Origin of the sequence: Gordonia sp. QH-12 (genome assembly GCF_001578675.1) — a bacterium.
In the GTDB taxonomy this organism is placed as follows: Bacteria; Actinomycetota; Actinomycetes; order Mycobacteriales; family Mycobacteriaceae; genus Gordonia; species Gordonia sihwensis.
This window is the reverse complement of record NZ_KQ969287.1, coordinates 1-54,080: the sequence shown is the minus strand read 5'-3', so window position 1 is coordinate 54,080 and position 54,080 is coordinate 1. Positions and strand designations below refer to the sequence as shown.

At 67.6% G+C, this 54,080-nt stretch carries 67 protein-coding genes and 2 tRNA genes (1 of these 69 running past the window's edge); 53 read left to right on the top strand and 16 right to left on the bottom strand.

What is annotated here, in order from left to right; translation table 11 throughout:
- The 10 genes from Y710_RS07115 to Y710_RS07070 all read left to right on the top strand — a co-directional run.
- A protein-coding gene (locus Y710_RS07115; RefSeq protein ID WP_045539419.1) for an alpha/beta fold hydrolase crosses the window boundary here: on the top strand, positions 1-314 show its 3' end. 520 nt of this gene lie to the left of the window's left edge; 314 of the gene's 834 nt are visible here — the last part of the coding sequence; the start codon falls outside the window, past its left edge; its stop codon occupies positions 312-314.
- 33 nt (positions 315-347) lie between these two features.
- Positions 348-2,180, top strand: a complete 1,833-nt coding sequence (locus tag Y710_RS07110) for a glycosyltransferase (protein ID WP_062366959.1) — start codon at positions 348-350, stop codon at positions 2,178-2,180.
- Between the two features lie 14 nt (positions 2,181-2,194).
- Entirely contained in the window at positions 2,195-3,694 is a 1,500-nt protein-coding gene (gene gltX / locus Y710_RS07105; RefSeq protein WP_062366957.1) for a glutamate--tRNA ligase, read from the top strand.
- 139 nt (positions 3,695-3,833) lie between these two features.
- A tRNA-Gln gene (locus Y710_RS07100) sits at positions 3,834-3,905 on the top strand.
- 54 nt (positions 3,906-3,959) lie between these two features.
- Positions 3,960-4,032 (top strand) — tRNA-Glu (locus Y710_RS07095).
- A gap of 218 nt (positions 4,033-4,250) precedes the next feature.
- Entirely contained in the window at positions 4,251-5,108 is an 858-nt protein-coding gene (locus tag Y710_RS07090; protein ID WP_197462918.1) for an SDR family NAD(P)-dependent oxidoreductase, read from the top strand.
- A 36-nt stretch (positions 5,109-5,144) separates the two neighbouring features.
- Positions 5,145-6,068 (top strand): reductase, encoded by a 924-nt coding sequence (locus Y710_RS07085; RefSeq protein WP_045539425.1) that lies wholly within the window; start codon positions 5,145-5,147, stop codon positions 6,066-6,068.
- A 12-nt stretch (positions 6,069-6,080) separates the two neighbouring features.
- Positions 6,081-7,649 (top strand): flavin-containing monooxygenase, encoded by a 1,569-nt coding sequence (locus Y710_RS07080; RefSeq protein ID WP_062366955.1) that lies wholly within the window; start codon positions 6,081-6,083, stop codon positions 7,647-7,649.
- A gap of 9 nt (positions 7,650-7,658) precedes the next feature.
- Complete coding sequence (locus Y710_RS07075) at positions 7,659-8,411, top strand: MerR family transcriptional regulator (RefSeq protein WP_006895949.1); 753 nt, start codon at positions 7,659-7,661, stop codon at positions 8,409-8,411.
- Between the two features lie 401 nt (positions 8,412-8,812).
- Positions 8,813-9,268, top strand: a complete 456-nt coding sequence (locus tag Y710_RS07070; RefSeq protein WP_062366953.1) for a hypothetical protein — start codon at positions 8,813-8,815, stop codon at positions 9,266-9,268.
- 143 nt (positions 9,269-9,411) lie between these two features.
- Here the strand turns inward: Y710_RS07070 and Y710_RS07065 are convergent, their stop codons facing one another.
- On the bottom strand, positions 9,412-9,906 hold the full coding sequence (locus Y710_RS07065; RefSeq protein WP_062366951.1) for a pyridoxamine 5'-phosphate oxidase family protein: 495 nt from the start codon (positions 9,904-9,906) through the stop codon (positions 9,412-9,414).
- 43 nt (positions 9,907-9,949) lie between these two features.
- Entirely contained in the window at positions 9,950-10,669 is a 720-nt protein-coding gene (locus Y710_RS07060) for an IclR family transcriptional regulator (RefSeq protein WP_039867175.1), read from the bottom strand.
- A 135-nt stretch (positions 10,670-10,804) separates the two neighbouring features.
- Here Y710_RS07060 and leuC point away from each other — a divergent pair, with 135 nt between their 5' ends.
- The 3 genes from leuC (at position 10,805) to Y710_RS07045 (ending at position 13,796) form a co-directional block, all read left to right on the top strand.
- Positions 10,805-12,241 carry a 3-isopropylmalate dehydratase large subunit gene (gene leuC / locus Y710_RS07055; RefSeq protein ID WP_062366948.1) on the top strand — a complete coding sequence of 479 codons (1,437 nt, stop codon included), beginning with the start codon at positions 10,805-10,807 and terminating at the stop codon, positions 12,239-12,241.
- 37 nt (positions 12,242-12,278) lie between these two features.
- Entirely contained in the window at positions 12,279-12,869 is a 591-nt protein-coding gene (leuD, locus tag Y710_RS07050) for a 3-isopropylmalate dehydratase small subunit (protein WP_006895953.1), read from the top strand.
- Between the two features lie 183 nt (positions 12,870-13,052).
- Entirely contained in the window at positions 13,053-13,796 is a 744-nt protein-coding gene (locus Y710_RS07045) for an HU family DNA-binding protein (protein WP_062366946.1), read from the top strand.
- An 85-nt stretch (positions 13,797-13,881) separates the two neighbouring features.
- On the opposite strand, the gene Y710_RS07040 is transcribed toward Y710_RS07045, so the two are convergent.
- The 3 genes from Y710_RS07040 to cofC are packed head-to-tail and all read right to left on the bottom strand — an operon-like array spanning position 13,882 to position 17,716.
- The gene (locus Y710_RS07040) at positions 13,882-14,787 is read right to left on the bottom strand and encodes an NUDIX hydrolase (protein WP_006895955.1); all 906 of its coding nucleotides are present in this window, start codon (positions 14,785-14,787) and stop codon (positions 13,882-13,884) included.
- On the bottom strand, positions 14,787-16,970 hold the full coding sequence (locus tag Y710_RS07035) for an RNA degradosome polyphosphate kinase (RefSeq protein WP_006895956.1): 2,184 nt from the start codon (positions 16,968-16,970) through the stop codon (positions 14,787-14,789). The genes Y710_RS07040 and Y710_RS07035 overlap by 1 nt, the downstream gene beginning before the upstream one ends.
- Before the next feature lie 14 nt (positions 16,971-16,984).
- Complete coding sequence (gene cofC / locus Y710_RS07030) at positions 16,985-17,716, bottom strand: 2-phospho-L-lactate guanylyltransferase (protein WP_062366944.1); 732 nt, start codon at positions 17,714-17,716, stop codon at positions 16,985-16,987.
- 126 nt (positions 17,717-17,842) lie between these two features.
- Between cofC and Y710_RS07025 the strand changes: the two genes are divergently transcribed.
- A complete protein-coding gene (locus Y710_RS07025; protein ID WP_062367028.1) occupies positions 17,843-18,853 on the top strand; it encodes an NAD(P)H-dependent glycerol-3-phosphate dehydrogenase in 1,011 nt (336 codons plus the stop codon).
- Positions 18,854-18,859: 6 nt separating this feature from the next.
- On the opposite strand, the gene Y710_RS07020 is transcribed toward Y710_RS07025, so the two are convergent.
- Positions 18,860-19,435, bottom strand: coding sequence for a DUF3515 domain-containing protein (locus tag Y710_RS07020; RefSeq protein ID WP_062366942.1), 576 nt, complete (start codon positions 19,433-19,435; stop codon positions 18,860-18,862).
- A 79-nt stretch (positions 19,436-19,514) separates the two neighbouring features.
- Here Y710_RS07020 and thiL point away from each other — a divergent pair, with 79 nt between their 5' ends.
- Genes thiL through Y710_RS07005 form a run of 3 tightly spaced genes read left to right on the top strand, consistent with a single transcriptional unit; the run spans position 19,515 to position 21,708 of the window.
- Positions 19,515-20,492 (top strand): thiamine-phosphate kinase, encoded by a 978-nt coding sequence (gene thiL / locus Y710_RS07015; RefSeq protein ID WP_062366940.1) that lies wholly within the window; start codon positions 19,515-19,517, stop codon positions 20,490-20,492.
- Between the two features lie 17 nt (positions 20,493-20,509).
- A complete protein-coding gene (locus Y710_RS07010; RefSeq protein WP_006895961.1) occupies positions 20,510-21,034 on the top strand; it encodes a gamma carbonic anhydrase family protein in 525 nt (174 codons plus the stop codon).
- Positions 21,031-21,708 (top strand): uracil-DNA glycosylase, encoded by a 678-nt coding sequence (locus tag Y710_RS07005; protein WP_006895962.1) that lies wholly within the window; start codon positions 21,031-21,033, stop codon positions 21,706-21,708. Before Y710_RS07010 ends, Y710_RS07005 begins: the two co-directional genes overlap by 4 nt.
- Positions 21,709-21,718: 10 nt before the next feature.
- Here Y710_RS07005 and Y710_RS07000 read toward each other — a convergent pair whose 3' ends face one another.
- Both Y710_RS07000 and rpmB read right to left on the bottom strand, forming a co-directional pair.
- Positions 21,719-22,510: an enoyl-CoA hydratase/isomerase family protein gene (locus Y710_RS07000; protein WP_006895963.1), complete on the bottom strand. Its 792-nt coding sequence runs from the start codon at positions 22,508-22,510 to the stop codon at positions 21,719-21,721.
- A 141-nt stretch (positions 22,511-22,651) separates the two neighbouring features.
- Positions 22,652-22,843 (bottom strand): 50S ribosomal protein L28, encoded by a 192-nt coding sequence (gene rpmB, locus Y710_RS06995; protein ID WP_006895964.1) that lies wholly within the window; start codon positions 22,841-22,843, stop codon positions 22,652-22,654.
- Positions 22,844-23,158: 315 nt separating this feature from the next.
- Here rpmB and Y710_RS06990 point away from each other — a divergent pair, with 315 nt between their 5' ends.
- The 5 genes from Y710_RS06990 to Y710_RS06970 all read left to right on the top strand — a co-directional run bounded on the left by Y710_RS06990 (position 23,159) and on the right by Y710_RS06970 (position 29,006).
- Positions 23,159-24,814 carry a DAK2 domain-containing protein gene (locus tag Y710_RS06990; RefSeq protein WP_062367026.1) on the top strand — a complete coding sequence of 552 codons (1,656 nt, stop codon included), beginning with the start codon at positions 23,159-23,161 and terminating at the stop codon, positions 24,812-24,814.
- Positions 24,814-27,084: an ATP-dependent DNA helicase RecG gene (gene recG, locus Y710_RS06985; protein ID WP_062366938.1), complete on the top strand. Its 2,271-nt coding sequence runs from the start codon at positions 24,814-24,816 to the stop codon at positions 27,082-27,084. Before Y710_RS06990 ends, recG begins: the two co-directional genes overlap by 1 nt.
- A gap of 238 nt (positions 27,085-27,322) precedes the next feature.
- The gene (locus tag Y710_RS06980; RefSeq protein WP_062367024.1) at positions 27,323-27,751 is read left to right on the top strand and encodes a CBS domain-containing protein; all 429 of its coding nucleotides are present in this window, start codon (positions 27,323-27,325) and stop codon (positions 27,749-27,751) included.
- A gap of 70 nt (positions 27,752-27,821) precedes the next feature.
- Positions 27,822-28,589, top strand: coding sequence for an HNH endonuclease family protein (locus Y710_RS06975; RefSeq protein ID WP_006895968.1), 768 nt, complete (start codon positions 27,822-27,824; stop codon positions 28,587-28,589).
- Between the two features lie 15 nt (positions 28,590-28,604).
- Positions 28,605-29,006 (top strand): NUDIX hydrolase, encoded by a 402-nt coding sequence (locus Y710_RS06970; protein ID WP_269430979.1) that lies wholly within the window; start codon positions 28,605-28,607, stop codon positions 29,004-29,006.
- Positions 29,007-29,411: 405 nt separating this feature from the next.
- On the opposite strand, the gene Y710_RS06965 is transcribed toward Y710_RS06970, so the two are convergent.
- Positions 29,412-30,026, bottom strand: coding sequence for a DUF305 domain-containing protein (locus Y710_RS06965; protein ID WP_006895970.1), 615 nt, complete (start codon positions 30,024-30,026; stop codon positions 29,412-29,414).
- Positions 30,027-30,191: 165 nt separating this feature from the next.
- Here Y710_RS06965 and Y710_RS06960 point away from each other — a divergent pair, with 165 nt between their 5' ends.
- From Y710_RS06960 to Y710_RS06915, 10 genes are all read left to right on the top strand, one after another.
- Positions 30,192-30,881, top strand: coding sequence for a response regulator transcription factor (locus Y710_RS06960; RefSeq protein ID WP_039867249.1), 690 nt, complete (start codon positions 30,192-30,194; stop codon positions 30,879-30,881).
- Positions 30,878-31,987 (top strand): sensor histidine kinase, encoded by a 1,110-nt coding sequence (locus Y710_RS06955; protein ID WP_006895972.1) that lies wholly within the window; start codon positions 30,878-30,880, stop codon positions 31,985-31,987. The genes Y710_RS06960 and Y710_RS06955 overlap by 4 nt, the downstream gene beginning before the upstream one ends.
- A gap of 26 nt (positions 31,988-32,013) precedes the next feature.
- Entirely contained in the window at positions 32,014-33,303 is a 1,290-nt protein-coding gene (locus Y710_RS06950) for a glutamate-5-semialdehyde dehydrogenase (protein WP_006895973.1), read from the top strand.
- Positions 33,300-34,229: an AAA family ATPase gene (locus Y710_RS06945; RefSeq protein WP_006895974.1), complete on the top strand. Its 930-nt coding sequence runs from the start codon at positions 33,300-33,302 to the stop codon at positions 34,227-34,229. Before Y710_RS06950 ends, Y710_RS06945 begins: the two co-directional genes overlap by 4 nt.
- Before the next feature lie 34 nt (positions 34,230-34,263).
- Positions 34,264-35,667 (top strand): vWA domain-containing protein, encoded by a 1,404-nt coding sequence (locus tag Y710_RS06940; protein WP_062366936.1) that lies wholly within the window; start codon positions 34,264-34,266, stop codon positions 35,665-35,667.
- A gap of 212 nt (positions 35,668-35,879) precedes the next feature.
- On the top strand, positions 35,880-36,533 hold the full coding sequence (gene nadD, locus Y710_RS06935; RefSeq protein WP_006895976.1) for a nicotinate-nucleotide adenylyltransferase: 654 nt from the start codon (positions 35,880-35,882) through the stop codon (positions 36,531-36,533).
- Entirely contained in the window at positions 36,530-36,961 is a 432-nt protein-coding gene (gene rsfS, locus Y710_RS06930; protein ID WP_062366934.1) for a ribosome silencing factor, read from the top strand. Before nadD ends, rsfS begins: the two co-directional genes overlap by 4 nt.
- Positions 36,958-37,671 carry a histidine phosphatase family protein gene (locus Y710_RS06925; protein WP_006895978.1) on the top strand — a complete coding sequence of 238 codons (714 nt, stop codon included), beginning with the start codon at positions 36,958-36,960 and terminating at the stop codon, positions 37,669-37,671. The genes rsfS and Y710_RS06925 overlap by 4 nt, the downstream gene beginning before the upstream one ends.
- Positions 37,672-37,677: 6 nt before the next feature.
- Positions 37,678-38,388 carry a diglucosylglycerate octanoyltransferase gene (gene octT / locus Y710_RS06920; RefSeq protein WP_006895979.1) on the top strand — a complete coding sequence of 237 codons (711 nt, stop codon included), beginning with the start codon at positions 37,678-37,680 and terminating at the stop codon, positions 38,386-38,388.
- Positions 38,389-38,430: 42 nt separating this feature from the next.
- Positions 38,431-39,279, top strand: a complete 849-nt coding sequence (locus tag Y710_RS06915; protein WP_045540214.1) for a DegV family protein — start codon at positions 38,431-38,433, stop codon at positions 39,277-39,279.
- On the opposite strand, the gene Y710_RS06910 is transcribed toward Y710_RS06915, so the two are convergent.
- Positions 39,280-40,473, bottom strand: a complete 1,194-nt coding sequence (locus Y710_RS06910) for an FAD-dependent monooxygenase (protein WP_045540213.1) — start codon at positions 40,471-40,473, stop codon at positions 39,280-39,282.
- 94 nt (positions 40,474-40,567) lie between these two features.
- On the opposite strand from Y710_RS06910, the gene Y710_RS06905 reads away from it, so the two are divergent.
- The 4 genes from Y710_RS06905 to Y710_RS06890 all read left to right on the top strand — a co-directional run bounded on the left by Y710_RS06905 (position 40,568) and on the right by Y710_RS06890 (position 44,797).
- Positions 40,568-41,437 carry a GntR family transcriptional regulator gene (locus Y710_RS06905; RefSeq protein WP_045540212.1) on the top strand — a complete coding sequence of 290 codons (870 nt, stop codon included), beginning with the start codon at positions 40,568-40,570 and terminating at the stop codon, positions 41,435-41,437.
- A gap of 113 nt (positions 41,438-41,550) precedes the next feature.
- On the top strand, positions 41,551-42,606 hold the full coding sequence (locus Y710_RS06900; protein WP_231875694.1) for a helix-hairpin-helix domain-containing protein: 1,056 nt from the start codon (positions 41,551-41,553) through the stop codon (positions 42,604-42,606).
- A gap of 4 nt (positions 42,607-42,610) precedes the next feature.
- Positions 42,611-43,360, top strand: a complete 750-nt coding sequence (locus tag Y710_RS06895) for a ComEC/Rec2 family competence protein (RefSeq protein WP_062366930.1) — start codon at positions 42,611-42,613, stop codon at positions 43,358-43,360.
- A gap of 18 nt (positions 43,361-43,378) precedes the next feature.
- On the top strand, positions 43,379-44,797 hold the full coding sequence (locus Y710_RS06890; protein ID WP_062367022.1) for a recombinase family protein: 1,419 nt from the start codon (positions 43,379-43,381) through the stop codon (positions 44,795-44,797).
- Here Y710_RS06890 and Y710_RS18445 read toward each other — a convergent pair.
- From Y710_RS18445 to Y710_RS06870, 6 genes are all read right to left on the bottom strand, one after another.
- On the bottom strand, positions 44,784-44,999 hold the full coding sequence (locus Y710_RS18445; RefSeq protein ID WP_082781275.1) for a DUF3263 domain-containing protein: 216 nt from the start codon (positions 44,997-44,999) through the stop codon (positions 44,784-44,786). The genes Y710_RS06890 and Y710_RS18445 overlap by 14 nt on opposite strands.
- A 95-nt stretch (positions 45,000-45,094) precedes the next feature.
- A complete protein-coding gene (locus Y710_RS06885) occupies positions 45,095-45,274 on the bottom strand; it encodes a virulence RhuM family protein (RefSeq protein WP_006895986.1) in 180 nt (59 codons plus the stop codon).
- The gene (locus Y710_RS06880; protein WP_062366928.1) at positions 45,271-45,675 is read right to left on the bottom strand and encodes an ImmA/IrrE family metallo-endopeptidase; all 405 of its coding nucleotides are present in this window, start codon (positions 45,673-45,675) and stop codon (positions 45,271-45,273) included. Before Y710_RS06880 ends, Y710_RS06885 begins: the two co-directional genes overlap by 4 nt.
- A 60-nt stretch (positions 45,676-45,735) precedes the next feature.
- Positions 45,736-46,230, bottom strand: coding sequence for an N-acetyltransferase (locus tag Y710_RS06875; protein ID WP_062366926.1), 495 nt, complete (start codon positions 46,228-46,230; stop codon positions 45,736-45,738).
- A complete protein-coding gene (locus Y710_RS18725) occupies positions 46,227-46,379 on the bottom strand; it encodes a hypothetical protein (protein WP_156479420.1) in 153 nt (50 codons plus the stop codon). Before Y710_RS18725 ends, Y710_RS06875 begins: the two co-directional genes overlap by 4 nt.
- Before the next feature lie 57 nt (positions 46,380-46,436).
- Positions 46,437-47,024, bottom strand: coding sequence for a hypothetical protein (locus Y710_RS06870; protein WP_156479419.1), 588 nt, complete (start codon positions 47,022-47,024; stop codon positions 46,437-46,439).
- A 185-nt stretch (positions 47,025-47,209) separates the two neighbouring features.
- Here Y710_RS06870 and Y710_RS06865 point away from each other — a divergent pair, with 185 nt between their 5' ends.
- The 17 genes from Y710_RS06865 to Y710_RS06800 all read left to right on the top strand — a co-directional run.
- On the top strand, positions 47,210-47,545 hold the full coding sequence (locus tag Y710_RS06865; RefSeq protein WP_062366923.1) for a hypothetical protein: 336 nt from the start codon (positions 47,210-47,212) through the stop codon (positions 47,543-47,545).
- Between the two features lie 56 nt (positions 47,546-47,601).
- Positions 47,602-48,369, top strand: a complete 768-nt coding sequence (locus Y710_RS19065; protein ID WP_082781269.1) for a BRO-N domain-containing protein — start codon at positions 47,602-47,604, stop codon at positions 48,367-48,369.
- Positions 48,366-48,575 carry a hypothetical protein gene (locus tag Y710_RS19060; RefSeq protein WP_062366921.1) on the top strand — a complete coding sequence of 70 codons (210 nt, stop codon included), beginning with the start codon at positions 48,366-48,368 and terminating at the stop codon, positions 48,573-48,575. Before Y710_RS19065 ends, Y710_RS19060 begins: the two co-directional genes overlap by 4 nt.
- Entirely contained in the window at positions 48,572-49,174 is a 603-nt protein-coding gene (locus Y710_RS18430; protein WP_231875693.1) for a helix-turn-helix domain-containing protein, read from the top strand. Before Y710_RS19060 ends, Y710_RS18430 begins: the two co-directional genes overlap by 4 nt.
- Positions 49,175-49,221: 47 nt before the next feature.
- Positions 49,222-49,641, top strand: a complete 420-nt coding sequence (locus Y710_RS06845) for a DUF732 domain-containing protein (RefSeq protein WP_062366917.1) — start codon at positions 49,222-49,224, stop codon at positions 49,639-49,641.
- Entirely contained in the window at positions 49,638-49,925 is a 288-nt protein-coding gene (locus tag Y710_RS06840) for a hypothetical protein (protein WP_062366915.1), read from the top strand. Before Y710_RS06845 ends, Y710_RS06840 begins: the two co-directional genes overlap by 4 nt.
- Positions 49,922-50,158 carry a hypothetical protein gene (locus tag Y710_RS06835; RefSeq protein ID WP_062366913.1) on the top strand — a complete coding sequence of 79 codons (237 nt, stop codon included), beginning with the start codon at positions 49,922-49,924 and terminating at the stop codon, positions 50,156-50,158. Before Y710_RS06840 ends, Y710_RS06835 begins: the two co-directional genes overlap by 4 nt.
- The gene (locus tag Y710_RS18910) at positions 50,155-50,319 is read left to right on the top strand and encodes a hypothetical protein (protein ID WP_006895997.1); all 165 of its coding nucleotides are present in this window, start codon (positions 50,155-50,157) and stop codon (positions 50,317-50,319) included. The genes Y710_RS06835 and Y710_RS18910 overlap by 4 nt, the downstream gene beginning before the upstream one ends.
- Positions 50,320-50,383: 64 nt before the next feature.
- Entirely contained in the window at positions 50,384-50,530 is a 147-nt protein-coding gene (locus Y710_RS18710; RefSeq protein WP_156479418.1) for a hypothetical protein, read from the top strand.
- A gap of 184 nt (positions 50,531-50,714) precedes the next feature.
- Positions 50,715-51,188, top strand: coding sequence for a hypothetical protein (locus Y710_RS06830; RefSeq protein ID WP_062366911.1), 474 nt, complete (start codon positions 50,715-50,717; stop codon positions 51,186-51,188).
- Positions 51,185-51,751: a Rad52/Rad22 family DNA repair protein gene (locus tag Y710_RS06825; protein ID WP_062366909.1), complete on the top strand. Its 567-nt coding sequence runs from the start codon at positions 51,185-51,187 to the stop codon at positions 51,749-51,751. Before Y710_RS06830 ends, Y710_RS06825 begins: the two co-directional genes overlap by 4 nt.
- Positions 51,748-52,107 carry a hypothetical protein gene (locus Y710_RS06820; RefSeq protein ID WP_062366907.1) on the top strand — a complete coding sequence of 120 codons (360 nt, stop codon included), beginning with the start codon at positions 51,748-51,750 and terminating at the stop codon, positions 52,105-52,107. The genes Y710_RS06825 and Y710_RS06820 overlap by 4 nt, the downstream gene beginning before the upstream one ends.
- 1 nt (position 52,108) lies before the next feature.
- A complete protein-coding gene (gene ssb / locus Y710_RS06815; protein WP_062366905.1) occupies positions 52,109-52,543 on the top strand; it encodes a single-stranded DNA-binding protein in 435 nt (144 codons plus the stop codon).
- Positions 52,544-52,590: 47 nt separating this feature from the next.
- Complete coding sequence (locus tag Y710_RS18705; RefSeq protein ID WP_156479417.1) at positions 52,591-52,950, top strand: HNH endonuclease; 360 nt, start codon at positions 52,591-52,593, stop codon at positions 52,948-52,950.
- Positions 52,947-53,381 carry a dUTP diphosphatase gene (gene dut, locus Y710_RS06810; RefSeq protein ID WP_082781267.1) on the top strand — a complete coding sequence of 145 codons (435 nt, stop codon included), beginning with the start codon at positions 52,947-52,949 and terminating at the stop codon, positions 53,379-53,381. The genes Y710_RS18705 and dut overlap by 4 nt, the downstream gene beginning before the upstream one ends.
- 5 nt (positions 53,382-53,386) lie before the next feature.
- Positions 53,387-53,902 carry a hypothetical protein gene (locus Y710_RS06805; protein WP_156479416.1) on the top strand — a complete coding sequence of 172 codons (516 nt, stop codon included), beginning with the start codon at positions 53,387-53,389 and terminating at the stop codon, positions 53,900-53,902.
- A partial coding sequence (locus Y710_RS06800) for a pentapeptide repeat-containing protein (protein WP_197462917.1) occupies positions 53,899-54,080 on the top strand: 182 nt, incomplete at its 3' end. The genes Y710_RS06805 and Y710_RS06800, both read left to right, overlap by 4 nt.

Below are 54,080 nucleotides of genomic sequence, written 5' to 3'. Positions count from 1 at the left end.
ACCGCTCGGCGCGCGACTGGCTCGACATCATCGGCTTCAGCGGCCAGACGCGCGCGCCCGGCGTCCGCGCCCAGCTCGCGTTGCACGACCGCGAGCAGAACCGCCTTTCCGCGTACCGCGACATCGCGGCGCCGTGCCTCGTCGTGGGGTTCGCCGACGACCGGACGCTTCCGGCCTACCTGGCCAAAGAGGTATCCGAGGCGATTCCGGACGCCGAGTACCGTGAGGTGGCGCGAGCCGGTCACTACGGATACATCGAGCAGCCCGACGAGGTGAATTCGCTTATCCTCGAGTTCCTCAGCCGCCACAGATGATGGCGGGATCGGTGCGTGCACAGGGAGTCGCTCATGCCCCACAGTCAGCCGGGTGGGACCGGCCACCTTCTCCAGCGGACCTTCTTCGCGAGTGAAACCGCTCGCGTCGCCCCCGCCCTGTACGCCGATGCAGGCGGAACACCGGTCCGGGTGGAGCGTGACTGTGCGGTCCTGTCCGACGGTTCTCGGCTGAGCACCGACACCTACTTCGGTCGGTTCGCCGCCGCGTACTGGCAGCGGTACACCGACGTCGGGACGGTCGCCGTCGAGTTCGATTACTCATGCGACGACGGCGCCGAACTCACCGTCGCCACCCGTGCCTCCGACATCAGCGGGCGGATACGGCCGCTGACCGTGGTCGGTCTCACCGGTGCGGGCCGCGCCGTGGTGGAGGTGCAGATCGATCGCTACCTCGACGGCGGTGCCGCGTGGTTCGACCTCGCGGTCGTCGGTGGCCGAGCGCGCGTGTGGAACGCCCGGTGGACTACGGCGGTCGAGCCGGTCCGCGACCGCCGGGTCAGTGTGGTGATCTGCACGTTCAACCGTCCCGACGACGCTGTCGCCACGGTCGGCGCCGTCGCTCGTGACGCCGATCTCGCCGAGCGCGTCGAGACGGTTCACCTCGTCGACCAGGGCACACGCCGGGTCGCCGACGCCGCGGGCCTCGACGATCTGAGGGCCGACCTCGGCAGCCGGCTCGACTATGTCAACCAGGCCAATCTCGGTGGCAGCGGCGGTTTCTCGCGGGGAATCTACGAGGCGACCGCGGCCGGCCGACCGCTGACCGACGTGCTGGTGATGGACGACGACATCCTCTGCGAGTCGGAGTCGATCCTGCGGATGACCTCGTTCGCGCGATTCGCGCGGGAACCGATGCTGGTCGGTGCGCAGATGCTGCTGCTGTCGGAGACGACGCGCATCCACATGACGGCGGAGACCGACGATCTCGATCACCTGACGTGTGCCGACCCGCCGCCCAACGCCCGCCGCGGTGTCGACGCGCTCGAGTTCCGGCAGGACGTGCGTGTGATCGCCGGGTACAACGCCTGGTGGTCGTGCCTGATCCCGCGGGAGGCGATCGACGCGGTGGGTCTGCCGATGCCGTACTTCATCAAGTGGGACGACATCGAGTACGGCGTACGGTGCCGTCGAGCGGGCTTTCCCACGGTCACGCTGCCCAACGCCGGCGTCTGGCACGCCGACTTCCATCTCAAAGACGTCGACGACTGGTCGTCGTACTTCGGTCAGCGCAATGTACTGATCTCGGCGGCCATCCATTCGCGGTTCGACGGCAAGACGATCTCCGCGACCGTCGCGGAGCACATCGGCGAGTTGATCGTCGGCCTCAAGTACGGGCAGGCGGCGATCGAACTGCGGGCGGTCCGTGACTTTCTCGCCGGGCCGTACGTGCTCGCCGACGGCGGCCGAGCCAAGCTCGCCGAGATCAACGCGCTGCGTAGCGAGTACGACGACACCAGGCTGCGGCCCGCGTCTGAGATCGCGGACCTGCCGGTGATCCCGCGGCCGCCGGCGCCCGCGAAGAAGTGGGAACGGCGGGTGCTGGTGAAGCGCGCCGCGCAGCAGTTGCTCGGTCGGCGGGCGCCCGGGCGGGTGGCGATAGGCGCCGACGACGGAGCCTGGTGGCACGTCGGACGGTTCACCTCAGCGGTGGTCACCGACGCCTCGCAGACCGGCGTGCGGGTTCGCACATACGATCGCGCGACCAGTGTGGCGCAGGGCAGGGAGCTCGCCACGCTGTGCTGGCGACTGCGGCGGCAGGCCCCGGAACTCCAGCGCGCCTGGCGCGAAGCAGTGCCGCAGCTCACGAGCAGGGAGAACTGGGAACGACTGTTCGCAACGGACTGACTACCATTACGGCCATGACCAGTGCCGAGAACGTCCGCGTCCGCTTCTGTCCCTCCCCAACCGGAACTCCGCACGTCGGACTCGCCCGGACCGCGCTGTTCAACTTCGCTCAGGCGCGTCACGTCGGCGGCACCTTCGTCTTCCGGATCGAGGACACCGACGCGGCGCGTGACAGCCAGGAGTCGTACGACGCCATCCTCGACGCCCTGCGCTGGCTCGGATTGGAGTGGGACGAGGGACCCGAGGTCGGCGGCCCCTACGGACCGTACCGGCAGTCGGAGCGTAAGCAGATTCACCGCGATGTGGTCGTCCGGCTGCTCGAGGCGGGGGAGGCGTACGAGGCCTACTCCACCAACGAGGAGGTGGAGGCGCGGCACAAGGCGGCCGGACGCGACCCCAAGCTCGGCTACGACAACTTCGACCGTGATCTCACCGACGCGCAGCGCGCGGAGTTCCGTGCGCAGGGCCGCAAGCCGGTGATCCGGCTGCGGATGCCCGACGAGGACCTGACGTGGGACGACCTGGTTCGCGGCACCACCACGATCAAGGCGGGGACGGTGCCCGACTTCGCGCTCACTCGCGCCGCCCGCGGGGACGACGAGATCGGCGATCCGCTGTACACACTGGTGAACCCGGTGGACGACGCGATGATGAAGATCACGCACGTCCTGCGCGGCGAAGACCTCCTTCCGTCGACGCCCCGGCAGATCGCGCTGTACCGCGCACTGATGAGGCTCGGCGTGGCCGACCGCGTTCCCGAGTTCGGCCACCTGCCCTTCGTCATGGGTGAGGGCAACAAGAAGCTCTCCAAGCGCGACCCCGAGTCGAGTCTGTTCCACCACCGTGATCGGGGATTCATCCCCGAGGGTCTGCTCAACTACCTGGCCCTGCTGGGGTGGGGAATCTCCGCCGACCACGACATCTTCACGCTCGACGAGATGGTCGAGGCATTCGACGTCCGCAACGTGAATTCGAATCCCGCTCGCTTCGACCAGAAGAAGGCCGACTCCATCAATGCCGAGCACATCCGCCGGCTCGACTCCGCCGACTTCGCCGACCGACTGCAGAAGTTCCTGATCGACGGGGGCCGGTTGTCCGGGCCGGTCGACGCCGGCCGGTGGGCGGTGATCGCCGACCTCGTCCAGACGCGCATTCAAGTGCTCGGCGACGCGTGGGATCTCATCAAATTCCTGTTCGTGTCCGACGACGACTTCACCTACGACGAGAAATCTGTGAAGAAGAACCTCGGCGGGGAGGCCACCGGCGTGCTCGACGCGGCGATCGCGGCGTGCGAGGCGGTAGATCTCTGGGAGACCGCGGCCCTCGAGTCGGCTCTCAAGGAGGCTCTCGTCGACGGTCTGGAGCTCAAGCCGCGCAAGGCCTTCGGGCCCGTGCGCGTCGGTGTCACCGGTGCCGCGGTGAGCCCGCCGCTGTACGAATCGATGGAGTTGCTGGGGCGAGAGAAGTCGCTGGCTCGACTCCGCCAGGCGCGCGAACTGTCGGCTTCGCTCTGATCACCTCGGCTGGTCGGGCGCCCTGAACGGGCCCCTGACCAGCCGATTTGTGTTTAGGGTGGGTGGTGTTGGTATTGTTCTTCCCGGCCCGGAAAGCGGAACGGCAGCGCCAAGCCCAACGGATTCCGGTTCAAACCCTTGGGGTATGGTGTAATTGGCAACACAGCTGATTCTGGTTCAGCCATTCTAGGTTCGAGTCCTGGTACCCCAGCGAAGTACACGGATGTTATTCTGTGTGCCTCACAATTCAACAGAGTTGATCTAGGGCCCCGTCGTCTAGCGGCCTAGGACGCCGCCCTCTCAAGGCGGTAGCGCGGGTTCGAATCCCGTCGGGGCTACAGAAGAAGACCCCCGGTCATGAAGTGGAATTCATGACCGGGGTTCTTCTCTTTCGGCGTCCTCGATACACCATCCTTCACTGTGCCATTGACAACTGGCGCAGTGAGTGATGTTGTTCAGAGATGGGAAGTTGCGCGAATCACTCAGGTCCGGATCCGGTGTCTGGAATCACTGGTCGGCGCTCCGGGAGCCTCGACAGCGCGACGGGGGCGCACTGATGTACGGCGTCGACCGGCTTCTTCATCGTCTGGTCCGCGACCCGCGCTCAGTCGGTGCCGACGCGGTCGTCACCGGTGCGGGCAGCGGGATCGGGAGGGCCTTCGCACTCGAACTCGCCCGCCGGGGCGGTGATGTGGTCTGTGCCGACATCGACGCCGAGCGCGCCGCCGAGACCGTCGCGCTCATCGCCGCCGAGACCGGCCGCAGCGCCCCCGCGGTCCGATGCGATGTGGCCGATCGGGCCGATGTCGAGGCGCTGGTGACCGTCGTCTGCGATGTCTTCTCCGGGGCGCCGACACTCGTCGTCAACAACGCCGGAGTCGGAATCGGCGGCGAACCGGTGGGGCAGGTGGGCCTCGACGACTGGGACTGGGCGCTGGGAATCAATCTCTGGGGCGTGATCCACGGATGCGAACTCTTCGCCCCCGTGCTCCGCGCGGCCGGCCGCGGCGGAATCATCAACGTCGCGTCCGCGGCGGGGTTCGCCGCGGCACCGTCGATGGGGCCGTACAACGTCTCCAAAGCCGGCGTCATGTCGCTGTCGGAGACCCTCGCAGCCGAGCTCGCGGGGTCGGGCGTCGGAGTCACGGTGCTCTGCCCGACGTTCGTCAAGACCAATGTCGCGCGGGACGGCCGGATCACCGAGGCCGGACAGAATCTGGCCGGCCGGCTGATGGAACTGACCGGAACCTCGCCGCAGTCCGTCGCCGCCATGACCCTGGACGCCCACGATCTCGGACGGCTGTACGTGCTCCCGCAACTCGACGCCAACGTGATCTGGCGTCTCAAGCGTTTTCTCCCCGTCCCGTACGCCCGCGGTCTCGGCGTGCTGGGCCGCTTCCTGCCGGCCGCCTGACCGACAGTCTCATCGCATCCAACGAAAGGACCGGCCATGGCCATGGACTTCGACAGCATGCTCCAGAAGATCAAAGACCGGCAGTGGGCGCTCGCCGACATCGACTGGGACGCACCGGGCGCCGAACTGATCGAGCCGGAACTGCATGCGAAGCTCAAGCCGTTCATCTCCGATCTGATGTGGATCGAGAACGTCGGTGCGCGCGGATTCGCGGCGATGGCGAAGAAGGCTCCCGACGCCACCCTCAAGAGCATCTACGAGCACTTCCACGCGGAGGAACAGAAGCACGCGAACGCCGAGCTGGCGCTGATGCGGCGCTGGGGGATGCTCGACGACGATGAGATCCCGTCGCCCAACGTGAACGTTCAGCTGGTGATCAACTGGCTCGATCGTTACTCCGACGGACTGTCGCTGTCGTTCCTGGGCACGGTGATTCCGATGCTGGAGGTGGCGCTCGACGGTGCGCTCATCAAGTTCATCACCGACGAGGTGAAGGACCCGGTGGCGCAGGAGGTGTTCAAGCGGATCAACTCCGACGAATCACGCCACCTGGCAGTGGATTTCGAGGTGATGGACATGTTGGGCCACGCCAGTCTGCGTCGGCGCACGATCGACTTCGTCGGCGGATGGGCGCAGCCCTCTCTGCTCATCGGACTGCTGACATACCTTCCGCTGCTGAACAAGATGCGCGACAACATCGTCGCGATGGGCGTCGACGAGCAACGTCTCTACAGCGCGATGAAGCGCTACCGCTCGGTCGGGCGGCGCAGCGAGTACACCCGCAGACTGCCGATGTTCCGTTTCGTCGCCACACACGGCGCTCTGGTGACCAATCGTGACAACGTCGCCTATCACGCGGTCGCCGATTCGCTGGTGACGGTGACGAACTGGATTCCCGTGTCGCTGGTGAGGCGAACACCGACGTGGTCGCGGGAGTTGACCTACGAGCCCACGGCCTGACGGGAGACCACCATGACACTCTCAGTGGCCGTCATCGGAGCCGGATTCGCCGGTATCGGCGCCGCGATCAGACTCAAAGACAAGGGCATCGACGAATTCGTCGTGTTCGAACGGGACACCGCGATCGGCGGGACGTGGCGCGACAACACCTATCCCGGTGCCGCGTGCGATATTCCGTCCCAGCTGTACTCGTACAGCTTCGCTCCCAATCCGGAGTGGTCGCACACCTATTCCGGCAGCCGCGAGATCCTCGATTACATCGAAGAGATGGCCGACGCCGCCCGAGTGCGCGAACACATCCGGTTCGAGCACACCGTCTGCGGCCTGGACTACGATGCGGCCTCGGGTGAATGGACGATCTCCTTCGAGCACCTCGCACCTGTTCGGGCGCGGTCGGTGATCCTGGCGTCCGGCCCGCTCGCCAATCCCTCGTTCCCGGACATCCGCGGAATAGACGACTACGAAGGTCATCGGATCCACAGTGCCCGATGGGACCACGACTACGACTTCACCGGCAAACGGGTGGCGGTGGTGGGTACCGGGGCCAGCGCCGTCCAGATCGTGCCCGAGTTGGTGAAACAGGCGGCTTCGGTGAAGGTCTTCCAGCGGACCCCCGGCTGGGTTCTGCCGCGCGTCGACGTCAAGACCGGCAGGCTGACCAAGACCGCATACCGATCGATTCCCGGAGCCCAGAAGCTGGTCCGTTCGGCATGGTTCTGGGGACACGAATCCATCGCGCTCGGCGTGGTCTGGAACACTCCGCTCACCCGCGCGGTGGAAGCGGCGAGCAAGCTGTACCTGCGGTCGCAGGTGTCCGACCCGTGGCTCCGGCGCCAACTCACCCCGGACTTCGCAGCCGGCTGCAAGCGGCTGTTGATGACCACCGACTACTATTCGGCGCTTCAGCAGGACAATTGCAAGCTGGTCACCTGGCCGATCGCCCGGATCGCACCCCAGGGGATCCGGACGGTCGAGGGTATCGAGCACCAGGCCGACTGCATCGTCTTCGCGACCGGGTTCGACGTGGCGAAGGCGGGCACGCCGATACCGGTGACGGGTCTGGACGGACGGGTCCTCGCCGACGAATGGCGAGGCGGTGCGTACGCGTACCGCAGCGTCGCGGTGTCGGGGTACCCCAATCTGTTCTTCACGTTCGGACCCAACTCCGGCCCGGGCCACAACTCCGCGTTGGTGTACATGGAGGCCCAGATCGAATACATCACCGACGCCATCGGGCGACTGCTGGCGGCCGACTGGAAGGCACTCGACGTCCGGGCCGACGTCCAGCGGGCCTACAACGACGACATTCAGCGGCGGCTGGGCGCCACCACGTGGAACTCCGGTTGTCGGAGCTGGTATCTCACCGATGACGGCTTCAACGCGACGATGTATCCGGGATTCGCGACCCAGTACGTCCGTCAGCTCCGCAGGGTGGATCTACGCGACTACCGAATCCTGGTGCACGCGTCGGGGCGGGGCGCCGATGCCGAGATGGCGGGCGGCCGCGGCGGAGGCTCCGATGCCGCCCGTGCGGTCGATCCCGGTCTGCGGGGTCGGAGGCGACCCGTGGGTGCCGGATAACATCTGCGCATGACCGAGTACCGGATCGACGACCTCGCTCGCATATCCGGGGTCACCACCCGCAACATCCGCGGCTATCAAGAGCACGGCCTCCTGCCGCGTCCGGTGCGTCGAGGCAGGGTGGCGATCTACACGGAGAAGCACCTGAGCAGACTCCGCGCGATCGACAAACTGCTGCGCAACGGGTTCACGCTCAAGCACATCGCGACCTTCCTGACGAATCCGCGGGCACTCGTCGGCGAGGCTCTGGAACTGACCGAGATCCTCGACGAGCCGTGGGCGAGTACGGAACGGACCGTGTTCGACCGCCCGGCGCTCGAGCGTCTGTTCGGAACCGTCGACGACGCAGACGTGCAGGCGTTGCTCGGCGCGGGCCTGCTGGAGGAGACCGCCGACGGCGCGGCGTATGAGACCGGCGATCCTCGGAGCCTCCGCAATCTCGCGCGGCTCGTCGAACAGGGAATGCGACTGACGGTGCTGGCCGACGTGCACCGTCGGTTCGCCGAGAAGGTCGCCGAGGCCGCCGAGATCCTGATGGTCTCCGCACGGGAAGAGGTGGACCGCAGGCGCGGCCCGGGATGGGTGCCTGCCGACCAGGACGAGGCGTCCTGGGCGGCCTCACTGCTGGGGACGATGCGTGCGGTCGGTACGCAGAATGCACACGCCACCCTCGACCGGTGCCTCGACGGAGCGCTCGACCACGAACTCAGAGTCCATCAGCACGCGGCCGGGGAACGCGAGTCTCAGTCGTCGAGCCACTGAACAGATCCATTCGGCGAACCGGGTCACAGACTGCCTGCAGGCGACCGCGTCGTGCGGGTGTGTCATACGAACAGATGCTGCCCGCGAGGACGAGGCTCGCCTCATCTCTCGCGGCACTACGCTGAAACGCGGCAAAAGTGAGTTTCGTCTCGTACGTGTCAGTGTTCTGATCGTATCGGAGGTCGTGTCATGGATCAGACGCCGCCGCCCCGGCGCCACCTGCAGGTTGGTACCCGGACCCGGAGGATCCTCAACTGCTTCGAAGGTGGGACGGTGCAGCGTGGACCGACGATGCCCGGTTCGTCTTCGATCAGCCGACCGGTCAACAGCCGGTGGGTCCCCCGGGGTCGGTGGCGACGACGGGCCGGCGTAGCAGACGTGGGTGGTGGATCGCCGCCGTCGTGGCTGCGGTCGTCGCGGTTGTCGGGGTGATCGCCGCCGTGGGCTTCGGTACACGGTCGACTCCCACGCAGTCGGCGTCGACGACCGCCGGCGATACCTATTCCTATGCCACTGACACCTCGACGACCGTGGATGCGGCCGCCGCCGCTGCGGCAGCCAGTTCTGAGGCCGCACACTCCTCAAAGGTCCGGGACAAGACCAACTACCGAACGACCACCTCGCGTGACTGGCAATTGGTGGCGAAGAACGGTTACCGCCATCTCGGCGAAATGTACATCGTGTACGGCCGGGTGACTCAGGCCGATTCAGGCACCGGTGCGTCGGCGATCCGGGTGGATACCGATGGGGAACAGGTCGAAAGTTATGACTACGACATCAACACGATGATCACTGAGGGGACTCCCGGGTTGTTCAGTGACACCGTGAAAGACGACCCTCGTGAAACTCTGGGTTGAGGTGGACGGATCGACGACCTACGACACGACGATGGGCGGAAGCGTCACGGCGCTGGCGGCGACCGCATACTTCATCGAGCCGTACGGCACAGCCGAGTAGCCGTCAGTCCCGGTGAGCCGGTCCGCCCTCGTGGCTTGCCACGTCAGAGCCACTGAGCCGTCGACCCCGCCACGGGCATCGACGGGAGGTTCAGCTTCCGGTGATCCCACGAGCGGATCCTTGACGGCACCAGGCGCACCGCGACCCTCTTGTTCATCATCGCTTCGACGGCGGGCTGGAGATCGTCGCTGTACGGCCCGGTGTACCGCTCCCACACGCTGATGCCGACCTTGAGGCAGCTCTCGACGTCGTCGTAGACCTCGACGGTGCCTTCGATGCTGACGCCGCGCAGAGTGTCGTAGGTGTCGCCGTCCTCGATCAGGACCGTCGCGTGCGGGTCGCGGCGGAGATTGACCACCTTCTGCGACTTCGCCTTGGTCTCGAACCAGATCTCGCCGTCGATCACGCCGTACCACATGGCGGTGAGGTGGATCGCGTCCTCGCCGTGCGTTCCGAGAGTGGCGACCCGGTGGCGGTTGATGAATTCCTCGATCTCGTCGTCGCTCATGACGATCGCCGCGCGTTGGTTGATTCCCATGATCCGACGTTATCGTCTCGCCCGTCGGGCTGCCGCGGTCGACTCAGATCTGTGCCGGTGTCTTGAGTTTCGCGCTGATGGCGTCGGCGGCCGCCACCAGGTCGGTGGCCAGCCGGTCGCCGGGACGGCGGCCCATCCGGTCGACGGGTCCGGACACCGACACCGCGGCCACGACGGCGCCGGAGGCGTCCCGCACGGGTGCGGAGATGCTCGCCACGCCCGCAGCGCGTTCGGCGACGCTCTGCGCCCATCCTCGCCTGCGGATCTCGGCGAGCGTCCGCTCGGAGTAGACGGCGTCGGCGAGGAGACTGCGGAGAGTGTCGGGATCGGACCAGGCGGCGAGCACCTTGGCCGCCGAGCCCGCGGACATCGGCAGCCGCGTGCCCTCCGGAACGGTGTCGCGCAGACCGGTCGGCGGCTCCACGGCCGCGATGCAGACGCGATCGGCGCCCTCGCGGCGATAGAGCTGCACCGACTCGCCGGTGGACTCCTGCAGGCGGGGGAGCACCATCAGGGCGGCTTCGCGGACGGTGTCGCGGGCGGTCGCGGCGAGCCTGCCGAGAGTGGGACCGGGAATCCACCGGCCGCTGTCGTCGCGCGCGACCAACTGGTGCACTTCGAGCCCGACGGCCAGCCGGTGGGCGGTGGCCCGGGGCAGCCCGGTCGCGTCGCACAGCTCGCCCAAGTTGCACGGCTGCTCCGACACCGTGTGCAGAATCATCACGGATTTGTCCAGCACGCCGATTCCGCTATCCTTTCCCATAGGACGATATTAACCGTCCAAATACTGAGATTGAAAGTCGAGGGGCGCAGGCCCGGCCGAGGTGGTCCACAGCCCGGACCTCCCGGTCGCGTCTCCCGACTCGAAGTGGAACTACTAGAAGATGCGAGTGAGCTCATGACGCAGAGCGCCGGAAATCCGCGCACGCTGGCCGAGAAGGTCTGGGACGACCACGTCGTCGTTCCGGGAGAGGCCGATGCGAGCGGCAACACCAACCCCGACCTGATCTACATCGACCTGCACCTCGTGCACGAGGTGACCAGTCCGCAGGCCTTCGACGGCCTCCGGATGGCCGGCCGGAAGCTGCGTCGACCGGACCTCACCATCGCCACCGAGGACCACAACGTCCCGACCGTCGACATCTTCAGCCCGATCGCCGATCAGGTCTCGGCCCTGCAGGTGGAGACGCTGCGCAAGAATTGCGAGGAGTTCGGCGTCCGCCTCTACCCGATGGGCGACGCGGAACAGGGCATCGTGCACGTCGTCGGTCCCCAGCTGGGACTGACCCAGCCCGGCATGACCGTCGTCTGCGGCGACAGCCACACCTCCACTCACGGCGCCTTCGGCGCGCTGGCGATGGGGATCGGCACCTCCGAGGTGGAGCATGTGATGGCCACCCAGACGCTGTCGCTGCGGCCGTTCAAGACGATGGCGATCACCGTCGACGGCGAACTGCCGCCCGGCGTCACGAGCAAGGATCTGATCCTGGCCGTGATCGCGGAGATCGGCACCGGCGGGGGACAGGGACACGTGCTGGAGTACCGCGGTCCGGCGATCGAGAAGCTCTCGATGGAGGCCCGGATGACGATCTGCAACATGTCGATCGAGGCGGGTGCCCGGGCCGGCATGATCGCGCCGGACGAGGTGACCTACGAGTTCCTCAAGGGCCGTCCGCATGCACCGACCGGCGACGACTGGGATGCGGCCGTGGAGTACTGGAACTCGCTGCGGACCGACGAGGGTGCGGTCTTCGACCGCGAGGTCCACATCGACGCCTCCGCCTTGACGCCCTTCGTCACCTGGGGTACCAACCCCGGCCAGGGTCTGCCGTTGGGTGCGAACGTGCCGGATCCGGCCGACATCACCGACGAGACCGAGGCGCAGACGGCCGCTCGGGCGCTCGAGTACATGGACTTGACGCCCGGCATGCCGCTGCGCGAAGTCAAGGTCGACACCGTCTTCGTCGGCTCATGCACCAACGGACGCATCGAAGATCTGCGGGCGGTCGCGGAGGTTCTCAAGGGCCGCAAGGTGGCCGACGGAATGCGGATGCTGGTGGTGCCCGGTTCCATGAAGGTCCGTGCGCAGGCCGACGCGGAGGGACTCGGCGAGATCTTCGAGGCAGCCGGCGCCGAATGGCGGATGGCGGGTTGCTCGATGTGCCTGGGAATGAACCCGGACCAGCTCTCGCCGGGCGAGCGCTGCGCGTCGACGTCGAACCGCAACTTCGAGGGTCGCCAGGGCAAGGGCGGCCGCACGCATCTGGTGTCGCCGGCCGTCGCCGCCGCGACCGCCGTGCGCGGCACGCTCGCCGCCCCCGCCGATCTGGACTGACCGAGCCTCTCCAAGGCCTGACTAGGAGTCAAACACGATGGAACCGTTCATCACCCACACCGGTGTCGGAGTTCCGTTGCAGCGCAGCAACGTCGACACCGATCAGATCATCCCCGCCGTCTACCTCAAGCGCGTCACACGAACCGGATTCGAGGACGGCCTGTTCGCCGGATGGCGAGGCGACCCCGACTTCATTCTCAACAACGAGCCCTGGAGCAAGGGGTCGGTGCTCGTCGCCGGACCGGATTTCGGCACCGGCTCCTCGCGTGAGCACGCCGTCTGGGCACTCATGGACTTCGGCTTCCGCGTCGTCATCTCGTCGCGCTTCGCCGATATCTTCCGCGGCAATTCCGGCAAGGCCGGGCTGGTGGCCGCACAGGTGGCCCAGTCCGACGTCGAGCTGCTGTGGAAGCGGCTCGAGGCCGAGCCGGGACTGGAGCTGACGGTCAGTCTGGAGGACAAGACCGTCACCGCGGGCGATCTCGTGGTGCCGCTGCAGATCGACGATTACACGCGCTGGCGCCTGATGGAGGGACTCGACGACATCGGGCTGACCCTCCGCCAGACGGATGCGATCGCCGAGTACGAGTCGCGGCGTCCGTCGTTCAAGCCGACCACCCTGCCCTGACCTGCGATCGCGGGCGCTGAAGCCTCACGGCGAGAATCGATTTCGACGCTCGCCGTGAGGCTTGCGTTCTGCGGCCGAACTTCTCATGTGAATTTGCGCTGGTTGGCTTATTTTGCGCCACGATCCGTTTACCGTGTGGATTAGCTGGCACGCCCGGCCAGTGTGAATCCTGCGGAGGTACGGATGAACAAGGCAGAACTCATCGAGGAACTCACCAAAAGACTCGATGCGGACAGGAAGACAGCCACCAACTTCGTCGAGCAGGCGATCGACACCATCGTTCGCGCCGTGAACAAGGGTGAGAGCGTCACGATCACCGGTTTCGGCGTCTTCGAGAAGCGCCGTCGTGCAGCGCGCGTGGCACGCAATCCCCGCACCGGAGAAACGGTGAAGGTGAAGGCCACGTCGATCCCGGCCTTCCGGCCGGGTGCTCAGTTCAAGGCGATCGTCTCCGGCAAGCAGAAGCTCAAGTCGGGGCAGCCCGCGGTGAAGCGCGCGTCGGCGACACCGGCCGCCGGTTCCGGAACCGCCAAGAAGGCCGCACCGGCTAAGTCCACCGCTGCGGCGAAGAAGACCACCGCGGCGAAGAAGACGACGGCCAAGAAGACGACGGCCACGAAGACCACGGCCGCGAAGAAGACGGCCGCCACGAAGGCCGCCGCGAAGAAGACAACGCCGGCGAAGAAGACCGCCGCCGCGAAGAAGGCGCCCGCGAAGAAGACCGCGGCCAAGAAGACGGCTCCGGCGAAGACCGCCGGCGCGGGTACGACGGCCACGAGCGCCGCGGCCGAGAAGACGGCACCGGCGAAGAAGGCGACAGCCAAGAAGACCGCTGCTGCCAAGAAGACGACGGCGGCCAAGAAGTCCGCTCCGGCGAAGAAGGCCGCCGCCAAGAAGTCCGCACCGACGAAGGGCGCCGACGACTGACCGAATCCACCTGCCGCCAAAGGGTATTGCGCACTTCGGCCCCTGTCCGCACGATGTGGACGGGGGCCGAAGTGCGTCCGGTGTGTCAGTCGGCGAGCGGACTGGGGATGTGATCGGCGGCGACGAGATCGCCGTCGCGCGTGGTCAGCACCCATACGCTGCCCTTGCGGTTGTCCGCTTCGGGCAACTCCACACCGTCGGCCTCGGCCCACCGGTGCAGCAACGGTGCGATGACTCCGCCCTGACTGCACACCGCGTGCACCGACCCAGTCTTGCTCGCCAGTCGTCGAATCCTGCGGTAGGCCTCGTCCGGAGCCGCCTCGAAGGACTCCTCCGACAGTGCAGGTTCCAGCTTCACCTCGGTGCGCAGCGATTCGGCCAGCGGCGCGAGAGTGTCGACGCACCGTGTCCGGTCGGCGGCGTGCAGGCGGTGCGCGCCGAAGAGGGGGAGCAGCTCACGGATCGCCGCGGCCTGGGCCACCCCGCACGTGTCGAGCGGCCGCAGGCGATCGTCGCCGGTGAAGTCCCTGCGGCTCCCCGCCGACGCATGCCGGAGAACGATCAGTGTATGCAGCTCTCGCACCGGCCGGGAGGCGAAGGTGTGCAGCACATCGCGATCGGCGTCGTAGCTGACCGCGTCGATCGCGTCGGCCACCGGAAGCCACTTCAGATCGTCGCATTCGCGGTTGGCGTGGAACCCTCCGCCGACGGCCTCCACCGCCCAATAGGAGACCCGTTTCGGTACCCCCGAGGCCAGACGGTAGCCGACAGTGCGCAGCCGGTGTCCCAACCGCACCTCGTAGCCGGTCTCTTCGACGAGCTCCCGCGCGGCCGTCACCGGCAGGATCTCGCCGCGTTCGGCCTTTCCCTTGGGCAGCGACCAGTCGTCGTAGCGCCGCCGGTGAACCAGCGCCACCTTCACGCCGGCCGACTTGCTCGGCTTCCAGAGGACGCCGCCTCCGGCCCACACGGTACGGGTCGGCCGGCTCATCAGGATCCAGTCGGGTCGGCGTGGTGGCGTTGACGGGTCATCATCTGTCGCTGGTGGTCGCGGACCTGCTCACCGGCCGCCGGCTGGGCCCGCCAGGTGCCGTCCGGCTGCAGTTCCCAGCAGCGGGTCCGGGGATCGAGCGCCGACTCGAAGATGTCCTCCAGATCGGCGGCCAGCCTGCGGTCACGGACCTGCACCATCACCTCGACACGTCGATCGAGGTTGCGGTGCATCATGTCGGCGCTGCCGATCCAGTACTCGTTCTGGGCACCGAACTGCAGGATCCGTGAATGCTCCAGGAACTCGCCGAGAATCGACCGGACGACGATGTTCTCGCTGAGTCCCTCCACACCCGGTCGCAGCGCGCAGATGCCCCGCACCACTACGTCGACGCGAACGCCCGCCTGTGAGGCCCGGTACAGCGCGTCGATCACCTGCTCGTCGACCAGCGCGTTGGCCTTGAGCCGGATGAGTGCCCCCGGATCTCCGGACCGGTGGGCCGCGATCTCGCCCTCGATCCGCTCGATGATGCCGGTGCGGATGCCGTGGGGCGCCACCAGCAGATTCCGGTACTCCTGCTTGCGCGAGTAGCCGGTGAGCGTGTTGAACAGGTCGGTGAGGTCCGAGCCGATCTCCGGTGCGGCGGTGAATAGACCGACGTCTTCGTACAGCCGTGCCGTCTTCGGGTTGTAGTTGCCCGTGCCGATGTGGCAGTAGCGGCGAAGGGTCGAGCCCTCGCGACGGATCACCAGGCAGGTTTTGCAATGCGTCTTGAGACCGACGAGCCCGTAGACGACGTGCACCCCGGCCTGTTCCAGAGTGCGCGCCCAGCGGATGTTGGCCTGTTCGTCGAACCGTGCCTTGAGTTCCACCAGCGCCACCACCTGTTTGCCCGCGGCCGCGGCGTCGATCAGCGCGTTGACGATGGGCGAGTCGCCCGAGGTGCGGTACAGGGTCTGCTTGATGGCCAGCACGTGCGGATCGGCGGCCGCCTGCTCGATGAATCGCTGGACGCTGGTGGAGAACGAGTCGTAGGGGTGATGCACCAGCACGTCGCCGTCGCGCAGGGTCGAGAAGATGCTCTTCGGCGTCTCCCGCTCACCGAACGCCGGGTGGGTGGCCGGCACGAACGGACGCTCCTTCAACTGCGGCCGGTCGATCCCGTAGATCTGCCAGAGACAGGTCAGATCGAGCAGTCCAGGCACTTGGATGACGTCGCCCGGGTCGACGTCCAACTCGCGGAGCAGGAGTTCGAGCATGTGCTCGGTCATGTCGTCGCCGACCTCGAGCCGGACCGGTGAACCGAACCGCCTGCGCGCCAGTTCGCGTTCGAGCGCCTGGAGCAGGTCCTCGTCACGGTCCTCGTCGACCTCGAAGTCGGCGTTGCGCGTGACCCGGAAGACGTGGTGCTCCACGATCTCCATGCCGGGGAACAGTTCCGGCAGATTGGCCGCGATCAGATTCTCCACGGGCAGGAAGAGCGCGGTGCGCGGCCCGTCGTCGGGGCCCTGCGGCTGGACGAGACGGTCGACCCGGACGAACCGGTTGACGTTGTCGGGCACCTTCACACGCGCGAAGTGCTCGCCGCCCTCGGCGCGGTCCTTCACCGTCACCGCGAGGTTCAGGCTCAGACCCGAGATGTAGGGGAACGGATGCGCCGGATCGACGGCCAGCGGGGTCAGGATCGGGAACAGTTCGTTGTGGAAGTGCGTCTGCATCCGCACCCGCTCGGCGGCCGTGAGATCGTCCCAGCCGATGATCTTGATGTTCTCGCCGGAGAGTGCCGGGAGCACCGAGTCACGGAAGACGCGCGCATGCCGGTCGGCGATCTTCTGGGTGCGGACAGCGATCATATGCAGTTGCTCGCGCGGGGAACGGCCGTCCGCCGAGCGCACCGAGAGGCCGGTCTCGTCGCGGCGCTTGAGGCCCGCGACGCGCACCATGAAGAACTCGTCGAGATTCGACGCGAAGATGGCCAGGAACTTGGCGCGCTCCAGCAGCGGGCGGGAGACGTCCTCGGCCAGTGCGAGGACGCGAGAGTTGAAGTCGAGCCAGCTCAGCTCACGGTTGAAGTACCGGTCGGCCGGCAGGTCCGCCGCTTCGTCGGGATCCACGGTCTCGGCCGGCAGTGCGGCGGGCAGGGCGGTCTGGGACTCGTTCTCGATCTCTTCCGTGGCACTCACGCGTCAATTGTGGACTATCGGTCCGATGCTGTCCTGTCAGCCGGACGGTTTGGTTCACCGGAGTGTCGGGACGCCCGGAGTGCCGCGCCCGTGCGTCTCCCGACGCCGAGTTCGACCGCGGCGGCCAGATCCGCGGGCGTGTCGACGTCGGTGCGCAGCCGGGCCCACCGCAGCCGCCCGGGATCGAGCTCTACCGCTCCGGCCGCTCGGTGCGCCGACGCCGACCGGGCACCGAATCGCGGTTCGACGGGGTGCTGGGCGCGCACCACCAGCAGCGCCGTGCCCTCTCCGGAGCGGTCGGCGACGAAGGCGGCGGGGGCGCCTCCGGCGATGGCTGCGGCCGCCTCGTCCAGTACCTCGGCGAGCGTGAGCGCGTCGAGCGCGGCGAGGTCGGCCTGCAACGCGGCGATCAGCGCGGCGGTCGGGGAGACTGCCGCGATCGCATGCGCCAGCGCTGCGTTCAACGGTGATCGGTGCGGCGCGTCGCCGGCCTCCTCGGGCTCGTCGAGTACCCGGACACCGTGCTCGCGGACGGCGACGTGCACGGCGGGGTCGGGAGTGACGACAGCCGCCTGCGCGACGCCCGCCTCCCGGACCGCCTCGAGCGTGTCGCCGAGCATCGCGGTCACCAGGCTCCGGCGCTGCTCGTCGGAGGGCAGGGCCCCGGCCAGCCGTGACTTCGCGTGGTCCAGCCGTTTCACGGCCAGGACGACGGCTATCGGGAGCGGGTCGCGCATGTTCACCATGGTGCAGCACCGACGGGCCGGGCCGCCTGCCGGGCCGTCGAGCCGACCCCGGCGATCGGCGCTGAGCCGTGGCGAGGTGGCGCTAGGGTGGACCGCAGTTACCGGTCGTGGGTGGAGGAGTCGCGAGTGCGTGCAGTAGTGATGGGTGCTGGATCGTGGGGCACCGCGGTGGCGAAGGTGCTCGCCGATGCGGGCAACGAGGTGAAGATCTGGGCTCGCCGTCCGGAGCTGGTGGAGCAGATCAACACCGCCCACGAGAATCGCGATTACCTCTCGGGTATCGCGCTGCCCGAGAGTCTGCGGGCCGTCGGCTCCGTGGAGGAGGCGCTGGCCGGCGCCGAACTGGTGGTGTGTGCGGTGCCCTCGCAGTCGTTGCGTGCCAACCTCGAGATCTGGCGACCGCATCTGCCCGCCGATGCGATCCTGCTGTCCCTCGCCAAGGGCGTCGAGACGAGTTCCGGTAAGCGGATGAGCGAAGTGATCGCCGAGGTCACCGGGTTCCCGGCTCGGCAGATCGCGGTGCTGACCGGACCCAACCTCGCGAAAGAGGTGGCGCAGGGACAGCCCGCCGCCACCGTGATCGCATGCGTCGACGAGGCCCAGGCGGTTCGTGTGCAGGAGGCATTCGCCACCGGATACTTCCGTCCGTACACCAACGTCGACGTCGTCGGCTGCGAGATCGGCGGAGCAGCGAAGAACGTGATCGCGCTCGCGTGCGGCATGGCGTCCGGGATGGGCTTCGGCGAGAACACGCTGGCGACGATCATCACGCGCGGTCTCGCCGAGACCATTCGGCTGGGAGTGGCACTGGGCGCCGACATCACCACCCTCGCCGGTCTCGCGGGCATCGGCGACCTCGTGGCGACGTGCTCCTCGCCGCTGTCGCGCAACCGAACCTTCGGTGCCCGCCTAGGCGAGGGCGCGAGCCTGGCCGAGGCTCAGGCGGCGACCAACGGGCAGGTGGCCGAGGGCGTCAAATCGTGCTCGTCGGTGCTGGCGCTGGCGAAGGCGCACGGGGTGGAGATGCCGCTGACCGAGGCCGTCCATCAGGTGTGCCACGAGGGCATGTCGGTGTCGGACATGGTCAGTTCCCTGCTCGGGCGCAGCACCAAACCGGAGGTGTACGGGCGGGCCTGAACCGCGTCAGCGGCCGAAGTCGAGCGGGGCTCGCTGCAGATTCTTCTCGATCAACGCCGAGACGTCGGTGATCGGCGCGTTGCCGGCACCCGCGGGCACCCACACGGCCACGTAGGGGCGGTGGTCGACGCTCACGTACGCCTGACCGCGGCCCTCGATCGTGTCGGTGATGAACCACTGGACCGGGTTGATCACCTGCAGTGAACTCGTCGGCGCGAGTTCGTGGGGCCGCTCGACACCGCAGCGCACCACAACCGGGTCGGAGTCGGCTCTGGTCCATCGGACGGTGGTCCCGTCGACCGACTTGCCCTCGAAGTCGCCGAGCTCATCGGGCAGTTTCTTGATGAACTCGGCGCAGCGGGCGGCGTCGGCGGCGGTGGTCGTGTACGACTCGACCGGTGACGGCGGGGTGTCGTCGGCGGAGAAGTGCAGCGCCGCGTACGTGATGAAGCCGGCGATCACCATGACCGGGACGGCCACCAGGGTGGCGATCATCGCCGGACTGAATCGCGGTCCCTCATCGGCCGCGGTCTGGCCGTCCTGAGCCTTCTCCGTTGGAGTGTTCCCGGTGCCGTCGCTCATGCTGCCAGTGTGATCGATGGACTGCGTCCGTGGAAATCGGTGCGACCGTTCGCGGTGCGCCGGCGGTAGCATCGGCCCGATGAAGACAGTGGGTGAAGTCGGAGAACGCGCGCTGGTCGCGATGTTCACCACTGCCGCGGCGTCGGTCGGTGACACCGACGATCTGGTGATCGGGTCGGGCGACGATGCAGCGGTGTTCGCGCCCACCGGACCGGTGGTGGTCAGCACCGACACAGCGGTCGCTGGCAGGCACTTCCGGTTCGACTGGTCGACTCCGCGGCAGATCGGGGCACGGGCGGTGGTCCAGAGCGCCGCCGACATCGCGGCGATGGGCGGGGTCCTCACCGGCGTCGTCGTGTCGATCGGCTGCCCGCCGCAGACCCCGGTGGAGCGCGTGCTCGAGCTCAACGCCGGCATCGTCGACCAGACCCACAGGTATCGGGCGCGGGTGCTCGGCGGCGACCTCGTGTCCTCGTCGGAGGTGGTGCTGACCGTCACCTCCCTCGGTGTTCTCGACGGCACGCAGGCGGTGGCGCTGTCGGGTGCGCGCGGCGGCGAGGTGCTCGCGCTCAGCGGTCCGCTCGGCGGTCCGGCAGGCGGTCTGGCGGCTCTGTCCGCCGTCGAGCACGGGGCGGATCCCCTTCTGCTGGAGCAGTTCTCTGACCTGGTCGAGGCCTACCGCCTCCCGCGGCCGGATCTGGGTCAGGGGCGCGTGGCGGCGCTGGCGGGCGCCCGGGCGATGACCGACGTCTCCGACGGCCTCGTGGAGGAGATCATCACGATGGCGGAGGCTTCGCAGGTACGGATCGACATCGATTCGGCGTCGGTTCCCCAGGTCCGCGGGCTCGCCGAACTCGGGGCTGCGCTCGGCGTCGACCCCGCGCGATGGGCCCTCGCGGGCGGCGAGGAACACGAACTGCTCGCGGCCTTCGAGCCCTCGGCTGTCCCCGCGGGCTGGACGGTGATCGGGACGGTGTCCGACGGCGAGCCCGATGCCCGCATCGACGGCGCGGCCGTCGGAGAGATCCGCGGGTGGCAATCGTTCACCGAGACCTGACCTGATTAGATCGACGTATGGCTGTCTACGCACTCGGCGATCGTGAGCCGGTTCTCGGCACAGACGTTTTCATTCATCCCGACGCGACCGTCATCGGTGCGGTGACGCTCGGCGACGGGGTCTCGATCTGGCCGGGAGCGGTGCTCCGCGGCGACTACGGGACCATCACCGTCGGCGACCGCACCAACATCCAGGACGGCACGGTGGTGCACTGCACCTTCACCGAGCCCACCGTGATCGGCGCCGGTTGCGTCGTCGGGCACAACGCGCATATCGAGGGATCGACGATCGGCGACGAATGCCTGATCGCTTCGGGTTCGGTGGTCCTGAACCGTTCGGTGATCGGCGCGGGCTCGGTGGTCGGCGCCGGTGCGGTGGTGTCGTACGGCTTCACGGTTCCCGAGCGGTCGATGGTGCTCGGCGTCCCGGCCCGCCTCCGCGAGGGCTATCAGGTTCCGGAGGGCCATCTGCAGCAGAACACCGAGCTCTACTACCAGAACGCCCAGTACTACCGGAAGAGCCTCCGGAGGCTCGACGCGTGAGCGCCAAGCCGTTGGCCGAGCTGATCGATCCCGGCTGGGCTCAGGCACTGGCGCCGGTCGAGGAGACGGTCGCACGGATGGGCCGATTCCTGCGCGAGGAGATCGCGGTCGGCCGTCGCTACCTGCCCGCCGGAGAGAACGTGCTGCGCGCGTTCGCGCAGCCCTTCGATGACGTCCGGGTTCTCATCGTCGGACAGGATCCCTATCCCACGCCGGGGCACGCTGTGGGACTGAGCTTCTCCGTGGCGCCGGACGTCCGCCCGATTCCGCGATCGCTGCAGAACATCTACCAGGAGTACTGCGAAGACCTCGGTTATCCCCGTCCGGCCAACGGCGATCTGACGCCGTGGGCGCGGCAGGGCGTTCTCCTTCTCAACAGAGTTCTGACGGTGCGCCCGGGCGAACCGGCGTCCCACCGCAACAAGGGGTGGGAAGAGGTGACCGAGTGCGCGATCAAAGCGCTGGCCGCGCGCGACGAGCCCATGGTGGCGATCCTGTGGGGCAACGACGCCCGGCAGCTGGTGAAGTGGTTGCCCGACGTCCCGGTCATCGAATCGCCCCACCCGTCGCCGCTCTCGGCGTCGCGCGGGTTCTTCGGTTCGCGACCCTTCTCCCGCGCCAACGAGGAACTGCTCGATCTCGGCGGCGATCCGGTGGACTGGCGTCTGCCCTGATCCGGTCGGACTACCGGCGGGCGGCGGCGTAGTCCGGCGCGCGCTTGGCGACGAAGGCGTCGACTCCCTCGACGCCCTCGGGCGTGGATCCGAGGGCTGCGATCGAGGCCGACTCCGCGGTGAGCTGATCGCCGAGGGTGCTGGTGGCGCTGTGGTGCAGCAGACGGCGGATCGCGCGGTAGGAGCCGCGCGGTCCGGAGGCGAGCCCGGCCGCGACGTCGTGGGCGGTCTGCTCGACGGAAGCGTCGTCGACGATCTCCGACAGGATGCCGAGGTCCAGCGCGCGGTCGGCGTCCAGGATCTGGTCGGTCATGATGATGTGCCGTGCGCGGGCCGCGCCCACGACGCGGGGGAGCAGCCATGACATGCCGCCGTCGGGCGACAGTCCGATTCCGGGATAGGCGGGACGCATCTTGGTGGCGCGACCGCCGATCGCGATGTCCGCGTGCAGAACGAGGCTCATGCCTGCGCCGGCGGCCCAGCCCTTCACCGCGGCGACCACCGGAAGCTCCGTCTCGTAGAGGAACTCGATCGTCGAATGCAGATCGTCGGCCAGGCCCCGCAGGTAGTCGCTGCGGTCGTCGGCCGCCGCGAACGCCGCGACATTGCCACCCGCGCAGAAGTTCTTGCCCGCGCCGCGGAGCAGCACCGCACCCGCCTCGAGCTTTCCCCGGGTGACAGCGCGCAGCGCCTCGCGCGACTCCAGGACCAGAGCGTGATCGAGAGCGGTTCCCGCATCGCCGGTCGAGATGGTGAGGTTCAGAACGCCGTCGTCGTCGACGCGGATCAGATCAGAGGCCATGGCGAGTACTCTACGGAACGCTCGTCGCCGGCCGGTCCGGGTGGTTGCCGTCCGCGCCGGACAGGTGCACTCGGCGACTCCGGAGACGACGAAATCGCCGCCCGGCACTGCCGGACGGCGATCTCCTGACGCGTGGTGCGCTCAGGCCTTGACGGTCTTGCCCGCCTTGAGGCACGAGGTGCACACGTTCTTGCGCTTCTTGTTGCCCGGGGCGACCTCGACGCGCACAGACTGGATGTTCGGGTTCCAGCGGCGGTTGGTGCGCCGATGCGAGTGCGAGACCGACTTGCCGAAGCCGGGGCCCTTGCCACAAACGTCACAAACGGCAGCCATGATCGAACTCCCTTGGTAGAAAACTTGGGTCAGTGGTCAGCCGATAGCGGGCGCTGCGGTGCGCGCCGCGACGATCGGCAACCCGAATAGAATAACCGCGCAGACCTCGGGTGTCCAAATCGGCGCCGGAACGCGAGAGTCCCGGCGACCTCGGCGAGGGGCCCGGACCAGACGCCGCGACAGTACCTGTCCGAGTGTCGGGGGCGGGCGGTAACCTCGGGGCACATCGAGGTTCACCGGCGGTTCGGCGACCGCGCACGAGGATCGCGACGGGCCGGCGGAGAGCGACGGGAAGGCGGGGTGGTCGTGCGGTTGATGACCGGAGACAGCAGTACCGCGGTCAATCCTCAGCTCATCAGGGACTGGGCACGTGCCTGCGCCGACGGCCTCGAGGCTCTGCGTCCGGAGATCAACGACCTCAACGTCTTCCCGATCCCCGATTCGGACACCGGAAGCAACATGGCGCAGACGATGGCCGGCGCGCTCGCGGTCCTCGACGAACTCGACGGCGCGGCCGATCTGCCCGCGGTGACCCGCACTCTCGCGGAGGCGGCCGTCGGATGCGCTCGCGGCAACTCCGGCGTCATTCTCTCGCAGGTCCTGGTCGGGATCGCCGACGCGGTCGATCTCGCGATGGCCGAGAACGACCACAGGTTCAATCGACTGTGCAAGAACGGGCTGCGTCTCGGCGCCCTCGCGGCCCGGCGTGCCGTCAGCGAGCCGAGGGAGGGAACTGTTCTCACTCTGCTGCAGGTCGCGGCGGATTCGGCTGCGGCCAATGTCGCCGGATCACCGGCGGATCTGGCGCGCGCGGTGGCCGACGACTGCGCCGAAGCACTCGAGCACACGCCCGAGCAGATGCCCGAACTCGCGAGCGCGGGTGTGGTGGACGCCGGTGCACGAGGCTTCCTGGCGATGGCCGACGCGCTCGTGCTGGTCGTCACCGGCGTCGCCAACAAGCGCCGCGCCTACCGCGGCATCCTCACCTCGAGTGTGCACGGTACGGGCCACGAGACCGGAGAGTGCGGCGGTGCCGGCGACACCGACTTCGAGGTGATGTATCTGCTCGACGGCGCCGAAGGAGCGCAGATCGGCGGGCTCCGCGACCGGCTCGGACAACTCGGCGACTCGGTCGTGATCGTCGGCGACAGCTCCGCCGACGGCGAGCGGTTCTCCGTGCATGTGCACACCGACGACCCCGGGGCCGCGGTTGAAGCCGGGATCGAACTGGGTCGGCTCACCGACATCCGGATCAGCTGCTTCGCGCTCGACGCCATCCGTGCCGCGCCGGGGGCCAACGAGCCGCCGCCGCGGTTCAAACGGGCCGTCGTCGTCCTGGTCACCGGCGACGGCGCCGAACAACTCTTCGCCGAGGCGGGAGCGGCAGTGGTCCGGGCCGATCACGGCGTCCATCCGGCGACGCTCTCGAAGGCGATCCGCGCGACCGACAGCGCCCACGTCATCGTGATGGGGAACGGGATGATGTCCTCGCAGGATCTGGTACAGGTGGGCGCGCAGGCGCGTTCGCCCCAACGGTCGGTGGTCTTCCTGCCGACGCTGTCGATGGTGCAGTGCCTGTCCGCCCTGGCCGTGCACGATCCGGTCGAAGAGCCCGACGTGGACGCCTTCGCTATGGCCGAGGCGGCCGCGAACACGCGCTGGGGCTCATTGATGCACTCCAACACCAAGATGATGACTCTGGCAGGCACCTGCGAGATCGGCGACACCCTCGGACTCATCGGCTCCGATGTGCTGGTCATCGCACCCGAGCAGCGGCAGGCGGCCACCGCGCTGCTCGATCTGATGCTCGCGACCGGCGGCGAGCTGGTGACCGGGCTCGCGGGCCGCGACCTTGACGAACGGACGCGGGAGGCTATTGCCGAGCATCTGCACGCGCACTACCCGGGCATCGAACTGGCGCTGTACGAGACCGGACAGTCGTCGCACCTGTTGCAGGTCGGCGTCGAATGATGCTGAGCGCCGCCTCGCCGCTGACCGACTCGTCGGTGGACCCGGCGCTGCTGAAGAAACTGGCCGGACTGGAACTGACCACGGTCGGTGAACTGCTCCGCTACGTGCCGCGCCGGTACCTGCGGCGCGGTCATCTGTCGGAGTCCGAGCGCCCGGAGGTAGGCGAGTGGATCACTGTGATCGGGCGCATCAAGAAGGCGCAGATGATCCAGATGAAGCGCAGGTACGGACAGTTTCTCAAGATCGTGGTCAACGACGGCCGCGCCGATTACGAGGCGAGCTTCTTCAACGCCCGATGGATCCAGAAGGTGCTGCGACCGGGTACCCGTGTCGCGCTCGCCGGCACCGTGAAGCTCTTCCGCGACCAGATCCAGCTGTCGCATCCGGACTGGATGGTGCTGCCCGAGGACGACGGCATCGAGGTCGTGGGGAACGCCGCCATGATCGGCGAGTTGGCCGCCGAGGAAGCAGAGTCGGAGGGCAAGGGCTCGCATGGATCCACGGCGTCGCCCGACGACGTCGCGAACTTCTCGCGCGACATCATCCCGATGTATCCGGCCACCAAAGACGTTCAGACCTGGGAGATCTGGCGTGCGGTGCGGCAGGTGCTGGCGGACACGGTGCCCGCCGAGGACCCGCTCACGGAGGCGCAGCGCGCCGAACGCGGTCTGATCACGGCCGACGAGGCGATCAGCCGCATCCACCTGCCCGACAGCCTCGACGACATCGAGGCCGCACGCGCTCGGCTGAAGTTCGACGAAGCGCTGGCCGTGCAGACCGAGCTCGCCCGCAGGCGTTTGAGCGCGGTCTCGGAGTCGGCGCGCTCGTGCCCGCACGTTCCCGGCGGCCTGGAGGATCGGCTCCTGGAACGGTTGCCGTTCGAACTCACCGGCGGCCAGCGCGACGTTCTCGCGGAGATCGGCGAGGACCTCGCCGGCGAGCACCCGATGAGCAGGCTGCTGCAGGGCGAGGTCGGTTCCGGCAAGACCCTCGTCTCTCTGCTCGCGATGCTCCGAGTGGTCGACAACGGCCACCAGTGCGCGATCCTCGCACCCACCGAGGTCCTCGCCGCCCAGCACTACCGCACCGTGATGACGATGCTCGGAGACCTCGCGCGAGCGGGTGAACTGGGCGCCGCCGACGGTGCGACCCGCGTCGGACTGCTGACCGGATCGCTCGGGACCGCGGCCAAACGCCAGACGCTGCTCGACGCGGTCACCGGGGAGGCGGGCATCGTCATCGGCACGCACGCACTGCTGGAAGAACATGTGGAGTTCTTCGATCTCGGGATGGTCGTGGTCGACGAACAGCACCGCTTCGGTGTCGAACAGCGCGACGTCCTGCGGTCCAAGGGTCGCGACGAGACCCGGCCGCACTTCCTGGTGATGACGGCGACTCCGATTCCCCGCACCGTCGCGATGATCACCTTCGGTGATCTCGAGACGTCGGTGATGACCGAACTGCCGCGAGGCCGGCAGCCCATCGCCACCAGCGTGGTGCCGATGCGCAACCAGAAGTGGGTGGACCGGGTCTGGGCACGGGCCAATGAGGAGATCGACGCCGGCCGACAGGTGTATGTGGTGTGCACCAAGATCGGCGACGAACAGACCAACGTGAAGAAGTCGAAGAAGGCCGCCAAGGATCAGGAGCCCGACGACGACACCGTCTCCGTGCTGGACCTCGCCGAACAGTTGGAGGCGGGACCGCTCGCGGGCCGCCGCATCGGCATCCTGCACGGTCGGCTGCCCGCCGACGAGAAGAACGACGTCATGGACGGCTTCACCCGCGGAGACGTGGACGTGCTGGTCGCGACCACCGTGATCGAGGTCGGCGTCGACGTCCCGAACGCCACCATGATGGCGATCGTCAATGCCGAACGGTTCGGCGTGAGCCAGTTGCACCAGCTCCGCGGTCGCGTGGGACGCGGTCGTCATGCCGGGCTGTGCCTGCTGATGACGACGGCGAGCGACGTGGGGCCGTCGATGGAGCGTCTCCGTGCTGTCGAGGCCAGCAACGACGGCTTCGAGCTCGCCCGCGTCGACCTCGCACAGCGACGCGAGGGAGACATCCTCGGATCGTTGCAGTCGGGCGGCAAGAGTTCGTTGAGCTTCCTCTCGCTGCTCGACGACACCGAGGTCATCGCGGATGCCCGCGACCTCGCGGAGCAGATCGTGCTCGACGATCCGGATCTGGTGGCGCACCAACCACTCGCCGATCTCGTGCATTCAATCCTGCTGCCCTCCCGCGCCGAGTACCTCGACAAGTCGTGACCGTCTCGCCCGCTGGTCGAGCGGCTCCCGCCCGCGCTGGTTGAGCGGCTCCCCTCCCGCTGGTTGAGCGAGCGCAGCGAGTCGAAACCACCGCATCCCCGGGCTGGGAACCCCGTCGCGCCCGTACCCGCTCGTCAACCGGCGCGGGAGCGGTGCGACAGGGTCTGGTCTTTCGGCGAGTTTTGGCGGACCCTGGAGATGTCGAATTCAGCTCACCGAACGGGTGGAGGACGGCGAAATGCGGATTTCCCAGATCCTGAGCAAGAAGGGCAGCGGAGTGATCACCGTGGGCGCCGCATCCACGGTGCGCAGTCTGCTGGCGACGCTCGACGAGTGGAACATCGGGGCGGTGGTGGTGATCGACGAGGGCGGTGCACTCGCCGGCATCGTCTCCGAACGCGACGTGGTTCGCAGGCTGCATTCGGGCGGCGCGGACATCCTCGACGGTCCGGTGGGCCGGATCATGACTCCCATCGTGCACACCTGCTCTCCCGGCGACGAGATCGAGGGCCTGCGGGAGACGATGACCGAACACCGCGTCCGTCACCTCCCGGTCCTCGACGACGGGGCGCTGGTCGGGATCATCAGTATCGGGGACGTGGTCAAGAGCGCGATCGATGAGCTGGAGACCGAGCGTGAACATCTGGTGCGCTATATCCAGCACTGAGCGCGTGCGCTACATCCAGCGCTGAGCGCGTGTCGCGGAACCGCGACCGTCGCGGCTGCGTCTAAGGAGCATGGGGCGTCTTCTCGGCCTGCCGCGTGCGGCCGCTCAGCGATGGCGGTGGAGTCGGTCGCGGCGCAGACCCGGGCGGATTCGGCTCACCGTCCGGCAGTGGACGATCGTCGTGGTCTTCGCGGTCACGTCCGCAGTGGTCGCGGTCGGGGCAGGTCTTCCGCACACGCCTTCGAAGGTGCCGGCGGCTGCCGTTGTACGGGCGCGCGCCGCGTTGTCTGCGCTTCCCGTCCTCGGCCGACGGCCGCCTCACGACTCGTCGTACGACCGGGACGCCTTCGGTCCGGCGTGGACAGACGATGCGGCGGTGCGGGGCGGCGGCAATGCCTGCGACACCCGCAACGACATCCTCGCCCGCGACCTCGTGGTTTCGGCGCGAACCGGTACGTCGTCGTGCCCGAGTGCTGTCGCCTCAGGCACGCTGACCAGCCCGTACACCGGCCGGACGATCGGATTCCAGCGCGGTCGCGGTTCGGCGGCAGTGCAGATCGATCACATCGTTCCGCTCTCTTACGCCTGGGACCTGGGGGCGTCGAGGTGGCCGGCGCCGCGCCGATGGTCGTTCGCCAACGACCCGGCGAACCTCGTCGCGGTGGACGGTGCCAGCAACCAGGCGAAGTCGGATGCTGAACCGGCTCGCTGGATGCCGCCGCTGCGTGCCTTTCACTGCCAGTACGCGGTCCAGTTCGTGGCCGTCCTCACCGCGTACGGACTCCCGATCGACGTTCCGTCGAGAGATATCCTCGGTGCGGTCCTGAGGTCGTGCTGAGCGGGTGGGAGAACAGTGGATCGTCGAATCGTGGTGAGCGCCGTGGTGATGCGCGACCGGGTGGGCCGCGTGCTCGTAGTGCGCAAACGCGGGTCGTCGCTGTTCATGTTCCCCGGCGGAAAGCTCGATCCGGGGGAGAGTTTCGCGTCAGCCGCGGTACGCGAGGCGCGGGAGGAACTCGGAGTGCACCTGGATGAGAGTTCACTGCGTGCTCTCGGCACGTTCGAAGCCGACGCCGCGAACGAACCCGGTCACGTCGTCGTCGCGGAGGTCTTCGAGCACCCTGTGGTCGGCGTTCCCGCGGCGAGTGCGGAGATCGCCGAGATCGCGTGGGTCGATCCCACCGACCGGAGCCGAGCCGACATCGCACCGCTGTTGCGCGACGCGGTGTTCCCCGTCTTGTCGCCCGTCGATTGAAGGGTCGAGCGACTCCTCTCGGCTTGGCTGTCGGTGTGGTGATTTCGACTCGCTGCGCTCGCTCAATAACCCTGGGGAGGGCGCTCTGCGGTGGGCTGAACTCTCGTCCTCGCTCAATAAGCCTGGGGAGGGTGCGCTCGGCGGCGGGCTGAACTCTGGTGCTCGGTGGTTGAGCGAGCGGATGTTGTGCTCGCCTCATTAGGCCTGGGGGAGGGTGCGCTCTGCGGCGGGTCGAACTCTCGTGCTCGGTGGTTGAGCGAGCGCAGCGAGTCGAAACCGGGGGTGGGGGATTTCGACTCGCTGCGCTCGCTCAATGAGCCTGGGGATGCTGCGCTCGCTCAATGAGCCTGGGAATGCTGCATGAGCCTGGGGGTGCTGCGCTCACTCAATGACCCTGGGGGTGACTCACAAGCCCTTCAGCATCGCCTTCATCTCATCGATCTCGGACTGCTGGGAGTCGGCGATGTCGCGGGCCATCTCGACCGCGTCGGTGTTCTTGCCGTCGGCGATCTCCTCCTTGGCCATGTCGACCGCGCCCTCGTGATGCTCGATCATCTGCGTGAGGAAGAGCCGGGCGGCGTCGGTGCCCTGTGCGGCGCGCAGCTGAGCGATCTGGTCCTCGGACAGCATGCCGTCCATCTCGTGGTCCATCGACGAATGCGTCGGCTCGTTCCATGCCGTGAGCCAGGACTTGAGCTTGTCGATCTCCGGCCCCTGCGCGTCCTTGATCCGCTTGGCCAGGGCCGTGACATTGCCCGGGACACCCGGCTTGGCGAGAATGATGTCGCTCATCACCAGTGCCTGTTCGTGGTGCGGGAGCATCATCTGAGCGAACATCACGTCGGCTTCGTTGTGTTCGGTGCCGGCGGACGCCTGCGACGAATGCGGAGCCTCGTGCGAGGCCGACATGCTCGACATGTCGTGGGTGGCGTCCGAGGCCTCCTCGTTCGGGCTGCACGCGGCGGCGCCGACGATGACAGCTGCGGCGGCGATCGTGGTGGCGGCGAGTCGGGTTCTCACGATGAGCGTTCCTTCCGTGGTGGTCTCGAGCCAGTCTGCCGCACGGACTCGCCTCGTTCGATGACCCTTCTGTGAAGGTTTGCTCAAGCTCCGGACCGTCGGCACCCGGGTAGATGAGATCCCGGCCGGATTCCGGTCAAGATGGAGGCCATGTCGGCACGGGCGATGGTGGTGGAGGACGAGGCGGCGATCGCGGCGCTGGTGGCGTCGTACCTGGAGCGGGATGGGTTCGAGGTCACAGTGACCGGCGACGGGGGCGAGGCGGTGGCCCGCGCGCGAAGTGTGGACCCCGACGTGGTGGTCCTCGATCTGGGGTTGCCCGGACTCGACGGTGTGGAGGTGTGCCGCCGGCTGCGCACCTTCTCCGACGCCTACGTGGTGATGCTGACCGCACGCGCCGACGAGGTCGACACGCTGGTGGGGCTGTCGATCGGGGCGGACGACTACGTGACCAAACCGTTCAGTCCGCGCGAGCTGTCGGCACGGATCCAGGCGCGGATGAGGCGTCCTCGCAACGGTTTCGCCGGAGCGGCGGCGGGCCGGTCGGGCACGGTCCGCGTGGTCGGTGACCTGTCCATCGACGTTCCCGGCCGAGAGGTGCGGGTGGCAGGCGCGCCGGTCCATCTGACCCGCACCGAGTTCGATGTTCTCGAGGTGCTCTCGTCGGCCCCCGGAACGGTGTTCTCGCGCAGTCGTCTCATCGACGCCGTATGGGGCCCGGAATGGGTCGGCGACGACCACCTCGTCGACGTCCACATCGGCCACGTGCGACGCAAGCTCGGCGACGACGCGGCCCACGGACGATATGTGCGCACCGTTCGCGGCGTCGGCTATCGAATGGGCACCGGGCGATGACCGCGACCGGTCGGCCGAGCCGGTTCGCGGTCGGCACCGGACTGATGCTCGTGATGGCGGCGGTCGTGGTCGCCACCACCGCGTGCGCACTGATGATCGCGTGGCTCGTCGCTCCGAGGATCTTCCATGAGCATCTGCGTCAAGCGGGAATCGACCGCGATTCGAGCGAGGCGATGCACGTCGAACGCGCCTTCGCCGCTGCCGTGGGTGTGTCGTGGGGACTGGCCGCCGTGATCGCCACGGTGTCCGCGCTCGCGGTGAGCTGGTACCTCGCCGGACGCGCGCAACGGACCGTCACGGCGGTGGCGGCGTCGACCGCCCGGATCGCGGACGGCGGGTACGACGTGCGGGTGCACGGCGGCGGAATGGGACGGGAGTTCGACGCGCTCGCCGCAGCGGTGAACCGGCTCGCCGCACGGCTGGCGGAGACCGAGGCGACGCGCCGCCGGATGCTCTCGGACCTCGCCCACGAGATGCGCACCCCGCTCGCCACCATCGACTCGTATCTCGAAGCCGTCGAGGACGGTGTCCGGCGGCCGGACGCCGACACGATGGACATCCTGCATGCGGCGACCGGCCGGCTGCGCCGTCTCGCCGAGGACGTGACCGCGGTGTCGCAGGCGCAGGAGGGCGTGCTGTCGGTGATGCCGGTGCGGACCACCGATCGTGAACTCGCGGAGTCGGCGGCCGCCGCGGCGGGGGAGGCGTATGCGGCGAAGGGAGTGACGCTGCGGGTGGAGGCGCATGCGGCGACAGCCGTCCGCGCCGACCCCGCACGGATAGGCCAAGTCCTGGGAAATCTGCTGGCCAACGCGTTGCGGCACACTCCTGACGGTGGCGCGGTGACGCTGCGGACGCGCTGTGCCGATCCGGACGCCGTCATCGAGGTCGCCGACACCGGCGACGGTATCGCCTCCGACCATCTCTCCCACGTCTTCGACCGGTTCTATCGTGCTGACACCGCCCGCGATCGGGACCACGGTGGCAGCGGGATCGGGCTCACCATCGCGCGGGCTCTGGTCGAACAGCACGGCGGCAGCCTGTCGGCCGCGAGCGACGGGCCCGGCAGGGGAGCGACGTTCACCGTGCGGCTGCCGCGGGTGTGACCGGCCGTCGCGGCTACCCTGGAGTCATGAGTGCACCCACCGCCGATTCGGTCGACGCGACCGCCGGCGTGACGGCAGACGTCACGGCCGCGGTCACCGAACTCGCCACCGCCGCCAAGAAGGCCGCCCGCACGCTCGGGCCACTGACGACCGCGCAGAAGAACGCCGTGCTGCTGGCGGCCGCCGATGCAATCGACTCGGCAGCCGAGGACGTTCTCGCAGCCAATGCCGACGATGTGCGTCGCGCCGAGGAAGCAGGCACCGAGGCGTCGCTGGTCGACCGACTGCGTCTGACCCCGGAGCGCGTGGCGGGCATCACCGGCGGCCTGCGCCAGGTGGCGGCGCTGCCCGATCCGATCGGCGAGGTACTGGCCGGGAAGACCCTGCCCAACGGTCTCGAACTGCGTCAGGTGCGGGTGCCGCTGGGCGTGGTCGGATTCGTGTACGAGGCCCGCCCCAACGTCACGGTCGACGGCTTCGGCATCTCCTTCAAATCCGGAAACGCGGTCCTGCTGCGCGGGTCGTCGTCGGCCGCGGCGTCCAACGCGGCGCTGGTGGAGGTGCTGCGCGGAGTGCTGCGCGACCACCAGATCGACCCGAACGCGGTGTCGTTGCTGCCGAGCGAGAGCCGCGAGAGCGTCACCGCGCTGATCCAGGCGCGCGGATTGGTGGACGTGGTGATCCCGCGCGGCGGTGCCGGACTGATCAACGCGATCGTCGAGAACGCCAAGGTCCCGACCATCGAGACCGGAACCGGCAACTGCCACATCTTCGTCCACCGGGATGCCGATGTCGACGTCGCGACCCGGATCGTGCTCAACGCCAAGACCCGTCGGCCCAGCGTCTGCAACACGGTCGAGACCGTGTTGATCGACCGCGAGATCGCCGACCGAGCATTGGTTCCGATCACCTCTGCGCTGCAGGCTCAGGGAGTGGTGATCCACGGTGAGGAACCCGGAATGGAACCCGCCACGGAGGACGACTGGCACCGCGAATACCTCTCGCTCGACATCGCGCTCAAGGTGGTCGACGGCATCGACGCCGCGATCGAGCACATCGCGACGTACGGCACCGGTCACACCGAAGCGATCATCACCGGAAGTCTCTCGGCGGCCAACGAGTTCACCTCGCGTGTCGACGCGGCCGCTGTCATGGTCAACGCGTCCACGGCGTTCACCGACGGCGAGCAGTTCGGCTTCGGCGCCGAGATCGGCATCTCGACGCAGAAGCTCCATGCGCGTGGGCCGATGGGGCTTCCGGAACTCACCTCGACCAAATGGCTGGTGTGGGGCGACGGACAGATCCGTCCCGCATGAGCGCGGCGGAGAACCTCGGCGGTCCCGTCGTGCGTGACGATGTGCGGCCCGCGTTCACCGGGGTCGACGACGTCCGGTCACGGCTCAAGCAGACCGGCTATCTGGCCGACGACGCGACGTCCACCACGGCCTTCCTCGCCGACCGGCTCGGAAAGCCGCTGTTGGTGGAGGGCCCCGCGGGTGTCGGCAAGACGGAGCTGGCCCGTGCGCTGGCGCAGGCGACCGGCTCGGAGCTGGTCAGGCTGCAGTGCTATGAGGGCATCGACGAGGCCCGGGCGCTGTACGAGTGGAATCACGCCAAGCAGATCCTCGCGATCCAGGCGGCGGGTCATCGGGACTGGGATGCGACGAAGGGGGACATCTTCTCCGAGGAGTTCCTCCTCGCACGGCCGCTGCTGACGGCGATCTCGCGGACCGAGCCCACGGTGCTGCTGATCGATGAGATCGACAAGGCCGACGTGGACATCGAGGGTCTGCTGCTCGAGGTGCTCAGCGACTTCGCGATCACGATTCCGGAGATGGGGACGGTGACCGCGGTCCGCCGTCCGATCGTGCTCCTGACGTCGAATGCGAATCGCGAACTGTCGGAGGCGCTCAAGCGCCGCTGCCTGTACCTGTACATCGACTTCCCGGACGCACAACTCGAACGGGAGATCCTCGCCTCCCGCGTGCCGGAGCTGCCTGCCCGGCTGGCGGAGGAGATCGTGCGGATCGTCGGGGTGCTGCGGACCCTCGACATCAAGAAGAAGCCGTCGGTGGCGGAGACCATCGACTGGGGCAACACCCTTCTGGCGATGACCGCGGGCGCCGACGTCGCGTCGGGTCGGATCGACGACTCACTGGTGGCGCGGACTCTGGGAGTGGTGCTCAAACACCGCCCGGATGTGAAGACCGCACTGCGCGAACTCAAACTCGGTGACAGATGAGCGGTGGGATGTCACTGATGGGATCACGCAGTCGATGACGGAGCCGCTCGTCGACACCCTGACCGGTTTCGTGGACGACCTGCGCAGCCGCGGCATCACGGTGGGGCCGTCGAGTCTGATCGACGCGGGGCAGGCGATGAGCGTGCTCGATCTGCTCGACCGCGACTCGCTGCGGGAAGGGCTCGCTGCGACGCTGCTGGGCGACCACACTCACCGCGACACCTTCGATCTGTGTTTCGAGCTGTGGTTCCCGCTCGGCTCGGCGGCGCGGCGGTCGGCCATGGAGGTTCCGCGCGACGCGGACGGCAACGTCGACGTGCAGGCCCTGCGGGAGCTGACCGCGGATGTGCTCGCCGATGCTGAGGCGATGAGCGACGGCCGGTTCGACCAGCTGGTCGCGATGATCGTCGGCGAGGTGGGACAGTACGAGTCCGCGCGCGGTGAGGCGTACTCGACCTATCAGGCGATGACGGCGATCTCGCCGCAGACGTTGATCGCCCGTATCGCGGCGGCGATGGCCGGCGGGGAGCCGACGGAGTCGGGCGGGCGGCCTGGCACGGATCCGATGAGCCGTCGCGCGGCTCGGGACGCGACCGAACGGCTGCGGGACGCGGTGACGACCGAGACGCAGCGCCGCATGGCCGAGGTGCGCGGGCGCGACGCCGTCGGCCAGTACGCGGTGCCGAAGCTGCCGGAGATGATCGACTTCTTCTCGGCGAATCCGCAGGATCTGGCCAAGATGCGGCGCACGATCGCACCGATCGCGCGCTTGCTGGCCGCGAAGCTCGAGTTCCGGCGCAGGCGCAACCATCACGGCCAGGTGGACGTGCGGGCCACGCTGCGAGCCTCGATGTCGACCGGCGGCGTGCCGATCGAGCTGCGCCGCCGCAAGCCGCGGCCCGGCAAACCCGAACTGGTCGTGATCTGCGACGTCTCCGGTTCGGTCGCGGGGTTCAGTCAGTTCACGCTGCAACTGGTGTACGCCCTTCGCCAGCGGTTCTCCCATGTGCGGGTGTTCGCCTTCGTCGACACGGTCGACGAGGTCACCGAGTTCTTCGACCGCGGCAGCGGTGACGAGCAGTTCGGCGAGCGGATGCACCGCATGCTGACCGAGGCCTCGATCAGCACGCGCGACGGCCACTCCGACTACGGTCACATGCTCAAGGGGTTCAACGCCCGCTACGGTGATTCGCTCACGCACAAGAGCGCGCTGCTGATTCTGGGCGATGCGCGCAACAACTTCCGCCCGACGCACGCCGACGCCCTCGCCGCGATGCGCGACCGTGTCCGCAACGCCTACTGGCTCAACCCGGAACGCCGGTCGTCGTGGGACTCCGGCGACTCGGACGCCGGCAAGTATGCAGAGGTGATCGAGATGTTCGAGTGCCGCAACGCCGACCAACTGTCGAGAGTGATCGCCGACCTGCTCCCGGTCTGACACTCCCGCACGTCCTTCCCCAGGCCTGCTGAGCGACCCTTCCCAGGCCGGCTGAGCGCCCCTTCTGCACGCTGGTTGAGCGACCGTTCCCCAGGCTTGTTTGAGCGACTCTTCCCAGGCCTGTTGAGCGAGCGGAGCGAGTCGAAACCCTCCCGACCCCGCACCCCGGCCCGCGACCGCCGCCCGAACCGCTCCCGGTAGACTCAACCGGCATGTCACAGGCCGCACGCGCGCCCCGCCGGATCGGCGTGATGGGCGGGACGTTCGATCCGATCCACAACGGGCACCTCGTCGCGGGCAGCGAAGTGGCCCACCGCTTCGGACTCGACGAGGTGGTCTTCGTCCCGACGGGCCGACCGTGGCAGAAGGAGGGCGACCACGCGCCCGACCCGTCGCGGCTGGTCTCGCCCGCCGAGCACCGGTACCTGATGACTGTCATCGCCACCGCCTCCAACCCGCGGTTCACGGTGAGTCGGGTGGACGTGGATCGCGAAGGCGTGACGTATACCGTCGACACCCTCCGCGACCTCCGGAAGACCTATCCGGACGACGAACTGTACTTCATCACCGGTGCGGACGCCTTGGAGACGATTCTCTCCTGGCATGATTGGGAAGACCTCTTCGAGCTCGCGAACTTCATCGGAGTCTCGCGACCCGGATACGAACTGAATGCCACACATCTGATGGAGCATCTGGCGGCCAAACCGGCCGATGCCCTGCAGATGCTGGAGATCCCCGCGCTGGCGATCTCCTCGACCGATTGCCGTGCACGCGCCGCCGCGGGACGCCCGGTCTGGTACCTGGTACCGGACGGAGTGGTCCAGTACATCGCCAAGCACGGTTTGTACCGAAAGGACCTCGCGTGACCGCTTCTCCCGAAGCCCGCCAGATGGTGACGATCGCGGCTCTGGCCGCCGCCGACAAGGTGGCGACCGACATCGTCGCCCTCGACGTCTCCGACACGCTCGTCATCACCGACGCCTTCTTCATCGCGTCTGCGGACAACGAACGGCAGGTTAACTCGATCGTCGAAGAGATCGAGGACAAGCTGCGCGAAGCCGGATACAAGGCGTTGCGCCGGGAGGGGACGCGTGAGGGCCGTTGGGCGCTGCTCGACTACGGCGATCTCGTCGTGCACGTCCAGCACGACGACGAGCGCGACTTCTACGGGCTCGAACGGCTCTGGAAGGACTGCCCGGCGATCGAGATCGACGGCATCGAGCCGCCGTCGCGCGATCGCGCCGCCGACGACGACGGCGAACCCTCCGGCGCAGAATCCGCGACGGGCGAATGAGAAGTGAACCCGACGCCGGCGACACCAGTGTCGAACGGCTGACTCCGATCGTCCGCAGGCTGATCCTGCTGCGCCACGGACAGACCGAGTACAACGCGGGACGGCGGATGCAGGGTCAACTCGACACCGAGCTGTCGCCGGTCGGGGTGGCGCAGGCGGCTGTCGCCGGCCGGGCCCTCGCCACTCGTGGACCCCGGCTGATCCGCTCCTCCGACCTGCGCCGCGCCTACGACACGGCGCTCGCGCTGGCCGCGGTGACCGGCCAGGAGGTGGAGACCGACGTCCGGTTGCGGGAGACGCATCTGGGCGACTGGCAGGGTATGACCCACACCGAGGTGGACACCGTCGCGCCCGGTGCGCGCAGGCACTGGCGCGACGACGCCCACTGGGCGCCGCCGAACGGTGAGTCACGCGTCGAGGTGGCGGGCAGGTCGGTCCCGGTGGTCACCGAACTCGTCGACCGTCTCGACGACTGGGGGCAGGGCGAGAACGCCGAGGCGCCGGTGGTTCTGGTGGCGCACGGCGGGGTGATCGCCGCGCTGACCGCGGGTCTGCTCGGGCTGCCGGTGGAGAACTGGCCCATTTTCGGAGGCCTCGCCAACACCAGCTGGGTGCAGTTGTCCGGCCACGCCCTGCCGGGTGAGGAACCGGTGTGGCGTCTGGACGTCTGGAACGCCTCCGCGGAGTCGGCCGAGAGCACGGTGCAGTAGACCGCTATGGGTTCGATCATGGTGCTGGGCGACTCCCTGTCCTTCTACGGAGCCACTGGAGGGCTCGCCGCCGACGATCCGCGGATCTGGCCCAACCTGGTGGGTGCGGACACCGGCCGCGACGTCGAACTCTTCGCGCGTATCGGCTGGACCAGCCGCGACATCTGGTGGGCGATCACGCAGGACCCGCGGGTGTGGGCCGCGGTGCCGGAAGCCGAGGTCCTCGTGCTGGCGTTCGGCGGGATGGACTCGCTGCCGTCGCCGCTGCCGACCGCGCTGCGCGAGCAGATCCGATACGTGCGGCCGGCGAAGCTACGCCAGGCGGTGCGCGGCGCCTACGGCTGGCTGCAGCCCCGGTTGTCGCCGATCGGCTGGCCCATGGCCATTCCGCCGGCGGAGACCGCACGCTACTTCGAAAAGATCCGGGGTGCGCTCGCGCACCTGCGTCCGGATCTGCCGGTCGTCGTCGCGCTGCCTCCGACCCACGACAGCCCGTACTACGGAAACGTCCACCCGGGCCGGATCCCGACCACGGCCGCGATCAGCGAGTGGGCGCGACGCCACCGACTGCCGACCGTGGACTTCTATCCGGTGACGGCGGAGGCGTTCGCCGACCCGGCGGTCGAGATGAACCCGGACGGCATCCACTGGGGATTCGAGGCCCACCGACGGATCGCCGCGCTCATGACGCCCGCGGTCCGCGCCGTTCTCGGCTGACTCACCGTCGAATCACCCAAACCGACCGGCTACCGTGTAGGGGTGCCAGTCGTCGTCGTCACCGATTCGTCCTCGCGGTTGCCCGCGACACTCCTCGACGAGCACAGGATCGGCCAGGTGCCGCTGTACTTGCACACCGAGGACGGTGCCCAGTACGCCGAAGGCGTCGACGAGATCCCGCCCGACGTCATCGGCTCCCAGAAGGTCACCACGTCCGGTGCCAACCTCGGCGATCTCAAGCGCGCGTACGCGCAGGCGTGGGAGGCCAGCGAGGGCGACGGGGTGGTGGCCGTGCACATCTCGCGCAGGCTGTCGGGCACGTGGGGCGCCGCGCGTCTGGCGGCGGACCAGACCGACGGTGAGGTCCGCGTCGTCGACTCGCGCTCGGTCGGGATCTCGCTCGGCCTGACGACGATGGCCGCGGTTCAGGCGGCCGAGAACGGCGCGTCTCGGGACGAGGTGTACGAGGCCGCGGTCCGGGCGGCCGCGACGGCCGAATCACTGCTCTGCGTGCAGGGGCTGGACAATCTGCGGCGCAGCGGCCGGATCAGCGCCGCCGGACACCTGCTCGGTTCGGCGTTGGCGATCAAGCCGATCCTGCACATGTCCGACGGGCTCCTGACGCTGCGCGAACGGCATCGCACGTCCACCAAGGCGGTCGCGAAGATGCTCGACGCCGCCGTGGAACTCGCGGGCGACGACGCCGTGACAGTCGGGATCCAGCATTGTCAGAACCCCGACCTGGCGACCGAGGTGCTCGCGCAGATCAGCAGGCGGCTGGAGAACATCACCTCCACCATCGTCGTCGATCTCGGCGCCGTGCTCGGCAGCCACGTGGGGCCGGGGGCGGTCGGCATCAGCCTCGGACACGGACTGGGGCCCCTGCGCTGATCACGCGCCGTAGTCGGGCAGATCGATGCCGTCGGCCTTGGCGAACTGGCCGGCGAGCAACGACCGCATCGGCCACTTGTTCATCGACCAGTAGGAGAAGCGGCTCAGGGCGACGGCCGCACGGCTCGACGGCGCGTATCCTGATGCGCCGCCGGGCGGCAGCTGCTGAGTACGCGCGATGAACGGCCGCATCACCGCCTGGTACTCGGTGAGCGCGGGCGCGACCTCGCCGCCGGAACGCCCGAGCTCACCGGCCAGGACGTATGCCCCGACCAGAGCCAGGGTGGTGCCCAGACCCGTCAGCGGTGTCGGGCAGTAACCGGCGTCGCCGACCAGCGCCACCCGCCCGGAGGCGAAACGCTCCATCCGCACCTGAGCGAGATCGGCGTACGCCCAGTCGGTCGCCGAGCGCATCTGCTCGAGCAATCGGGGCGCCACCCATCCGACGCCGTCGAACGCTTCCTCGAGCATGCGCCACTGGCTCTCGCGGTCGTGCAGCGGCTCCGGGTCGCTTCCGCGGACGGCGAGCGAGGCCTTGACCGTCCCGTCGACGCGTGACGGGCGGGCCGACACCACTCGGCCGCCGCGGCTGTTGTGCATCAGATACCAGCCGTCGAGCGGCTGATCGATGGTCGCCGTGAACCAGGCGTACCGCAGCCCGATCGGCCGCAGATGGCGGTCGTCGGGGCCGAAGGCGGCGCGGCGCACCGCGGACCTCAGCCCGTCGGCACCGACGACCAGGTCGAACGAGCGGTCTGGGGCGCGCTCGAAGGAGACGGTCACCGAGCCGGTGTGCTGTTCGATGGCGCGTACCGAGTCGTCCCACAGGTACTCGACGGACTCCGGCACGGCCCCGACGAGCACCTCGGCGAGATCGCCGCGCAGGATCTCGTGAGTCGAGACGATGCCGTTGCCGCCGAAGGCTTCCACGGGCAGTTCGCTGCGTCGTCGGCCGCGGGCGTCGACCGTCGCGATCCCGCGCTGGTCGAGCAGTCGTGCGTCGGTGGCCGGCGTCAGTCCCATTCGGTCGATCACGGTCCGTCCTGCCCCGCGCAGATCGACGGTCTGGCCGCCGGGGCGGAGCCGGGGAGCCCGTTCGACCACGGTGACCCGGTGCCCCTGCCGGGCCAGGAGCAGAGCGGATGCGGGGCCGGCGATCGATGCGCCGCTGATGAGGATCTCCAACTTCTTCATGGTGCGACCGTACGCCGTATCGAGTGCACTGAGATACGGTGTTCACGTGTACTTTTCGTAAAAGTGCACTAGAGCACTGGGGAAGGGCGGTCAGATGAGCCGAGCGGAGCAGATCGCGGACGAGCTGCGAATGCGGATCGTCACCGGGCGATTGCGCCCGGGCGACGCCGTCCCATCCACTCGGGCGATCATGCGCGACCACAACGTGGCGATGGCGACGGCGAGCCGCGTGCTCTCGCTGCTGCAGGCGGACGGTCTGATCGAGTCGGTGCCCGGACGGGGCAGCGTGGTGCTCGCACCGGACGGCGGCGACCCCGCCGTGCTGACTGCGGACGGCGTGGTGAGCGCGGCCGTCGCGATCGCCGACGCCGAGTCGCTCGCCGCGGTGTCGATGCGACGGCTGGCCTCGGCGCTCGAGATTCCGACGATGGCCGTCTATCGGTACGTGCCGAGCCGGGAACAACTCGAGTTCGCGATGGTGGACCGGGTCCTCGGCGAAGTGCGGGCACCGAACGCGTCGGGACAGTGGCGCGCCGATCTGGAGGCGGCCGCGACGTCGATGTGGGCGACGATGGTCCGTCACCCGTGGCTGGCGGGCGCGCTCTCGATGACCCGGCCCGCGGCCATGCCCCAGGCGATGCCGCTCGCCGAATCGATGCTGTCCGCGCTCCACGCCGCCGGACTCGATCCGGTGCAGGCGTTCACCGACTATCTCGGCCTGCTGAATCTGATCCGGGCGGTGGGTCTGACTCTCGAGCCGGAGCTGGCCGACGCCGCGGAGACGGGGATGAGCAACGACGAGTGGATGGACACCCAGGTGGCGGAGCTGCGCAGACTGACGCCACCGGATCGGTTCCCGAACATGCGCCGGATCATGGAGGTGGGGTACCCGTACGATCCCGAGGTGCTGTTGACGTCGGCGCTGCGGAGATTCCTCGACGGCATCGAGTCGTCCGTGAGCTGAGCGGGCTCGACGCGTGCGCCGCGTCTGTGGAGTTCGGCGAAGCGGTCCACAGATGACCGGGATCGCCGGATCGGCACCGCCGCGCGGCGGGCGCGCTGCCTACTCTTCCCGGCATGGGGAGGAACAAGCGGGTGGCCCGCGACCGCGCAACCGGGGCCGATCCACTGGCACGCCTGGCGGGGCCGGCCTCGCGGGCCGACACGCCGTGGGGTGTCACGGGCATGCCGAACTGGCTCGATACGCCCCAGGGCCGACGGGCGTGGTCGCAGCGGGCTGAATTCGACTGTCTCTCGGATGAACCGGAGGACGAGGACGGCGCCGACCGCCCCGACGACTACGAGCAGGAAGGCTATGAGCCGGAAGGCTACGAGCAGGAAGGTTATGAGCCGGAGCGCTACGAGCCGGCGGGCATCGAGTCGCTCGGTGACGGCGACCGATCCCGGCACGGTGACGACGAGGAGCCGTGGGACGACGAGTGGGATGCGCCGCGTCGCCGGTTCACGATGCTGCCGCCGGCCGCGATCGGCCTGATCGTCGTCGGTCTGGTGGCGTGTGCGATCGCCGGGTACTCACTGCTGAAACAGAATGAGCCGACGGCGCCGCTGGTGGCCTTCGAGTCGAGCGCCGGCCCGCGCGCGCCGGCGGCCGCATCCGGCGGCGAGTCCGCGTCGGTACCGCCGCCGTCGTCTCCGCGGATCGTGGTGAGCGTCGTGGGTCTGGTCAATCGGCCGGGTCTGGTGGAACTGACCGGTGCGGCGCGAGTGGCGGACGCGCTGAAGCGAGCAGGCGGGGCCCGGCCCGGCGCCGATCTGCTGAGCCTGAACATGGCGCAGCCGCTGCACGACGGAGACCAGATCCTCATCGGCAGGGGCGGGGAGGAGGCGACGGTCCGCAGCGCGGTGGTGGCGGCGGGTTCGGCGCCGGCGGGGGAGTCGCCATCGGTTCCCGGCGGCAGTGCGCCGGCGGCGGGCACCGGCCTCGTCGATCTGAATACGGCCACCGCCGAGCAATTGGACGCGCTGCCCGGAGTGGGCCCGGTGACGGCAGCCTCGATTCTGGCCTGGCGGCAGGCTCACGGCCGGTTCGACTCGGTTGACCGGCTCGCGGAGGTGGACGGCATCGGACCGGGCAGGCTGGCCAAGCTCAAGCCACTGGTGACGGTCGGTTAGCGAGGTGCGCACGTCCGACCTGCGGCTCGCGGCACCCGCCGCGGGATGCTGGGCGGCCGCGGCGACGGCGCTCGCGGCGCCGGTCGCGGTGAGCGCGTCGATAAGCGCCGGATTCGGGGCTGCCGGAATCGCCGCAGCGGTGTGGAGCAGGCGGAACGCGGGCCTGCGTCGCGCGATCGGCGTCTCGGCCGCAGCGGCGTGCGGATTGATCGCGGCGTCCACTCTGGCCGTCGTCCTGCGAGTGATCGCCGTCGACTCCGCACCGATCCGAACCGCTGAGGGCAAGCCGACCGTCGAGGTGGAGACCACCGGCGACCCGGTGTTCCTCACCGGCGGACGCATGCGCGTTCCGGTCACCGTCCGTGCGCTGAGCGGCCTCCGCCAGCGACCGGTCGCGGCACAGCTGACCGCGCCGGTGGACGGCCCGGATGTGCTGCCCGGCGAGCGGTACCGCGTACGAGTCCGCGTCCGGCCACCGCGTGACCGTGCGGCCGACCGGTTGCAGGCCGCGCAGTTGACCGCGACCGGTCCGATGACCGGGCTGCGGGGACCGCCGTGGTGGCAGCGCGCTGCCGGTACCGTCCGGGAGCGGTTGCGAGATGTCTCGCTGCGGGCCTTGCCCGAGCGGTCGGCGGGATTGCTGCCGGGACTCGTCCTCGGCGATGTGAGCGGACTCGACGAACGCACGGCCGCCGACTTCCGGGCCGCCGGTCTGGCACATCTCATTGCTGTCTCCGGTCTGATTGTCCGATAGGGGTTGTATACCGTGAGCATGCGCGCGATCATCTATTGCCGAGTCTCCTCCGACACCAGCGGACACGGCAAATCCGTCTCCGAACAGGAGAAAGAGTGCCGCGCCGTCGCCGCCCGTGAAGGCTGGACCGTCGCCGAAGTCCTCACCGACAACGACATCGGCGCCTCCCGCTACTCCCGAGGCCAACGCACCGCCTACGCCCGCCTCGACTCAATCCTCCAACCCGGAGACGTCCTCGTCACCTGGGAAGCGTCCCGCGCACAACGCGACCTCCGCGCCTACATCGACCTCCGAGACCTCTGCTCACGCCGCCGCGTTCTCTGGTCCTACTCCGGCCGCACCTACGACCTCGCATCCGGCGACGACCGCTTCACCACCGGCCTCGACGCACTCCTCGCCGAGAAAGAAGTCGAGCAGACTCGGGAACGAATCATGAGGTCGATGCGCGCCAACCGCGAGGCCGGCCGACCACACGGGAAGCTCGCATACGGGTACCGCATTCTCCGCGACCCTGACACCGGCCAATCCATCACCCGTGTACCAGATCCGGAAACTGCGCCCCACGTGCGCGAGATCGTGCGGCGACTCATCGCCGGGGACAGCATCTACAGCATCTGCCGTGACTTCAACGAACGTGGTATCCCCGCGCCGCGCCCCAAGCGGGATGGGACGCCGGGGCAGTGGATTTCGCAGACGTTCCGCGCGATCGCCAAGAACCCCACCTACGCGGGTTTGCTGACTCATCGGGGGAAGATCGTTGGGAAGGGCGTGTGGGAACCTCTCGTGTCAGTGGAGGACCATGAGCGGGTAATCGCGATCCTGAGCGATCCGTCGAGGGTGACTCGTCCAAGGGGGAGTGAGCCGCGGTGGCTGCTGAGCGGAATCGCCTTGTGCGGTCACTGCGGCAGTCCGATGATTCGCATCAAGAACCGCGGATACGACTCGTACATGTGCCGAGGTTCTCAGCCGACTGTCGGTGGTGGACGATTCTGTGTGTCCCGTGTCATCCACCGGGTCGATCCGTTCGTGTCTGAGGCTGTCGTCAGGCGTCTCGAGGGGCAGGATTTGGTGCAGAATCTCGCGGCCTCTGATACGGGGTATGCGGAGGCTGCTGGTGAGGTGCGGGCGCTCAGGCAGCGGCTCGACGGTTTCACGGATGCGGCAGCCGAAGGTGATTTGTCTCCGGCGGCGTTGGCGCGGATTGAGGCGAGGCTTCTGCCGCAGATTGAGGCGGCGGAGCAGCGTGCCCGGTCGATGGTGTCGTCGCCGTTGGTGGCATCGATGATGGGTGCGGGTGCCCGTCAGCGGTGGGAGGCGCTTGATGTTCGTGATCGCCGTGATTTGGTGCGGTCGATTGTGGACGTCCGGATCTGGCGGATTGGTGGTGGTCGCCGCTCGTATCCTGACGGTGAGGGTATCGAGCTTATCTGGCGGTGATCCGCCGCAACCTGTTGATGACGACGGGCGCGTAGGCGATCGCTTCGGGGTCGTCGAGGAGTCTCCCGAGTCGTTGCCAGTAGCGGGTGACGCTGAGCCCGAGTTCGGTGCGGACAGCGGTGTACGTGGTGCCCGCTTGAGTCGTGAGTCGTTCATCGCGAAGCCCTTGACGAGGTACTCGCGCAGGACGGTTGAAGCCCAGAGCCTGAACTCGACACCGAGAGGACCGCGGATGCGGTAGCCGACAGCCAGGATCATGTCGAGGCTGTAGTGGTTAATCGACCTGTCATGACCAGGCTATTTCAAGAGTTTCTTGAAAGTAGCCTCGGCGTTCAGTTCACCCTCTAGCGTCACCGCCAGAATGTGTGAGGAGATGGCTTGGGTCGTGACTCCGAAGAGGGTCGCCATAGCGTGGGCACCGCGGTCTCGATAGATGCGTGCCGCGAAGTCGAGCAGTGTGCGGTCGTCGTCGGTCATGCGATTCGCCATTCGTCGGTGGCGAGGTCGAGCTGGCGGCGTTCGTGCAGGTCGAGGTGCCGCATGCGGAGCGCGAGCGTGTAGTCGTCGACCCATAGTGCGATCGCCGGGTCGGGTTCGTGCTGGGCGGCGATGATCTCCTCGATGGGGAGTAGTCGGCGTGCGGCGGTGAGGTGTACGGCGCGTTCGCGCTTCTGGAGGTGCCAGCGGGAGCAGGCGATGCCGTCGTCGCCTCGCTCGCAGTGCACGATTTCGTGGGCGAGGACGACGCGGCGTTCGCGTTGGGAGAGGCCGGCGCGGATCTGGATGAGTCCGGCGGCGTAGGTGCCTCGGGGTCTGAGGCCGGGGACGAACTCGATGGTGATTCCGAGGTCTCGCGCGTGTCGCCATGGGTGGTACATACCGGTCACCCAATCACGAGCATCTGACAGAAACCGTCCTGACCAGGAACTACATGCGTGTCATTCGCGAAGGCTCAGGTAGAGCCGGTCCGTTCCTTCGATCGCGCGGAATCCTTGGCTGGTGTACCACTCGCGCAGTTTGTCGCGTCCATCCATGGGGTCCACGACGACGTGCACTCCACCGATGAGGTCCATGGCTTCGCCGGACACGATAAGGGCGTCGGCAAGCAGTTCTACGCCGAGCCCTAATCCGCGCAGGCTTCGGTCGAGTGCGAACTTTCCGATGAGCACACCCGGCACCTCTTTGCCCTGGAATGACTTCGGCTTGATGATCGAGAAGATTCCGGAATCATCTTCGCGCGTGATTGTCGGCAGCAGCGTGAAGTAGCCTACGACCAGCTCGTCACTGTCATCCGTCCATACATGGGTGGCAGATCTGCCGCAGTCCTGATCCTTCAGCGCTTGGGTCTGAGCCCACTTATCAAGGTGCGGTTCACCGCAATCGAACCAGTCGAATGAATGTTGGTCGGTGAGCCGCGTAGCGGTGTAGTTCAACTCGCCTTGCGAACCTGACGGCGGGTGGTGATGGCTGCCTGAAGCTGGGTCGTCGGACGAGCGGGACGCTCCATCATGCGCTGAATCGTGCCCGCGCTCACGCGCGTGACATCCACATGCCGCGACTGGCGGCGGTTGACGATACCCATGGCAACCATCCTAAACCAACAGTTGTACAAGGTTCTCGCAGGTTGACAAATGTCACGTCATTCCTGTGGTTCCTCACCCTGCTCGTCCTGTAGTCGCCGTGCCCGTTCAGACTCGCTCTCGCCCTCGCCGTCGTAGGCCGCGCCCGGCAGTTCGACGATGGGGTCCTTCGAGAAGTCGCGTCCGCGTCGAGTCAGGCGGCTTGAATCGTCCGGCCTCAAGTCCCGGACGTTGTTCTTCTCGCCTTCGCGCGTTTCGCGCGGTGTTCCCGAGGCCGGCGGACGATCAGCGTCAGAGGCAGGTTGGTCGGTGTCATGGCGGTCCCTCGCATCCAGGAGCGCGCGGACTACTCGCCGCACGACGTCGCGCTCCGTGTCATTCAGCCGCCCCGCGTCGTCGGGGAGGATGAACGGATCGATCTCGACCGCCGGTTCACCGCGCAGCTCCCGCACTTTCGACGCCTTCACGCCCAACGCGTCCGCCACCTTCTGGATGGCCTGATCGGTTGTGCCTCCGCCCCGGACAAGTCGGTGCGTCCGCGTAGGCGTCAGTCCTGCGCGTGCTGCGAGCGGACGGTACCCGAACTCGATGCCAGCCCGGTCGAAGTAGGGCCGCCACCGCTCGGGTGGGAGGTTCGATTCGCTCACGGGTGACACCATGCCTCTCGTAGGTCGTGTTCGAACAGTCCTCGCCTAGCGCCATTCGCTAGGAACAACACGCATGTAATTGCTGGTCAATCGACGTACCTGCACATTCTTTCAGATAGCGGGTTGCATTCGTCCGCTAGACGTGTAACGTGTATCGCGTAACGCAGAACAGGAAAGGAGATCGGATGAACGCCACCTCGCGCGACTTCTACGCAGACTGCGATCGCGAGATGCTGCTGCGTGCCATGATCCGCAGCGGCTTCACGCACGAGGAACTGGCGGACGAGTCGAGCGCTCAGCTCCGGAAGATCGCTCGATCCGAGCGGCGCAAGGGTCGCGGTGATCGAGTCCCGACGTCGAACTCGCGACAGCTGATCGGTCAGCTGTGCAGCGGTGCGGCGAAGTCCACGAACGAACTCCGTGCCATCGCCATCGAAAGGGCGCTCGGCATGGACGACGGGTCCATCTTCGTACCGAAGGTGTATCGCGTCACGCGAGACGCAGCACGTCAATCCGCATAAGAAACGGCCCGCACCTGGGCAAACAGGTACGGGCCACGCAATTCCAAGGAGGAAATATGCATCACCAGGATATCAGCGCACCGACGCTGTTCCGCTACGACGACGCGACGTCACTTCGCCAGGTCGGCACGACCGACGAACCGTGGTTCGTTGCCGCAGACATCGCCGATCCGCTCGGCTACCGCATGGCATCGGACCTCACGCGCCGTCTGGACGCCGACGAGAAGGGTACGCGCTCGGTGCGTACCCCCTCGGGAATCCAGCAGATGACGGTCATCTCCGAGGCGGGCCTGTACGCCGCAATCCTCGGCAGTCGTGTCGAGGGGGCTAAGCGCTTCAAGCGCTGGGTCACCCACGAGCTTCTGCCGACCATTCGTCGGACCGGCAAGTACGAGGCCGACCGCGCCACCGAGCATCAGATCAACGCCGCGATATTCCAGGCCCGCGCGCAGATGGAACTGTGCCAGGCCGCGCAGGGACTCATCCACCCCGATCACCTCGAAGCGAAGGCCCGAGTCATCCTCGCGCGCGGCATGGGCGAGAACGCCGAACTGGACGAGGACAGACGACCGCTCTACTCCAAGGACTTTCTGAAGGAGAAGAACCTCGGCGAGAAGCGCATGAAGTCGATCGCCGGCGTGTTCGGGAAGCGTTGCAAGGCCGCATACATCGAACGCCACGGCGTCGAGCCGGGGAAGTACCCGCTCACCTTGTCGAACGGCCAGACGCGCGACGTCCTCGCGTACACGGAAGCTGACCGCGATCTGCTCGAGCAGGTCTGGACCGACTACTACGCGGACCCGCAGTTGGAGGTTCAGGCGTGAAGACCACCACACCTCGCGAGCAGGACAACGTCCACGACGGAACCATCCTTGTCGTCCAGCAGTTCCCGGACGACGGATGCGTCGCCTTCACCATCCTCGGTCGCCACGACATCGATTCCGACAAGCCATCGATCGTCGTGTTCGACATGGACGACCTCAAAGTCATCGCCGACGAGTACGGACGCATGAAGGAGTTGGGCGCGTGAGCAACCAGATTCGCACCGGCGCGACGATCAAGGCCCTCCGCGAGAAAGACGGTTGGGCTCTCGGGAAGTTCGCTTCGGCGCTCGGCGTATCCCACTCGTACATGTCGAACATCGAGGCCGGGCGCAAGCGCTGCACTCCCGCCTTGGCGCGGTCTATTGCGGACCTCCTGGGCGTTCCGCTCGCCGCGATCACGACCGGACTCGAGAAGGCCGAGATCGCCGAACCCCGGCGTCCCGAACGGACTTTGTCCGTGGCGATGACCCGGGGATTCGAGCGACTGGCCTCAGAATCCGGGCGGGATGGGCTTGGTGATTCCGGTCGCCTCGATCGCATCGATGCGCTCATCGAGTTTCGCGATGGCGATGCAGATCTCGAACGTCATCTGAGCCGCAGTGCCCTCCGGAAACTCCATCTCGCCGAGTTCGTTCTTGACCCCAAACGAGTGCAGGCGTTCGAGGAGTTCCTTACCGATCTGACTCACAGTTCTTCTCCTTGTTCGGTGTGTGGTGCTTCGAGCGTAGGAGAGGCTGATCGGTCGGCGGGCGGGGATGCTCGCCCGTCGACCGTCCAGGCTGACGGCAGAGAGGACGCGTCGTGAGTCTCCCGAAGCCCAACCTTCATCCCACCTCCCCGAAAGGGTTCCGCATGAATCTCCGTAAGTCGATCGTCACTGTGACGGTTTCCGCTGCTGCTCTGCTGTCGCTCGCAGCGTGCCAGTCCGAGGCCCCGCAGGTCTCCACGACTACCGACGTCACCACCACTGCGCCCGCACCGGCTCCGGCCGCTGAGCCCGCCAAGAACGCCGTCGACGACAACTCCGACGTTGTCTTCCTGAAGGTGATCGGTCAGCACGGTCTGCCGCAGACCCAGGAGTCGATCGACGCCGCCAAGTCCATGTGCCGGGCCCTGGACCGCGGTGCCGACCCCGAACAGGTCGCACTGATCGCCTACCGGGGGTTCGACGGCGACATCGACAAGGCCGGTGCACTCCTCGGTGCCGGTGCTGCCGCGTACTGCCCCGAGCATGTCGACGCCCTCACCAGCATCGGGAGCGCCGGAGCATGATCATCACCAACCTGTCGACCAAGCTCCGTGAGGTCGAGGACGCCACCATTCCCGCCGGTGTCTCGCGGCCGACCGCCGCGCTCACCTTCCGCTACGGCAAGTGGACGGCAAGCGTCGACTTCGCCGACCCCGACGAGTACCAGGAGCAGGGCGAGTACAGCGACCGCATCCGCGTGCAGCATTTCGGGTCGGCGATGATCTCGGTCACCAGCACCGACCATCCCGACGTTCTGATCGGCGAGCTCCTCGCCTTCGTCAAGACCGAAACCCCGGTGCCGGCATGAGCGCCCCGACGTACGACACGCGTTGCTTCGACGCCGCATCCGGGCGGGAACTGTACACCGAAGCCGGATACGGGCCGCACGGCCGAGTCGTTCGCCTCATCGAGACGGCAGCGGACGGGCAGACGCTCATCACCGCGCAGATGACTGCACCCGATGCTCGGAAGATCGCCGAGCAGCTCCTGCACTACGCGCACGTCATCACCGATGCCACGACACAGGGGGAGCGGCGATGACTGATCCCGATCGTTGGCCGCTCGCTCCCGGTAACGCGTCCCCCGAAGTGGAGGAGCGCCTCACTGCCGAGGCCGCGCGCTGGCCCGAACCGTCGACCGCGCTCCGCGAGCAGGTCACCGGCATCCTCACCCGCCCCGAACGGCGCACCACCGCCGCATGAACTTCCGGTCCCTGCCCTGAGAGGGGATGGGGCAGGGGCCGGACCTCACCGAAAGGAGCACATGATGCTCACCAACAGCATGATCCTGATCCTCCTCGGCCTGACTGTTTTGGTGTGCGGGGTCGTTGCGGGTCGTCTCGAAGCCGAGGATCCCGATCCGTCTCGTATGCCGCCGCAGTTGCGGTGGGTGATCCGCTGGATCAACCGATGAGCCGCCGTCTGCCGTGCCGGTGCGCTGCCGGCGCCCACAGCTTGGGGCGTCATGAGTCGTTTTGTCCGCGCGTGCAGGGCCGCTCCTGGTGTGAGGACTGCAACCGCGAGTACTGCATCTGCCGCCCCATCACCGTCCACCACCATCCCGGCCCAGATCCGTGGGCTGTCACGAAGGAATCCGCATGACCACCACAGCGAGCGCACTCCGCAAACTCGCCATCCTGTCCGGACTCGACAAGCAAGTGAAGGCCGCTCTCGCTGACGCGAAAGCCGAAGCGGCGAAGGAACTACCTCGCGGAACGATCCACGTTTTCGTCGACGCTGACGATCCGATGTCGGAGTCACTCGGCTATCTGTCTGTGCCGAAGCCGTCTCAGCCGTCACCACAGATCGTCGACGAAACGTTGGCGATGTCGTGGCTCCTCGAGACGTTCGGTGAGGACGGCATGGTCGAAATGCGCCTGTCTTCGCAGGGCCGTACGACCCTCATTGAGGCTGCGAAGCGCGGCCATGTGCCGGGTGTGGAGGTACCGGAGCCGAAGCCGTCTTCTCCGCGGTGGAGACCGTCGGACAACGTTGTCGAGCTGGTGCAGGCGATGTGGCGGCGCGGTGATTTCTCCCTCGATGACCTCGTGCAGCGGGAGGTCGAAGCATGAGCCGACTTACTGAGCAGCAGATCAAGCAACTGTTGCAACCGATCAACCCGAAGCGCGTTCTGAGGGACGGGAAGGGGCACTCGCACGTCTCGCAGCAGGACATTCTCGCTCACCTGACACGCGTGTTCGGGTTCGGGAGCTTCGATATCGATGTTCGCGAGGTGGCGATGGTGTTTGAGATCCCGCGCATGAGTGGCGACGGGAAGCCGTCGAACAGGTACGACGTCTGCTACCGGGCACTTGTCCGGCTGACTGTCCGCACCCCGGACGGGGACACCTTGTGCCGCCTCGACAACGGGTCAACGGCGACAGCACAGAATCAGACGCTCGGCGACGCCCACGACTTGGCGTACAAATCGGCGATCTCCTTGTCGGTGAAGCGATGCGCGATCGCTCTCGGTGACCAGTTCGGCCTGTCGCTCTACAACAAGGGACAGATGACACCGCTGGTGATGGGGACGCTCGTACATTCGCCAGAGGATGCGCCGGCCGATGTGCAGGAGGGTGTCGCGCAGCAGGTGTCACTCGGCAATGACGAGATCGATCGTGAGGTCGACTCGTGACCGAGGTGATGAATCCGGTCGACATCGAGTCTGCGATCCGGGAGGTCGCGAACCGTATCGCGAACGGCGTGAAGGTCTGCTCGGAACGCTACAAGGCGTTCCTCGCCGCCGACCGAGACTTCGACTACGCGTTCGCGCAGGCGTACATGGCGCACGAGGGTGCCGCACACGAGAAGAAGTACGCCGCGACCCTCGCGACCTCCGGTGAACGCGAGGCCCGCGATGTCGCCGACGCCGCCTACAAGTTCGCCGAACGCAAGCATCGCGCACTCCAAGACGAACTCCGCGCCCTCCAATCCGTGGGCGCATCCATCCGATCCATGTACGCGGTCGCCGGCCGCGCAGAAGGAGCCTGATATGGCAAACAGCATCACTCTCAACGGTCGCCTGACCGCCGACCCCGAACTGCGGTTCACGTCGAACGGGAAGCCGGTCGCGACGTTCACGGTCGCCGACGACTACGGGCATCGGGACCGCAACACGAAGGAGTGGGTGAAGGACGGCACCACGTTTCTCTCGGTCGAGGTGTGGGATCACCTGGCTGAGGAGTCCGCAGAGAAGCTGTCGAAGGGTCAGGCGGTTGTCGTGGTCGGGGAGGTCCGACAGCGGCACTACGAGACGAAGGCAGGGGAGAAGCGGTCAGTATTCGAGGTGAAGAACGTGTCGGCTGTCGGACCGCTCCTGAGACGGTACCCACCGAAGGGGTTCCAGTCGTCCCCTCCTCCGCAGTCGCAGGATATGGCTGATCCGTGGGGCGAGGCTCCCGGCCCGAGTTCAGAGCCGCCGTTCTGATGGGGCGCCGAAACACTGGCTTCCCCCAGGAGGTCAAGGAACTAATTTTGGCGCGCTCTGCTGGCATGTGCGAGGTGATGCGGCCGGGGTGCGTGATGCGTGGTTCGGAGATCCACCACCGCATGACTCGCGGTATGGGCTCGGCGAAGGTGTCGGGCATCAATGAGGCATCGAACGGCCTCCTGCTGTGCCATGCGTGCCATAGGTGGATCACTGAGCATCCGAAGTCGTCGTATGAGCGTGGTTGGGCTGTGCGCCGTAATGCGGTGCTGTTGTCGCCGGCTGATGTCGAGGTGTGGTGGCGCTCGTCGAAGTGGCTACTTCTCGACGATGACGGCGGTTTCGAGGTCGTCTCGTCCACCAAACCTGCTGCTGTTTTCCCTCTTTCTCGAAAGGTCTCCGCATGACTATCTTGCCCGTCAGCATCCCTCGTGGTGCTCCTGTCCCTGCCCGCGCTCACGCGCTTGATGCCGGTATCGACCTCTACGCCGCCAAGCGCGTCCACATCGAGCCCGGCTTGGTGACTGTCGTCCCGACCGGCGTCAGGGTCGCGATCCCCGCATGGCATGTCGGGATCATCGCCCTGCGATCGTCGCTCGCCTACGGCCGGTCACTGGCTCTCGCGAACGGTATCGGCGTGATCGACGCCGGATACCGCGGCGAGATCAGCGTCGCGCTCGCCACGTGGGAACCGAACCCCGAACTCATTGACGCAGGGGAGCGGATCGCGCAGCTTCTGATCGTCCCGATTGTCACTCCGGCCGTCGAGCTGGTCGACGATCTCCCGCCGTCTGGTGATGGGCGTGGCACTGATGGTTTCGGATCGAGCGGGAAGTGAAGACGATGACAACCACCGAAGACCTGTACCAGCAGGCGAATGAAACGTATGTCGAGTACACGCGGAGGGCCGCGCTCGCATTGCTCGAACGCGCTGGCCTTCGCGCTGTCGTTGACCTCGTCCTCGCCGCACGCCCCGAACTGAACCTGGCGGCGACAGACGCAGACGCGAGCAATCCCGAGCACCTGCGGTTCGTCAACCGGGTGCTGCGCCGATGCTCCCCGAACCACCTCGCAGTGGATCGCATCTACATCGACCGGATCATCGGCGCGACCGCACAGGCCGCCGATCGCCTCGAAGCCGAGCACCGGGCCGCGCAGGAGAAGGCTGCTGCGGAGGCTGAGCGGGAGAAGCTGATCGAGCAGGCGGCGCGCATCCAGTGCGACGGATGGTATGGCGAGGCGTACTTCGACAGCCTCCCGATAGGCAACAAGGTCCGAGAGCGGTACATCACGGACTGCGGCCTACTCTACGACGCTGGTTGGCGACCCGCCCCGGAGTCGGACGGCGGTGCGGCATGAGTACGGCGGAAGAGCGCACGGCTCACGCAATGGCAGAGATTGAGGCCGCACGACAGGGGCATCGTGTCCCGAACCTCTGGGGCGCGAACCTCCGGTACGCGGACCTCCGGGACGCGGACCTCCGAGGCGCGAACCTCCGGGACGCGAACCTCCGGGGCGCGTACCTCCGGGGCGCGTA

What these genes read in the sequence shown, in the direction of transcription:
- Y710_RS07110 (WP_062366959.1), top strand. Translation starts at nt 348, where the DNA reads ATGCCCCACAGTCAGCCGGGTGGGACCGGCCACCTTCTCCAGCGGACC.
- gltX (WP_062366957.1), top strand. Translation starts at nt 2,195, where the DNA reads ATGACCAGTGCCGAGAACGTCCGCGTCCGCTTCTGTCCCTCCCCAACC.
- Y710_RS07090 (WP_197462918.1), top strand. Translation starts at nt 4,251, where the DNA reads ATGTACGGCGTCGACCGGCTTCTTCATCGTCTGGTCCGCGACCCGCGC.
- Y710_RS07085 (WP_045539425.1), top strand. Translation starts at nt 5,145, where the DNA reads ATGGCCATGGACTTCGACAGCATGCTCCAGAAGATCAAAGACCGGCAG.
- Y710_RS07080 (WP_062366955.1), top strand. Translation starts at nt 6,081, where the DNA reads ATGACACTCTCAGTGGCCGTCATCGGAGCCGGATTCGCCGGTATCGGC.
- Y710_RS07075 (WP_006895949.1), top strand. Translation starts at nt 7,659, where the DNA reads ATGACCGAGTACCGGATCGACGACCTCGCTCGCATATCCGGGGTCACC.
- Y710_RS07065 (WP_062366951.1), bottom strand. Translation starts at nt 9,906, where the DNA reads ATGGGAATCAACCAACGCGCGGCGATCGTCATGAGCGACGACGAGATC.
- Y710_RS07060 (WP_039867175.1), bottom strand. Translation starts at nt 10,669, where the DNA reads ATGGGAAAGGATAGCGGAATCGGCGTGCTGGACAAATCCGTGATGATT.
- leuC (WP_062366948.1), top strand. Translation starts at nt 10,805, where the DNA reads ATGACGCAGAGCGCCGGAAATCCGCGCACGCTGGCCGAGAAGGTCTGG.
- leuD (WP_006895953.1), top strand. Translation starts at nt 12,279, where the DNA reads ATGGAACCGTTCATCACCCACACCGGTGTCGGAGTTCCGTTGCAGCGC.
- Y710_RS07045 (WP_062366946.1), top strand. Translation starts at nt 13,053, where the DNA reads ATGAACAAGGCAGAACTCATCGAGGAACTCACCAAAAGACTCGATGCG.
- Y710_RS07040 (WP_006895955.1), bottom strand. Translation starts at nt 14,787, where the DNA reads ATGAGCCGGCCGACCCGTACCGTGTGGGCCGGAGGCGGCGTCCTCTGG.
- cofC (WP_062366944.1), bottom strand. Translation starts at nt 17,716, where the DNA reads ATGGTGAACATGCGCGACCCGCTCCCGATAGCCGTCGTCCTGGCCGTG.
- Y710_RS07020 (WP_062366942.1), bottom strand. Translation starts at nt 19,435, where the DNA reads ATGAGCGACGGCACCGGGAACACTCCAACGGAGAAGGCTCAGGACGGC.
- thiL (WP_062366940.1), top strand. Translation starts at nt 19,515, where the DNA reads ATGAAGACAGTGGGTGAAGTCGGAGAACGCGCGCTGGTCGCGATGTTC.
- Y710_RS07010 (WP_006895961.1), top strand. Translation starts at nt 20,510, where the DNA reads ATGGCTGTCTACGCACTCGGCGATCGTGAGCCGGTTCTCGGCACAGAC.
- Y710_RS07000 (WP_006895963.1), bottom strand. Translation starts at nt 22,510, where the DNA reads ATGGCCTCTGATCTGATCCGCGTCGACGACGACGGCGTTCTGAACCTC.
- rpmB (WP_006895964.1), bottom strand. Translation starts at nt 22,843, where the DNA reads ATGGCTGCCGTTTGTGACGTTTGTGGCAAGGGCCCCGGCTTCGGCAAG.
- Y710_RS06990 (WP_062367026.1), top strand. Translation starts at nt 23,159, where the DNA reads ATGACCGGAGACAGCAGTACCGCGGTCAATCCTCAGCTCATCAGGGAC.
- recG (WP_062366938.1), top strand. Translation starts at nt 24,814, where the DNA reads ATGCTGAGCGCCGCCTCGCCGCTGACCGACTCGTCGGTGGACCCGGCG.
- Y710_RS06980 (WP_062367024.1), top strand. Translation starts at nt 27,323, where the DNA reads ATGCGGATTTCCCAGATCCTGAGCAAGAAGGGCAGCGGAGTGATCACC.
- Y710_RS06975 (WP_006895968.1), top strand. Translation starts at nt 27,822, where the DNA reads ATGGGGCGTCTTCTCGGCCTGCCGCGTGCGGCCGCTCAGCGATGGCGG.
- Y710_RS06960 (WP_039867249.1), top strand. Translation starts at nt 30,192, where the DNA reads ATGGTGGTGGAGGACGAGGCGGCGATCGCGGCGCTGGTGGCGTCGTAC.
- Y710_RS06955 (WP_006895972.1), top strand. Translation starts at nt 30,878, where the DNA reads ATGACCGCGACCGGTCGGCCGAGCCGGTTCGCGGTCGGCACCGGACTG.
- Y710_RS06950 (WP_006895973.1), top strand. Translation starts at nt 32,014, where the DNA reads ATGAGTGCACCCACCGCCGATTCGGTCGACGCGACCGCCGGCGTGACG.
- Y710_RS06945 (WP_006895974.1), top strand. Translation starts at nt 33,300, where the DNA reads ATGAGCGCGGCGGAGAACCTCGGCGGTCCCGTCGTGCGTGACGATGTG.
- Y710_RS06940 (WP_062366936.1), top strand. Translation starts at nt 34,264, where the DNA reads ATGACGGAGCCGCTCGTCGACACCCTGACCGGTTTCGTGGACGACCTG.
- nadD (WP_006895976.1), top strand. Translation starts at nt 35,880, where the DNA reads ATGTCACAGGCCGCACGCGCGCCCCGCCGGATCGGCGTGATGGGCGGG.
- Y710_RS06925 (WP_006895978.1), top strand. Translation starts at nt 36,958, where the DNA reads ATGAGAAGTGAACCCGACGCCGGCGACACCAGTGTCGAACGGCTGACT.
- octT (WP_006895979.1), top strand. Translation starts at nt 37,678, where the DNA reads ATGGGTTCGATCATGGTGCTGGGCGACTCCCTGTCCTTCTACGGAGCC.
- Y710_RS06910 (WP_045540213.1), bottom strand. Translation starts at nt 40,473, where the DNA reads ATGAAGAAGTTGGAGATCCTCATCAGCGGCGCATCGATCGCCGGCCCC.
- Y710_RS06905 (WP_045540212.1), top strand. Translation starts at nt 40,568, where the DNA reads ATGAGCCGAGCGGAGCAGATCGCGGACGAGCTGCGAATGCGGATCGTC.
- Y710_RS06900 (WP_231875694.1), top strand. Translation starts at nt 41,551, where the DNA reads ATGGGGAGGAACAAGCGGGTGGCCCGCGACCGCGCAACCGGGGCCGAT.
- Y710_RS06890 (WP_062367022.1), top strand. Translation starts at nt 43,379, where the DNA reads ATGCGCGCGATCATCTATTGCCGAGTCTCCTCCGACACCAGCGGACAC.
- Y710_RS06885 (WP_006895986.1), bottom strand. Translation starts at nt 45,274, where the DNA reads ATGACCGACGACGACCGCACACTGCTCGACTTCGCGGCACGCATCTAT.
- Y710_RS06880 (WP_062366928.1), bottom strand. Translation starts at nt 45,675, where the DNA reads ATGTACCACCCATGGCGACACGCGCGAGACCTCGGAATCACCATCGAG.
- Y710_RS18725 (WP_156479420.1), bottom strand. Translation starts at nt 46,379, where the DNA reads ATGGGTATCGTCAACCGCCGCCAGTCGCGGCATGTGGATGTCACGCGC.
- Y710_RS06865 (WP_062366923.1), top strand. Translation starts at nt 47,210, where the DNA reads ATGAACGCCACCTCGCGCGACTTCTACGCAGACTGCGATCGCGAGATG.
- Y710_RS19065 (WP_082781269.1), top strand. Translation starts at nt 47,602, where the DNA reads ATGCATCACCAGGATATCAGCGCACCGACGCTGTTCCGCTACGACGAC.
- Y710_RS06845 (WP_062366917.1), top strand. Translation starts at nt 49,222, where the DNA reads ATGAATCTCCGTAAGTCGATCGTCACTGTGACGGTTTCCGCTGCTGCT.
- Y710_RS06840 (WP_062366915.1), top strand. Translation starts at nt 49,638, where the DNA reads ATGATCATCACCAACCTGTCGACCAAGCTCCGTGAGGTCGAGGACGCC.
- Y710_RS06835 (WP_062366913.1), top strand. Translation starts at nt 49,922, where the DNA reads ATGAGCGCCCCGACGTACGACACGCGTTGCTTCGACGCCGCATCCGGG.
- Y710_RS18910 (WP_006895997.1), top strand. Translation starts at nt 50,155, where the DNA reads ATGACTGATCCCGATCGTTGGCCGCTCGCTCCCGGTAACGCGTCCCCC.
- Y710_RS18710 (WP_156479418.1), top strand. Translation starts at nt 50,384, where the DNA reads ATGCTCACCAACAGCATGATCCTGATCCTCCTCGGCCTGACTGTTTTG.
- Y710_RS06830 (WP_062366911.1), top strand. Translation starts at nt 50,715, where the DNA reads ATGACCACCACAGCGAGCGCACTCCGCAAACTCGCCATCCTGTCCGGA.
- Y710_RS06825 (WP_062366909.1), top strand. Translation starts at nt 51,185, where the DNA reads ATGAGCCGACTTACTGAGCAGCAGATCAAGCAACTGTTGCAACCGATC.
- ssb (WP_062366905.1), top strand. Translation starts at nt 52,109, where the DNA reads ATGGCAAACAGCATCACTCTCAACGGTCGCCTGACCGCCGACCCCGAA.
- dut (WP_082781267.1), top strand. Translation starts at nt 52,947, where the DNA reads ATGACTATCTTGCCCGTCAGCATCCCTCGTGGTGCTCCTGTCCCTGCC.
- Y710_RS06805 (WP_156479416.1), top strand. Translation starts at nt 53,387, where the DNA reads ATGACAACCACCGAAGACCTGTACCAGCAGGCGAATGAAACGTATGTC.